At 29.2% G+C, this 57,671-nt stretch carries 60 protein-coding genes (2 of these 60 running past the window's edge); 49 read left to right on the top strand and 11 right to left on the bottom strand.

The window, feature by feature from the left end; translation table 11 throughout:
* The 8 genes from P8F83_RS06565 to P8F83_RS06600 all read left to right on the top strand — a co-directional run.
* Positions 1-336 carry the 3' portion of a DUF4256 domain-containing protein gene (locus P8F83_RS06565; protein ID WP_326513969.1) on the top strand. 231 nt of this gene lie to the left of the window's left edge, so the window shows 336 of its 567 coding nt (coding positions 232-567); its start codon lies beyond the left edge, outside the window; it ends in the stop codon at positions 334-336.
* 153 nt (positions 337-489) lie between these two features.
* The gene (locus P8F83_RS06570) at positions 490-1,971 is read left to right on the top strand and encodes a YjjI family glycine radical enzyme (protein WP_326513970.1); all 1,482 of its coding nucleotides are present in this window, start codon (positions 490-492) and stop codon (positions 1,969-1,971) included.
* Positions 1,968-2,804, top strand: coding sequence for a YjjW family glycine radical enzyme activase (locus P8F83_RS06575; protein WP_326514824.1), 837 nt, complete (start codon positions 1,968-1,970; stop codon positions 2,802-2,804). Before P8F83_RS06570 ends, P8F83_RS06575 begins: the two co-directional genes overlap by 4 nt.
* A 157-nt stretch (positions 2,805-2,961) precedes the next feature.
* Positions 2,962-3,588, top strand: coding sequence for a TetR/AcrR family transcriptional regulator (locus P8F83_RS06580; protein WP_326513971.1), 627 nt, complete (start codon positions 2,962-2,964; stop codon positions 3,586-3,588).
* Positions 3,589-5,919: an ABC transporter permease gene (locus tag P8F83_RS06585; RefSeq protein ID WP_326513972.1), complete on the top strand. Its 2,331-nt coding sequence runs from the start codon at positions 3,589-3,591 to the stop codon at positions 5,917-5,919.
* Positions 5,920-5,961: 42 nt separating this feature from the next.
* Positions 5,962-6,708 (top strand): ABC transporter ATP-binding protein, encoded by a 747-nt coding sequence (locus tag P8F83_RS06590; protein WP_326513973.1) that lies wholly within the window; start codon positions 5,962-5,964, stop codon positions 6,706-6,708.
* 134 nt (positions 6,709-6,842) lie between these two features.
* Complete coding sequence (locus P8F83_RS06595) at positions 6,843-7,766, top strand: helix-turn-helix transcriptional regulator (RefSeq protein ID WP_326513974.1); 924 nt, start codon at positions 6,843-6,845, stop codon at positions 7,764-7,766.
* Between the two features lie 135 nt (positions 7,767-7,901).
* The gene (locus P8F83_RS06600; RefSeq protein WP_326513975.1) at positions 7,902-8,465 is read left to right on the top strand and encodes a DJ-1/PfpI family protein; all 564 of its coding nucleotides are present in this window, start codon (positions 7,902-7,904) and stop codon (positions 8,463-8,465) included.
* A gap of 115 nt (positions 8,466-8,580) precedes the next feature.
* Here the strand turns inward: P8F83_RS06600 and P8F83_RS06605 are convergent, their stop codons facing one another.
* On the bottom strand, positions 8,581-9,006 hold the full coding sequence (locus P8F83_RS06605) for a flavin reductase (RefSeq protein WP_326513976.1): 426 nt from the start codon (positions 9,004-9,006) through the stop codon (positions 8,581-8,583).
* Between the two features lie 173 nt (positions 9,007-9,179).
* Here P8F83_RS06605 and P8F83_RS06610 point away from each other — a divergent pair, with 173 nt between their 5' ends.
* From P8F83_RS06610 to P8F83_RS06630, 5 genes are all read left to right on the top strand, one after another.
* Positions 9,180-9,521 (top strand): zinc ribbon domain-containing protein YjdM, encoded by a 342-nt coding sequence (locus P8F83_RS06610; protein ID WP_326513977.1) that lies wholly within the window; start codon positions 9,180-9,182, stop codon positions 9,519-9,521.
* A gap of 196 nt (positions 9,522-9,717) precedes the next feature.
* Positions 9,718-11,421: a hydroxylamine reductase gene (gene hcp / locus P8F83_RS06615; protein WP_326513978.1), complete on the top strand. Its 1,704-nt coding sequence runs from the start codon at positions 9,718-9,720 to the stop codon at positions 11,419-11,421.
* A 374-nt stretch (positions 11,422-11,795) separates the two neighbouring features.
* The gene (locus P8F83_RS06620) at positions 11,796-12,704 is read left to right on the top strand and encodes a GH25 family lysozyme (RefSeq protein WP_326513979.1); all 909 of its coding nucleotides are present in this window, start codon (positions 11,796-11,798) and stop codon (positions 12,702-12,704) included.
* Between the two features lie 485 nt (positions 12,705-13,189).
* Positions 13,190-15,124: a Cache 3/Cache 2 fusion domain-containing protein gene (locus tag P8F83_RS06625; RefSeq protein ID WP_326513980.1), complete on the top strand. Its 1,935-nt coding sequence runs from the start codon at positions 13,190-13,192 to the stop codon at positions 15,122-15,124.
* 97 nt (positions 15,125-15,221) lie between these two features.
* On the top strand, positions 15,222-15,449 hold the full coding sequence (locus P8F83_RS06630; RefSeq protein ID WP_021801952.1) for a hypothetical protein: 228 nt from the start codon (positions 15,222-15,224) through the stop codon (positions 15,447-15,449).
* Positions 15,450-15,518: 69 nt separating this feature from the next.
* Here P8F83_RS06630 and P8F83_RS06635 read toward each other — a convergent pair whose 3' ends face one another.
* Positions 15,519-15,833, bottom strand: coding sequence for a hypothetical protein (locus P8F83_RS06635; protein WP_021801953.1), 315 nt, complete (start codon positions 15,831-15,833; stop codon positions 15,519-15,521).
* A 136-nt stretch (positions 15,834-15,969) separates the two neighbouring features.
* On the opposite strand from P8F83_RS06635, the gene P8F83_RS06640 reads away from it, so the two are divergent.
* From P8F83_RS06640 to P8F83_RS06685, 10 genes are all read left to right on the top strand, one after another.
* Positions 15,970-17,802 (top strand): UbiD family decarboxylase, encoded by a 1,833-nt coding sequence (locus P8F83_RS06640; protein WP_326513981.1) that lies wholly within the window; start codon positions 15,970-15,972, stop codon positions 17,800-17,802.
* 114 nt (positions 17,803-17,916) lie between these two features.
* The gene (locus tag P8F83_RS06645) at positions 17,917-18,798 is read left to right on the top strand and encodes a cation diffusion facilitator family transporter (protein ID WP_326513982.1); all 882 of its coding nucleotides are present in this window, start codon (positions 17,917-17,919) and stop codon (positions 18,796-18,798) included.
* A gap of 141 nt (positions 18,799-18,939) precedes the next feature.
* The gene (locus P8F83_RS06650) at positions 18,940-19,455 is read left to right on the top strand and encodes an RNA polymerase sigma factor (RefSeq protein ID WP_326513983.1); all 516 of its coding nucleotides are present in this window, start codon (positions 18,940-18,942) and stop codon (positions 19,453-19,455) included.
* Entirely contained in the window at positions 19,442-20,416 is a 975-nt protein-coding gene (locus tag P8F83_RS06655; protein WP_326513984.1) for an anti sigma factor C-terminal domain-containing protein, read from the top strand. Before P8F83_RS06650 ends, P8F83_RS06655 begins: the two co-directional genes overlap by 14 nt.
* Before the next feature lie 14 nt (positions 20,417-20,430).
* Positions 20,431-21,216, top strand: a complete 786-nt coding sequence (locus tag P8F83_RS06660) for a hypothetical protein (protein WP_326513985.1) — start codon at positions 20,431-20,433, stop codon at positions 21,214-21,216.
* A gap of 125 nt (positions 21,217-21,341) precedes the next feature.
* Positions 21,342-21,698, top strand: a complete 357-nt coding sequence (locus tag P8F83_RS06665; RefSeq protein WP_326513986.1) for an MmcQ/YjbR family DNA-binding protein — start codon at positions 21,342-21,344, stop codon at positions 21,696-21,698.
* 19 nt (positions 21,699-21,717) lie between these two features.
* A complete protein-coding gene (locus P8F83_RS06670) occupies positions 21,718-22,644 on the top strand; it encodes a serine hydrolase domain-containing protein (RefSeq protein ID WP_326513987.1) in 927 nt (308 codons plus the stop codon).
* Positions 22,645-22,964: 320 nt separating this feature from the next.
* Positions 22,965-23,438 carry a GNAT family N-acetyltransferase gene (locus tag P8F83_RS06675; protein ID WP_326513988.1) on the top strand — a complete coding sequence of 158 codons (474 nt, stop codon included), beginning with the start codon at positions 22,965-22,967 and terminating at the stop codon, positions 23,436-23,438.
* 25 nt (positions 23,439-23,463) lie between these two features.
* The gene (locus P8F83_RS06680) at positions 23,464-24,189 is read left to right on the top strand and encodes an HAD-IA family hydrolase (protein ID WP_326513989.1); all 726 of its coding nucleotides are present in this window, start codon (positions 23,464-23,466) and stop codon (positions 24,187-24,189) included.
* Between the two features lie 100 nt (positions 24,190-24,289).
* On the top strand, positions 24,290-25,762 hold the full coding sequence (locus P8F83_RS06685; RefSeq protein WP_326513990.1) for a protein adenylyltransferase SelO: 1,473 nt from the start codon (positions 24,290-24,292) through the stop codon (positions 25,760-25,762).
* 79 nt (positions 25,763-25,841) lie between these two features.
* Here the strand turns inward: P8F83_RS06685 and P8F83_RS06690 are convergent, their stop codons facing one another.
* Positions 25,842-26,522 (bottom strand): DNA alkylation repair protein, encoded by a 681-nt coding sequence (locus P8F83_RS06690; RefSeq protein ID WP_326514825.1) that lies wholly within the window; start codon positions 26,520-26,522, stop codon positions 25,842-25,844.
* Positions 26,523-26,876: 354 nt separating this feature from the next.
* On the opposite strand from P8F83_RS06690, the gene P8F83_RS06695 reads away from it, so the two are divergent.
* The gene (locus P8F83_RS06695; protein ID WP_326513991.1) at positions 26,877-28,886 is read left to right on the top strand and encodes a putative bifunctional diguanylate cyclase/phosphodiesterase; all 2,010 of its coding nucleotides are present in this window, start codon (positions 26,877-26,879) and stop codon (positions 28,884-28,886) included.
* 41 nt (positions 28,887-28,927) lie between these two features.
* Here P8F83_RS06695 and P8F83_RS06700 read toward each other — a convergent pair whose 3' ends face one another.
* Positions 28,928-29,392, bottom strand: coding sequence for a GreA/GreB family elongation factor (locus tag P8F83_RS06700; protein ID WP_326513992.1), 465 nt, complete (start codon positions 29,390-29,392; stop codon positions 28,928-28,930).
* Positions 29,393-29,764: 372 nt separating this feature from the next.
* On the opposite strand from P8F83_RS06700, the gene P8F83_RS06705 reads away from it, so the two are divergent.
* From P8F83_RS06705 to P8F83_RS06720, 4 genes are all read left to right on the top strand, one after another.
* Complete coding sequence (locus tag P8F83_RS06705; protein ID WP_326513993.1) at positions 29,765-30,406, top strand: ABC transporter permease; 642 nt, start codon at positions 29,765-29,767, stop codon at positions 30,404-30,406.
* Positions 30,406-31,305, top strand: a complete 900-nt coding sequence (locus tag P8F83_RS06710; protein ID WP_326513994.1) for a glycine betaine ABC transporter substrate-binding protein — start codon at positions 30,406-30,408, stop codon at positions 31,303-31,305. Before P8F83_RS06705 ends, P8F83_RS06710 begins: the two co-directional genes overlap by 1 nt.
* Before the next feature lie 19 nt (positions 31,306-31,324).
* On the top strand, positions 31,325-32,062 hold the full coding sequence (locus tag P8F83_RS06715) for an ABC transporter ATP-binding protein (RefSeq protein WP_326513995.1): 738 nt from the start codon (positions 31,325-31,327) through the stop codon (positions 32,060-32,062).
* Between the two features lie 142 nt (positions 32,063-32,204).
* On the top strand, positions 32,205-32,588 hold the full coding sequence (locus P8F83_RS06720; RefSeq protein WP_326513996.1) for an iron chaperone: 384 nt from the start codon (positions 32,205-32,207) through the stop codon (positions 32,586-32,588).
* 54 nt (positions 32,589-32,642) lie between these two features.
* Here P8F83_RS06720 and P8F83_RS06725 read toward each other — a convergent pair whose 3' ends face one another.
* Entirely contained in the window at positions 32,643-32,771 is a 129-nt protein-coding gene (locus P8F83_RS06725; RefSeq protein ID WP_326513997.1) for a hypothetical protein, read from the bottom strand.
* Between the two features lie 193 nt (positions 32,772-32,964).
* Between P8F83_RS06725 and P8F83_RS06730 the strand changes: the two genes are divergently transcribed.
* From P8F83_RS06730 to P8F83_RS06740, 3 genes are all read left to right on the top strand, one after another.
* On the top strand, positions 32,965-34,248 hold the full coding sequence (locus P8F83_RS06730) for a C40 family peptidase (protein ID WP_326513998.1): 1,284 nt from the start codon (positions 32,965-32,967) through the stop codon (positions 34,246-34,248).
* 148 nt (positions 34,249-34,396) lie between these two features.
* A complete protein-coding gene (locus P8F83_RS06735; RefSeq protein WP_326513999.1) occupies positions 34,397-34,885 on the top strand; it encodes a cupin domain-containing protein in 489 nt (162 codons plus the stop codon).
* On the top strand, positions 34,885-35,046 hold the full coding sequence (locus tag P8F83_RS06740) for a hypothetical protein (RefSeq protein WP_326514000.1): 162 nt from the start codon (positions 34,885-34,887) through the stop codon (positions 35,044-35,046). The genes P8F83_RS06735 and P8F83_RS06740 overlap by 1 nt, the downstream gene beginning before the upstream one ends.
* A 36-nt stretch (positions 35,047-35,082) precedes the next feature.
* Here P8F83_RS06740 and P8F83_RS06745 read toward each other — a convergent pair whose 3' ends face one another.
* From P8F83_RS06745 to P8F83_RS06755, 3 genes are all read right to left on the bottom strand, one after another.
* Entirely contained in the window at positions 35,083-36,006 is a 924-nt protein-coding gene (locus tag P8F83_RS06745; protein ID WP_073016347.1) for an AEC family transporter, read from the bottom strand.
* Positions 36,007-36,063: 57 nt separating this feature from the next.
* Positions 36,064-37,533, bottom strand: a complete 1,470-nt coding sequence (gene ascB / locus P8F83_RS06750) for a 6-phospho-beta-glucosidase (RefSeq protein WP_286907470.1) — start codon at positions 37,531-37,533, stop codon at positions 36,064-36,066.
* Between the two features lie 206 nt (positions 37,534-37,739).
* The gene (locus tag P8F83_RS06755) at positions 37,740-38,594 is read right to left on the bottom strand and encodes a MurR/RpiR family transcriptional regulator (RefSeq protein ID WP_326514001.1); all 855 of its coding nucleotides are present in this window, start codon (positions 38,592-38,594) and stop codon (positions 37,740-37,742) included.
* 129 nt (positions 38,595-38,723) lie between these two features.
* On the opposite strand from P8F83_RS06755, the gene P8F83_RS06760 reads away from it, so the two are divergent.
* The 8 genes from P8F83_RS06760 (at position 38,724) to P8F83_RS06795 (ending at position 46,985) form a co-directional block, all read left to right on the top strand.
* Positions 38,724-39,215, top strand: coding sequence for a prolyl-tRNA synthetase associated domain-containing protein (locus P8F83_RS06760; protein ID WP_326514002.1), 492 nt, complete (start codon positions 38,724-38,726; stop codon positions 39,213-39,215).
* A gap of 57 nt (positions 39,216-39,272) precedes the next feature.
* A complete protein-coding gene (locus P8F83_RS06765; RefSeq protein ID WP_326514003.1) occupies positions 39,273-40,109 on the top strand; it encodes a pentapeptide repeat-containing protein in 837 nt (278 codons plus the stop codon).
* 22 nt (positions 40,110-40,131) lie between these two features.
* Positions 40,132-40,665, top strand: a complete 534-nt coding sequence (locus P8F83_RS06770; RefSeq protein WP_326514004.1) for a GNAT family N-acetyltransferase — start codon at positions 40,132-40,134, stop codon at positions 40,663-40,665.
* A gap of 578 nt (positions 40,666-41,243) precedes the next feature.
* Positions 41,244-41,843: an ADP-ribosyltransferase gene (locus tag P8F83_RS06775; protein ID WP_326514005.1), complete on the top strand. Its 600-nt coding sequence runs from the start codon at positions 41,244-41,246 to the stop codon at positions 41,841-41,843.
* Positions 41,844-41,876: 33 nt separating this feature from the next.
* The gene (locus tag P8F83_RS06780; RefSeq protein ID WP_326514006.1) at positions 41,877-42,815 is read left to right on the top strand and encodes an ADP-ribosylglycohydrolase family protein; all 939 of its coding nucleotides are present in this window, start codon (positions 41,877-41,879) and stop codon (positions 42,813-42,815) included.
* A gap of 470 nt (positions 42,816-43,285) precedes the next feature.
* Positions 43,286-45,367 (top strand): BglG family transcription antiterminator, encoded by a 2,082-nt coding sequence (locus P8F83_RS06785; protein WP_326514007.1) that lies wholly within the window; start codon positions 43,286-43,288, stop codon positions 45,365-45,367.
* Between the two features lie 13 nt (positions 45,368-45,380).
* On the top strand, positions 45,381-45,668 hold the full coding sequence (locus tag P8F83_RS06790; protein WP_073016328.1) for a PTS sugar transporter subunit IIB: 288 nt from the start codon (positions 45,381-45,383) through the stop codon (positions 45,666-45,668).
* 45 nt (positions 45,669-45,713) lie between these two features.
* Complete coding sequence (locus P8F83_RS06795) at positions 45,714-46,985, top strand: PTS ascorbate transporter subunit IIC (protein WP_073016326.1); 1,272 nt, start codon at positions 45,714-45,716, stop codon at positions 46,983-46,985.
* Between the two features lie 197 nt (positions 46,986-47,182).
* On the opposite strand, the gene P8F83_RS06800 is transcribed toward P8F83_RS06795, so the two are convergent.
* Positions 47,183-48,205, bottom strand: a complete 1,023-nt coding sequence (locus tag P8F83_RS06800; RefSeq protein ID WP_326511720.1) for an IS6 family transposase — start codon at positions 48,203-48,205, stop codon at positions 47,183-47,185.
* A gap of 121 nt (positions 48,206-48,326) precedes the next feature.
* Here P8F83_RS06800 and P8F83_RS06805 point away from each other — a divergent pair, with 121 nt between their 5' ends.
* The 3 genes from P8F83_RS06805 (at position 48,327) to P8F83_RS06815 (ending at position 50,536) form a co-directional block, all read left to right on the top strand.
* Positions 48,327-48,929 (top strand): SIS domain-containing protein, encoded by a 603-nt coding sequence (locus P8F83_RS06805; RefSeq protein ID WP_337250873.1) that lies wholly within the window; start codon positions 48,327-48,329, stop codon positions 48,927-48,929.
* Positions 48,901-49,830 carry a 4-hydroxy-tetrahydrodipicolinate synthase gene (gene dapA, locus P8F83_RS06810; protein WP_326514008.1) on the top strand — a complete coding sequence of 310 codons (930 nt, stop codon included), beginning with the start codon at positions 48,901-48,903 and terminating at the stop codon, positions 49,828-49,830. The genes P8F83_RS06805 and dapA overlap by 29 nt, the downstream gene beginning before the upstream one ends.
* 73 nt (positions 49,831-49,903) lie before the next feature.
* A complete protein-coding gene (locus tag P8F83_RS06815; RefSeq protein WP_326514009.1) occupies positions 49,904-50,536 on the top strand; it encodes a beta/alpha barrel domain-containing protein in 633 nt (210 codons plus the stop codon).
* Between the two features lie 50 nt (positions 50,537-50,586).
* Here P8F83_RS06815 and P8F83_RS06820 read toward each other — a convergent pair whose 3' ends face one another.
* Positions 50,587-51,867 (bottom strand): methyl-accepting chemotaxis protein, encoded by a 1,281-nt coding sequence (locus tag P8F83_RS06820; RefSeq protein WP_326514010.1) that lies wholly within the window; start codon positions 51,865-51,867, stop codon positions 50,587-50,589.
* Between the two features lie 211 nt (positions 51,868-52,078).
* Between P8F83_RS06820 and P8F83_RS06825 the strand changes: the two genes are divergently transcribed.
* From P8F83_RS06825 to P8F83_RS06835, 3 genes are read left to right on the top strand one after another with little or no spacing between them, the layout of a single operon-like run.
* Complete coding sequence (locus tag P8F83_RS06825; RefSeq protein ID WP_326514011.1) at positions 52,079-53,035, top strand: NAD(P)-dependent oxidoreductase; 957 nt, start codon at positions 52,079-52,081, stop codon at positions 53,033-53,035.
* A gap of 13 nt (positions 53,036-53,048) precedes the next feature.
* Positions 53,049-53,759, top strand: coding sequence for an SDR family oxidoreductase (locus P8F83_RS06830; RefSeq protein ID WP_326514012.1), 711 nt, complete (start codon positions 53,049-53,051; stop codon positions 53,757-53,759).
* Positions 53,760-53,778: 19 nt separating this feature from the next.
* Positions 53,779-54,156, top strand: coding sequence for a VOC family protein (locus P8F83_RS06835; RefSeq protein ID WP_326514013.1), 378 nt, complete (start codon positions 53,779-53,781; stop codon positions 54,154-54,156).
* A gap of 32 nt (positions 54,157-54,188) precedes the next feature.
* On the opposite strand, the gene P8F83_RS06840 is transcribed toward P8F83_RS06835, so the two are convergent.
* On the bottom strand, positions 54,189-54,875 hold the full coding sequence (locus P8F83_RS06840) for a YjjG family noncanonical pyrimidine nucleotidase (protein ID WP_326514014.1): 687 nt from the start codon (positions 54,873-54,875) through the stop codon (positions 54,189-54,191).
* Positions 54,876-55,137: 262 nt separating this feature from the next.
* On the opposite strand from P8F83_RS06840, the gene P8F83_RS06845 reads away from it, so the two are divergent.
* From P8F83_RS06845 to P8F83_RS06860, 4 genes are all read left to right on the top strand, one after another.
* The gene (locus P8F83_RS06845; RefSeq protein ID WP_326514015.1) at positions 55,138-55,827 is read left to right on the top strand and encodes a Crp/Fnr family transcriptional regulator; all 690 of its coding nucleotides are present in this window, start codon (positions 55,138-55,140) and stop codon (positions 55,825-55,827) included.
* A 175-nt stretch (positions 55,828-56,002) separates the two neighbouring features.
* A complete protein-coding gene (locus tag P8F83_RS06850) occupies positions 56,003-56,452 on the top strand; it encodes a PTS sugar transporter subunit IIA (protein WP_326514016.1) in 450 nt (149 codons plus the stop codon).
* A gap of 43 nt (positions 56,453-56,495) precedes the next feature.
* Positions 56,496-56,783, top strand: a complete 288-nt coding sequence (locus P8F83_RS06855; protein WP_326514017.1) for a PTS sugar transporter subunit IIB — start codon at positions 56,496-56,498, stop codon at positions 56,781-56,783.
* 33 nt (positions 56,784-56,816) lie between these two features.
* Positions 56,817-57,671 carry the 5' portion of a PTS ascorbate transporter subunit IIC gene (locus tag P8F83_RS06860; RefSeq protein ID WP_326514018.1) on the top strand. 414 nt of this gene lie beyond the right edge of the window, so only the first 855 of its 1,269 coding nucleotides appear in the window; its start codon is at positions 56,817-56,819; its stop codon lies beyond the right edge, outside the window.

Here is a 57,671-nt window from a genome sequence, read left to right on the forward strand (position 1 = left end):
TATGACTGTTCTAAGGAAACTCCTAAAGGAAGAAGAAGTGTTTGTTATGATAATGAAGCCTTGGAGTCAAGAAAACAACATAAACCACAAAATAGTGCCATTGGGATGGCAACTCATATGGGTATAGAAATATTATCAGAAGAAGAATATCGTTACCTTCAAACACTTGGAGAATTTGACACAAAGACTTCAAGTTGGTTAAAAACACCTGTTGAAATCAGAAAACTAGGTGGTGCCATATTTGGAGATTTTAGATATAACAATATTTTCGTATACCACAATGGAGCAGACTCCTATTATGGTGTAAGAGGATTCCGTGGTTCACTTAGAATTTAAGTTTCTTATTTCCAATTTATAATTAAATATCACTATTATTTGAGTAACTCTTTTTATTATAAATATGTGTTATAATATTAATAGTAATGTTAGGTTTTAATATTATTTAAAACCTAACAAAAGTTAATTATTTATTGTACAAAGGAGATTATTATGAATGATGTCGAAAGAATTGTTAAAGATAGTACTTTAACATATGAGCAAAAAGTTCTTGAACTTGCTAAATATGCTGAAAACAGTGTGAATGTTTTAAATATCTCTGAAGAAACTCAAAAGCTTAGAGATGCAGGAATAATTTGTGATTTATTTGAAGGTAATGTTCCTTATAGACCTAGATATATACTTCCTAATTACGAAAAGTTCATGAAAGAAGGTTCTAAGTTTTTAAACCTTACTCCTCCAACTAACATTTGGGAAGCTACAAGTAATTTATTAATCATGTATAAACATGTACCATCAATTACTTCTATGCCAGTATATATCGGTAGTATAGATCAACTATTAGAACCATTTATTACTGATGAAAAGGAAGCTAAACTTGCAATTAGATTGTTTTTAACTCAAATAGATAGAACAATTACAGATTCATTTTGTCATGGAAACTTAGGCCCAAAAGCTACTAAGGCTGGTAAACTAATTCTTGAAATTGAAAGAGAATTACAGGATGCAATTCCAAATTTAACTTTAAAATACAATTCTGAAACTTCTGATGAGTTTGCATTGGATGCTATAAAAACAGCTTTATTAACAGCAAAACCAAGCTTTGCAAATGATGATATGTTTAAATCTGAACTTGGTGAATATGGTATAGCTAGCTGCTATAATGGATTGCATATTGGTGGAGGAGCTCATACTTTAGTTAGAATGAGGTTATCTAATCTTGCAGAAACAGCAACAGACATCGAGGATTTCATAAATGATAAGTTACCAAATGCTATGAAGCATATGGCAGATTTTATAAATGAAAGAATAAGATATGTAGTTGAGGAAAGCACCTTCTTTGAAACTAATTTCCTAGCTAAAGAAGGTTTTATAAGTAAAGATAGATTTACATCAATGTTTGGAGTTGTTGGACTTGCTGAGTGCGTAAATATATTGCTAAAAGCAGAAAAGCTTGAAGATAAGTTTGGACATTCAAAGCTTGCTGATGACTTAGGTGTAAGAATAATGGATACAATTGATGAATTTATTAAAAACTATGAGAGTAAACATTGTGCTGTAACTGGACAAAGATTACTTCTTCATGCTCAAGTTGGTATTGGAGATGATATAAATACTAGTCCTGGTACAAGAGTTCCAATAGGAGAAGAACCTGAATTATGGAAACATTTAAAACAAATATCAAGATTCCACAAATATTTTCCATCAGGAACAGGCGATATTTTCCCATTTGAAAAAAATTCAATAAATAATCCTGAGTTTATATTAAATATTATTCAAGGTGCATTTAAAGAAGGTGTAAGATATTTTTCACTTTATTCCTCAGATTCTGATGTTATCAGAATTACTGGTTACTTAGTTAAGAGGAGTGAAATTGAAAAGTTAAATAGAGGAGAAGCAACTCTTCAAGATACTGTTGTTCTTGGACAAGGACAGGTAAGAAATGGAAGAGTTTATGATAGAAAGGTGAGATAATGAAGGGAATTGTAAATAAGATAATTCCATTTAGTTCAGTTGATGGACCTGGAAATAGAACCTCAATATTTCTCCAAGGTTGCAATTTTAACTGTATTTATTGTCACAATCCTGAAACCATCAATTTGTGTTCTAATTGTGGGTTATGTTTGTTATCATGCCCTACAAAAGCATTAACTAAAGATAATGGAAAAGTACTGTGGAATAAAGCTAACTGCTGTAATTGTGATAGTTGTATAAAGACTTGTAATAGTTGTAGTAGTGCAAAAGTACAGTCTATGTCAGCAGATGAAGTAATGGAGGAGATAATGAACTATAAACCCTTCATAAGCGGAATTACTGTTTCTGGTGGGGAATGTACTCTACAAGAAGAATTTTTAGTAGACTTGTTTAAAAGAGCTAAGAAAGAAAATCTGACTTGCTTCATTGATAGCAATGGTTCAAAAGATTTTAGAAAAATGAATGAATTAACTAAGTTATGTGATAAAGTGATGTTAGATGTTAAAGTTTGGGATAAAGATACCCATAATAAATATATTCAATTTGATAATACAAATGTTTTAAACAATTTGGAGTATTTAATTTCTATTGATAAACTTTATGAAGTTAGAACTGTAGTAGTTCCTGATATTTTTAATAATGAAGAAACTGTTGAGAGGGTATCTAAAATAATAGGAGAAAGTAACTTAAACATCAGATACAAACTTATTATATTTAGAGCACTTGGGGTTAGAGAAGAGATTAAATATGTGAAAAGTCCAACTCTTGATACTATAGAGCAGTTAAAGGCAATTGCTCATAAAAATGGAGTTAAGGACGTTGTTATTGTTTAGTAAATAAACAAAAAAGTTTTAAATGCCGCTACTTAATTAAAAGTAGTGGCATTTTTATTTTTATGTCAATAAATAAAATATATTGACAGTAACTAAATGATATACTATTCTATAACTAGACCGACGGTCGGTCCAGTTATAGAATGAGGTGAAATTTATGAGAATTACTAAGGAACATGATGAAAGAAGAAATGAAATACTTGATATTGCTGAAAAGCTGTTTCACATAAAGGGTTATGATAAATGTACCATAAATGACATTCTAAAAGAGGTTGGAATTGCAAAAGGAACTTTTTATCATTACTTCAAATCCAAAGAAGAAGTTCTTGATGCTATTGTTTCTAGATATAAATATGTTGTAATAACTAAAGTTAATGAAGTAGCTAATAATGATGTTATAACTTTAGAAGAGAAACTAATGGGAGCTTTTATGTCTATGCGAATAATAGATCAACTAGATAGTGAAATGATAAATGAAATGCATAAAATGGAAAATGCCTTATTACATCAGAAAATTTTAAATCAAATTGTTATAGAAGTAGCTCCAATCTTAGTAAAAATTATTAAAGAAGGTGTAGAAAAAAAAGTTTGGAATTGTAAATTTCCTTTAGAATATATGCAAATTTTCCTAGCCTCCTCCATTACATTAACTGATGAAGGTATTTTTGAATTTGGTGAAGAACATAAAAATAAAATAATAGAAGCTTTAATTTCGGTTCTTGAAAAAATGCTTGAGGTTTCTGAAAATTCGTTTATAAAGTTATTTAAAGAAAGGGGTTTTTAGATGAAATGGTCAATAATAAAAAATGATTTTATAAAAAATAAAGCTATTAACCTGGCATTACTTTTCTTCATAATATTTTCATCAATGCTTGCAGTTAGCTCAGTTATAATGGCAGTACAAACATTTACTTCAATTTCTGACTTATATAAGGTTGCCGCCCCTCCCCATTTTCTTCAAATGCATAAGGGTGAAATTGATAAAGAAAAAATAAATAAGTTTATGTCAGAAAATAAACAAGTTACTTATAGTCAAATAGTTAATATGCTTACTGTTTATGGTGAAAATATTAATATAGTAGGAAATAGTTATAACTATAATCTCTCTGACTGTCGACTTGATATAAGTCTTATAAAGCAGAATAGTAATAGAGATCTCCTTCTAGATACTAACCACAAAAAAGTAGTTCTTAAAGATGGGGAAGTAGGAGTTCCTATGCTTTTAAAGGAACAGTATCATATGGGAATCGGTGATCATCTTATTTTAAATATCAACAATACTAAAAAAGAGTTCGTAATTAAGGAATTTATATTAGATTCTATGATGAACTCATCTATGGCTTCTTCTACTAGAATACTAATAAGCGATAAAGATTTTGATGCTCTTTCTAAGGGATCCTTAAAGAATGAATATCTTATTGAGGCTTATTTTGATAACTCAAATGATGGAGAAAGCTTTAAAACACTTTATCAAGATGCAGAACTTCCACAAAATGGCCAATTAGTAACTTATTCAATAATATTTCTTATGAGTGCCTTAACTGATATAGTCACAGTGTTTATACTTTTTGTTGTAAGTATTCTTTTAATTTTAGTTGCTTTTATCTGCATAAGATTTACTATCATGACAGCGCTAGAGGAAGAAATAAATGAAATAGGAACTATGAAAGCTATAGGACTAAATTTTAGAGATATAAGAGGAATTTATTTCAATAAATATAAAGTTCTTTCTCTCTCAGGTGTAGTTTTAGGATATGTCATTGCTTTAATAAGTAGTAGCTTATTTACAGGACATATTAGTTCAACCTTTGGAAATATGAAACTTCACCCTTTATCAATTATTTTAGGACTTGTTGCTAACTTTATAGTTTTCATTCTAATTAATCACTATTGCAAAAAAAACTTAAAGAAAATAAAAAACATAACTGTAATTGATGCACTAGTAAACAGAAATGTATTTGATAAAAAGAAAAAATTAGCGAGAGATGGATTATATAAGTCAAAAAAACTTTCTGTTAATTGGTTAATGGGAATAAGAGAAGTTCTTTATGGTTTTAAAAGTTGGTTAATTGTTCTTTCAGTTGTATCTATATCAATAGTTATGATTATGGTTCCAGTGAACCTTTTAAAAACTTTTGAATCGCCAGAGTTTATAACATATATGGGAAGTTCACAAGAAGATATTCTTATTGAAATAGAAAATGGAGATAAACTTGAAGCAAAGTATTCTGATGTAAAAAAAGTTCTCACTACCGATCCTTCTATTAATAATTACTATGAATATAAAACCATAAGAGTCAAAGTTTTAAATGCAGATAATGTGTATACAAACATGGATATAGATAGTGGTGACAATGCAGGAAATGGTCTTAAGTATCTTACAGGAAAAGCTCCTTCTGGGGAAAATGAAGTAGCTATTTCCTACATTAACTCAAATGAAATAAAAAAGGTTGTTGGTGACACCATAACTATTTTATATGATGGAAAAGAGCACACTTTCAATATTTCAGGAGTTTATCAAGATGTTACAAGTGGTGGAAATACATCAAAGTCTAAATATAAATTCCCTACTCTTCCTTCAACTAAATACTCCTTTTCAGTTAATCTTAAAGATAAAACTGATGTTAAAAATAAATCTAGTAAGTGGGGAGAAGTTCTAGGTGAGGGCGTAAATGTTGACTCAATGGATGAATTTATTAATCAAACCCTTGGTGGAGTTTCAAAACAGCTTAAGACTATTGTTATAGTTATAATAATTATAGGAACTTCTTTAGTAATGCTTATAACAATACTGTTTTTAAAACTTCGTCTTGCAAAAGATTCTTCAGAAATATCAATTCTAAAAGCCATTGGATTTTCTGAAGGAGATATAAAAAAGCAATACATGATTAAAGTTGGTGGAGTTTCTATACTTGGGATTATATTAGGGATACTTTTAACTAATTTAATTGGTGAAAGTTTAGTGAATGCTGCTTTATCAATATCAGGTATAGGAATTAAAAATATTAATCTTATAACAAATAGTTTAATTGAGTATATAGTTTTTCCTATAGTATTAATAGTACTTATACTCCTAGTGATACTAGCAGTAATGAGAAAAAGAAAAAAATTCTAAATCACATCTATAGTAAAAGAATAGAGTAGTTGGAGGTATAAGTTGAGAACAATTTTGGATGTAGAAAATTTAAGTAAGAGTTTTGATAATATACAGATTTTAAATAAGATAAGTTTTAAAGTGGAAGAAGGAGAATTTATAGCAATTATGGGGCAGTCAGGCTCTGGTAAATCAACACTTCTTTATAACATAAGTGGTATGGATCGTCCAACATCAGGTAAAGTACTTCTTAATGATAGAGATATTTCAGAACTTTCTGAAGAAAAAATCAGTGAAGTAAGATTAAAAGAAATGGGATTTATTTTTCAGCACTCTCATCTTTTAAAAAATCTCTCCATTAGGGATAACATAATTCTTCCTGGATTTAAATCCGGACTTTTATCAAGAGATGAAGTCAATAGTCGCGGTGAACTATTAATGAAAAAAACAGGAATATTAAATATTGCTGCTCACGATATAAAAAAAGTATCTGGAGGTCAACTTCAGCGTGCAGCAATATGCAGGGCACTTATTAATAATCCTTGTATTTTATTTGGAGATGAACCTACTGGAGCTTTAAATAGCAGCACTTCTAAAGAAGTAATGAATATAATAAACAGCGTTAATGAAGAAGGTACTACAGTAATCCTAGTTACTCATGATTCTAAAGTTGCCTCAAGAGCAAGCAGAGTTATTTATCTCCTAGATGGAAACATTCATGATGAACTTATGCTTACTAAATATAAAGATAGTGAAGCGTCAGCTCGTGAAAAAAAATTATCTGCATGGTTAGAAAAACATGGTTTCTAGATAAAACATTCCTTTTCGTAAGAAATCCCCGAACCCGCATGAACACTATATATAGTTATATAGCTATCTATATAACTATATATATTCCTCAAACAATGGTAAATTTATATAATAGGAGTTAATTTATTTATATTATGAGATCAGATAGAATATTATCAATTATAATAATACTTTCTCAAAAAGGGTTAGTTACTGGAAAACAGTTAGCAGAGCATTTTGAAGTTTCCTTAAGAACTATATATAGAGATTTAGAGAAGATAGGCGAGGCTGGAGTTCCTATAGCATCTACTGGGGGCACTGGAGGCGGTTACTATCTTATGAAAAACTATAATTTAAATGATTTATTCTTTAATAAAAAAGAAATTGAACCACTTATTGCAGTTATGGATAATTTAAAAACACTATTTGGAAATAATAAAGAATTTAATGATATAACCCTTAAATTTGAAACTCTAAAAAATTCACAAGAGTACAGCTATGACAAACTTAGTATAGATATGTCTCATTTTAGTATGGAACAAGAATTGAAAGAATATTTATTTTTGATAAATAAAGGGATTGAAGATTCTAAACTATTAGAATTTCTGTACATCAATAGGAATATGGAATACGAAGAACGAATAGTTGAACCACTTCAAATAGAGTTTTCTGACGGCCACTGGTATGTTATTGCCTATTGTAGAATAAGAAAAGACTGCAGAAAGTTTAAGCTTGTTAGAATACGTAATTTAAGATTAGGTGAAAATTTCGTAAAAGGCTTAATATCTATTGAGAAAATTAAAAGTAAACTTAGTGAAGGTTATGAAAAAAATAGTATTAGTGTTACTTTAAAATTTTCATCAGATATTGGAGAGCAGTTAGGTGAATACTTTTCAAAAGACAAAATCGAAGTTGTAGAAAATAATTTTTATGTAGTAAAAGATAAATTTCCAAAAGACGATGGATTAAAAAAGTTTATTTTAGGATTTGGAGATAAATGTGAAGTTATAGCTCCAATAGAATTAAGAGAAGAAATGAAAATATATATAAAAAATATATATAAGAAATATAATGACTGACATACAGGTGTCAGTCATTATTATTTATAATAGCAGATAAGTGCTGGATATTTGAAGAAGAAAGTTTATCTTTTGTTGCTAATAAAATAATTGCCACACTAAAATCTTAAAATTAAAAGGAGTGAAGATTATAAAATGAATGTATGTATTTTTTATTATGATGGTTTTTGTGAATTTGAAGTTGTACACGTAGCTGCTGAGTTTTCCTCTCAAAACTTAGTTACAGTTGCTATGGAGAATAAAGTATATATCAGTGAAGAAAAACAAAGATTTCTACCTGATAAAATGATTAATGAACTTAATCCTAATGATATAGACTTATTTATAATACCTGGAGGTAATCCCTCATATCTTTATGATAATTCTCAACTTAAGGATTTTATTAAATCTTTAGATGAAAATAATAAGATTATTGCAGGTATTTGTGGTGGAACGGAATTAATGGCAGCCTATGGTTTATTAGACTATAAAAAATGTACTGGAGATAGTGATGGATTAAAAATTGATGCTGACTATATACAGTTTTTTAAAAATTCAACAATACTTAATGAAGATATCGTTGTAGATGGGAACATAATCACTTCAACAGGACAGGCATTTATAGAATTTGCTTTTAAACTAGCTGATATTATGAATATTTATAAAGATGAAGATGCAATCCAAAAATCATATAACTGGTATAAAAATATTAAAGTATAATTATTAATTAATGCTATTAAAACCCGATAAAATGTAGGTTTCAAACTCATTTAATCGGGTTTTCCTTTTCTTTCTTAATAAATTTCTTTATTGAGTTTTTTCATATACTTCAAACTTATAATGTGTATTTTTTAGTTTCATTACTTTCAACTAATTTTACAACTCCATAAACTAAATAATCTTCCTCAATACCTTCTAGATGTAATACATCCGTTACTTCTATAATCATCTCATTACTAGCCCCATCTATTAAAATAGCAGAATCCTTAATAGAATATTTTATATTAGTAAACTTATCATTATTATCAGAATGACTAAATCCTAATGCATCAACTATATTTTGTTGATCTTCATTTAATGAACTGACACCTATAATGTCACCTTTAGCAATATTTTTACCTGTTATACTTTGAGCACCAAGCATCAATAGAATTTTATCATAATCGGCTTGCATTGCCCAAGCACATATCATACCGTATTTCTTTTCATTTTTTATGAAGCAAACGGCATTAGCTCCATAGTTAAATGCGCTAAGTTTCATTTCAATATCTCCTCAAAATGTTTTATTTAAATTTATACTTTAATTATATCAAGTAATACTTAAAAATAAACACTATGTTCACTTCTTATCTTTGATTAAATTTGTAAAAGTACAACAATTATGATACTATAACTTATTGAAATATAAACTTTACTAATGGAGGAAATATATTTATGACAAGTTTACCAAATTGTCCAAAGTGTAATTCAGAATATACTTACGAGGATGGAGATGTTTTTATTTGTCCAGAATGTGCAAATGAATGGACTTTAGATTCCACAAATAATGAAAATGTAGATGCTATAATTGTAAAAGATTCAAATGGAAATATTTTAAATGATGGTGATTCTGTTACTATAATTAAGGATCTTAAAGTTAAAGGAAGTTCAACGCCATTAAAGCAAGGAACAAAAGTTAAAGGAATACGTTTGGTTGAAGGCGACCATAACATAGATTGTAAAATTAATGGCTTTGGAGCTATGAAATTAAAATCTGAATTTGTTAAAAAAATATAGATAAAAAATAAGAGTTAGGAATGTAAATCTTCCTAACTCTTATTTTATGTAAATTGATATTGATAAACTTATTTATAAAAAAATTCTGATTGTAACTTATGTTACAGCATTAAATATGAGTAATATAGTAAACTTTAATTCGTTGAAGTTAAAGGAATTTGGATGAACTAATAAATACACAGTAGGAGGACATAATATGTCAATGTTTTGTTATCAATGTCAAGAAACAGCAGGATGTACTGGCTGTACTAAGGTAGGGGTTTGTGGTAAAGACGAACACGTAGCAAAGGCTCAAGATTTATTAATATATGTAACTAAAGGGCTAGCTATAGTAAGCAATGAAGGAAGAAAAGTTGGAGTTGTAGATAGCGTTGTTGATAAATATATTACTGAAAACTTATTTACAACAATTACAAATGCTAATTTTGATAGAGATTCTATATTAGATAGAGTAAAAGAAACGCTAAGATTAAGAGAAATTTTAAAACTTAAAGTTGTAAACTCAGGCGGACAAGTTGGAGAGGTAAGAGTAACTGGTGGATTCTTCAAGAAAATATTTGGAATGCAAACTACTGAAGTTATAATGCCAGACGCTGCATCATGGACTGCAGATAATACAATAGCATTTGATGCAAAGGCTGTAACTGTTGGAGTTCTTTCAACTGAAAATGAGGATATAAGAAGTTTAAGAGAACTTATAACTTATGGATTAAAAGGATTATCGGCTTACATGAAGCATGCTATGAACTTAAAATATAATAACGAAGAAGTTCATGCATTTATGGCTAAAGCACTAGCTTCTACAATAGACGATAGCTTAACTGTAGATGATTTAGTTGGACTTGCATTAGAAGCAGGTAAGTTTGGAGTAGATGGTATGGCACTACTTGATCAAGCTAATACTGAAACTTATGGACACCCCGAAATAACAACTGTTGATATAGGTGTTAGAAAAAATCCTGGAATATTAATATCTGGACATGATTTAAGAGATTTAGAAATGCTACTTGAGCAAACAGAAGGAACAGGAGTAGATGTATATACTCATGGAGAAATGCTTGCTGGACAATACTATCCAAAATTCAAAAAATATAGTCACTTCGCAGGCAATTATGGTAATGCATGGTGGAAACAAAAAGAAGAGTTTGAGAAGTTTAATGGAGCAATTCTAATGACAACTAACTGTATAGTTATACCTAAAGCTTCTTATAAAGATAGATTATTTACAACGGGTGCTACAGGAATGCCAGGCTGTGAACATATAGAAGCTAAATCTGATGGAACCAAAGATTTTTCTAAAGTTATTGAAATGGCTAAAAAATGTAAAGCACCAACAGAAATAGAAAAGGGACAAATAGTTGGTGGATTTGCTCACAACCAAGTTTTAGCACTTGCAGACAAGGTTGCAGATGCTGTTAAAACTGGTGCAATAAAAAGATTCTTTGTTATGGCCGGTTGTGATGGAAGAGCTAAATCTAGAAACTACTATACAGAATTTGCAGAAAAATTACCTAAAGATACAGTTATATTAACTGCTGGTTGTGCAAAATATAAGTACAACAAATTAAACCTAGGTGATATTGGAGGAATTCCAAGAGTGTTAGACGCTGGACAATGTAATGATTCATATTCATTAGTTGTAATTGCTCTAAAACTTCAAGAAGTTTTTGGATTGAAGAGTGTAAATGAATTACCTATATCTTATAACATAGCTTGGTATGAACAAAAAGCTGTAATAGTATTATTATCATTGCTACACTTAGGTGTTAAAAATATTCATTTAGGACCAACACTTCCTGCATTCCTTTCACCAAATGTTGCAAAAGTATTAGTAGAAAACTTTGGTATCGGTGGAATAACTAATGTTGAAGATGACATGAAAATGTTCATGGAATCATAGTAATAAAACAATCTAAAAATATAGTATATATCTTTTAAATCGTTATTTAGTTTCGATGCACGTAATAATTACTTTAGTGAGCTAATTATTGATTAGATTATGTATATCATATATATTTAAATTGAAATTTCTCATTACAAACACCAAAATTCCTTCTTGAAGGCAGAAGATATATCTTCTGCCTTTTTTTTTAGCCTTTTCAGCAGAATAGACTAAAGTCATTTTATCAATTACAAAGTTTTTATAGAATTATATATGTTAAATATTTCCAGGGAAATTTGTGTTTTTAATTACTATCATTATGGAACAATTTAAAACTTAAAACATATAGTTTAATGTTGAATAATAAAAAATGATAAAATGAGGAGTGTATAATGATAAAAGGAATAGATATATCAAACTACCAAGTGAATGTAGATTTTAACGCACTAAAAAACTCAATACAAGTTGTAATAATAAAGGCTACAGAAGGAGTTTCATTTATAGATCCCAAGCTAGAATCACATTATCAAGGAGCAAAAAATGCTGGTTTCCCAGTAGGATTTTATCACTTTATGAGTGAAAAAACCTCACCTTCTGAACAAGCTGTAGAATTTTATAATGCTATAAAAAATAAAAGTTATGAAATAATTCCAGTTTTGGATATAGAAAATAATTCTCAGAATAGAAATGCATCACAAATAACTGATAGGTGTTTAGAATTTTTAGCTAAGTTCAAAGAGTTGTCAGGTTTGGATTGTATAATATATACTGGTGGGTATTTTGGACGAGATAATTTAGATAGCAGAATCAAAAGATATAAAGCATGGATAGCTCATTATGGAGTTAGTGCTCCAATGGCAACTGGCTTCTATAATGTAGTAGGTCATCAATATACCTCAAACGGAAGAGTATCAGGTATCAATGGGAATGTTGATTTAAACAATTTTACAGAAGGAATATTTATAAACAATCAGCAAACTCCAGTAGAACCACCAAGACAAGAATCAAATAGTGGGAATAATATTATTCGAGAACTACAAAAAGAATTTAATAGACAGCTTAATTCTGGATTAGTAGTAGATGGAATAGCTGGCCCTAAGACTTTATCTGCCGCTCCACTGATTAAACAAGGAGCTCAAGGTAATATAACAAAGTGGATTCAAGAAAAAGTTGGTACAACTCCAGATGGTATATTTGGGGTAAACACTAAACAAGCAGTTATAAATTTTCAGAAATCACAGGGACTATCAGCTGATGGAATAGTTGGACAGAATACCTGGAGAAAACTTTTAGGACTATAAAAAAGTCGATAAGGCGATTATGAGCTGTATAATTTCCTGAAAAATAAAAAAGCTCCTACATCTTAAGTGATGCAGGAGCAATATTTTTTAGATTTAACAAAAGCTTTCAAGGAGGTGAAAACTCTGGAAAATAATCTAATCCTTAATTAATACATCGTATGCTTAATTAGAATTACTTGTTACAAGTTTCGATATTATTTTTAAATTAAAAACATCCTATCTATTAACTAGCACAATAGACAGGATGTTGACGGGCAAGAGAATCATTAAAATTATCAAAGCTAACTTATAATGGTCTAATATAATATATGACAAATCTATTAATAATGAGACACTTTTCGATTGAATTTTATAATATTTACTAATTGTTAAAAAAAAGACAATGATTTCGTGCCATTTTCATGGTATAATTAACAAAATACCCTAATTTGTAGAATTAAATAAAGTAGACTATTTATATAATGATGGCAAGGGAAGGGTTTTATATGAAAATTATGTATAAGCTTATAATTAGTTATTTGGGATTAATTATTTTTGTAGTAAGTATATTAGGTTTTTTTACAGTCCAAAAATCTAAATCAGCAGTTTTAAAAGAGATTAATGAGAAAAGTAAACGATTAACACAATCTATTGATACCACTCTTAGTGTCAGAAATGACTTGCTTATCGAAAAATCTTATGGAGATTTGAACTTTGCAAGCTCAATATTAAATAACTTTAACAATTTCAATGTAGATTATAATAACTACGTAAAAGTTGGTGAATTTACCCTTCCAATTTTATATGCTGGTAATCAGAACCTAACATTAGATAATACACTAGTCAATAAGTTGAAGAAGTCTACTGGAGCTGTTGCAACAATATTTTTATTAAATGATGATAAACTAATAAGAGTATCTAGTACTATAGCAGCTGATGATAGTAGCGTTTTAGGTACATATATTTCAAGTGATACAGATGCTTATAAAAAAATACTTAATAATGAAGAATTCATAGGATGTATTTTAATCCAAGGCTCTGGATATGTTACTAGAATGAAGCCTTTACTTGACAGTCATAAAAATATTATAGGAGCAATCGGTATAGGGAATAAGGTTATTAATAATTATTTAAGTGAAACATTAAGTGAAATTAAGTTGGGAGAAACAGGATATGCTTACATATTAGATTCAAATGGTAACGTAATAATTCATCCATCTGATAAAGGAAAAAATGTTAGTAATTATGATTTTTTTCAAAAGATTTATTCCTCTAAAGAAGGAACAATAGAGTATACATACAATGATGTTAGGAAAGTTGCCTATTATACATATTTTGAGCCATGGGATTGGTACATAGTTACTACAGCTAATTACGATGAGTTAAACTATTCTTCTAAAGAAATTCTAAATACTACAATTATTATTGGATGTATAGTAATAATTTTTGCTGGGATAATAGCAGTTTTTGTAGCTAATACTTTAGTTAGACCTATTAGTAAATTAAAATCATGTATGGAAATTGCAGGTTCAGGTGATCTATCTATACGCTGCGATATAGATAGTAAAGATGAGATAGGAGTATTATCAAACAGCTTCAACTACATGATATCAGAGAATAAAAGATTATTAGAGGAAACATTAAAATATGATAAGTTAAAAACTGAGTTTATAGCAAATATGTCCCACGAATTAAGAACTCCATTAAATATTATTTTTTCTACAACACAGCTATTTTCTTTACTTATAAAAAAAGGAGAAAGTTTAAATACAGAAAAATTAAGTAGCTACACAAGTGGTGTTAAACAGAATTGTTATAGGCTATTGAGGCTCGTAAATAATTTAATTGACATGACTAAGATAGATTCTGGGTTTGTTAAAATTGATTTAGAGAATGGAAATATAGTAGAGGTAGTGGAGGAGATAACTCAATCAACAGCTGAATATGTACATACTATGGAAAGAACTATCATATTTGACACTGATGTAGAAGAAAAAATAATGGCCTTTGATGCTGAAAAATTAGAAAGAATCTTTTTAAATCTAATATCTAATGCAACTAAATTTACTAAACCAGGAGACACAATCGAGGTAAATTTATTTGATAAAGATGATTATGTAGTAATATCAGTAAAAGATACTGGAAAAGGAATCTCAGAAGAAAATTTAGCTCAACTTTTCCAAAGATTTAAACAAGTAGATCCTCTTTTAAATAGAAGTCACGAGGGCAGTGGTATAGGTTTATCTATAGTTAAGGCATTAGTTGAAATGCATGAAGGGACTATTGAAGTAAAAAGCATAAAAGATAAAGGCACCGAATTTATAATTACTCTTCCAGCTAAAATCATACAAAATGGTGTAGACGCAACTCCAAAAAGTAATTTTAAGAGTCAATATAATGTAGAAAAAATAAAAATTGAATTCTCAGATATTTATAGATAATTAAGTTTCTAAAGAACACTTCTTGGTATTAAAACATATAAAAATTATATAGACCTACCTAAAAAGTATGGTTCAAAACTGCCAAGGAGGCTATTTAATGAACGGCATGGAGCTAATTATGAAACTTCAGAAAAAGATGCAAGATCCTGCGTTTGCAGAAAAATTCAGCAGATTGGCTAATGAAATAAGCGGCATACCTGGTTTACAGCAAGAAGTAATGAGAATTTCTCAAATTAGTAACGAAAGAGATAGAGAAAAAGCCTTAGACAGATTACCTAGCAAAGTAAAAAAATCAGTTACAGAAATGATGAAGTTATTAGCCTAATCTTTAATTAAGGATATCCCAAAGTAATTAAAAACGCTTTGGGATATCCTATTTATATGCATATAAATGTTAAGAAATTTTCACTTCACCTTTTCCAACAATTACAATTCTATAGCTAGATTTAATAGGTATTAAATTGAAAGAGTCAGACTTTTTAGCTAATTGAAATGCTTGAACTGCAATTTGTTTTTCATTAAAAATTAATACATAAATATTTTCATCAGATATATTTTCCATTACATAGTTGTTTTCAGGTTTTGGATTTAAATCCGATAGCTTATACAGCCCTTCTTTAAATGTATCTTTTACAGCTAGAGCGCTTAATGAATTTATATTAATACATAAAATTAGTACAAAGAAAAAAATATATATAGATTTTTTCATCATATCACCTCTTTTGAATCTAGTGTTAGTATATGTAAAAAAAATATACTTAAAACTTAACTCCATTGCATGGATATTAGTTTCACTGTATTATTAATGTATATTTAATTTTAGTTAAAAGAAATAAGGAGAGTAAATGATGTATCGTAATTTAGAAGAATGTATTCTTGACTTAGAGAAAATGGGTCAGTTAGTAAGAGTACATGAAGAAGTTGACCCTTACCTTGAAATGGCAGCTATACACTTAAAGGTTAACTCAGCTAATGGACCAGCGTTGCTATTTGAAAATGTAAAAGGTTCAAAATATAAAGCTGTGTCAAATTTATTTGGCAATTTAGATAGAAGTAAATTAATCTTTAAAAATACATTGGAATCTACTAAAAGCGTAATTGCATTACGTAATAATCCTATGAGCATATTAAAAAATCCATTTAAACATATCAGTAGTGGAATTTCAGCTACTAAAGCTCTTCCTCTAAAGAGTTTAAGTTCTAAGATGTCTGAGTTTCAGGAGATTAAAATTTCTGATCTTCCACTTATTCATCATTGGCCTAAAGATGGAGGGGCATTTATAACCTTACCTCAAGTTTATTCCGAAGATCCAGAAAAACCTGGTATTATGAATAGTAATCTTGGTATGTACAGAATCCAACTTACTGGCAACGATTATATTTTAAATGAAGAGGTTGGTCTACATTATCAAATACATAGAGGAATAGGAGTTCATCAGCAAAAAGCAAAAAAAATGGGGATTCCTTTAAAGGTAAGTATTTTTGTGGGCGGTCCACCTGCACATACTTTAGCAGCAATTATGCCTCTACCTGAAGGACTAAGCGAAATGACTGTTGCTGGTATGCTATCAGGACATAATTTTCGTTATTGTTATAATGATGGTTACTGTATTAATCTTGATGCTGATTTTGTAATTACAGGAGAAATTTATCCTGATGAAACAAAACCTGAAGGGCCTTTTGGAGATCATATAGGCTATTATAGTCTTACTCATGAATTTCCAGTTATGAAAGTTCATAAAGTTTTTGCGAAACCTAATGGAATATGGCCTTTTACTGTTGTTGGACGTCCACCTCAAGAAGATACAGCCTTTGGTGAGCTTATACATGAAATTACTGGAGAAGCTATAAAACAAGAAATCCCTGGAATAAAAGAAGTTCATGCAATTGATGAAGCAGGAGTTCATCCACTTTTATTTGCTATAGGAAGCGAACGTTATACACCTTATGCAAAAGTCAAGCAGCCTGCTGAAATACTTACTTTAGCTAATAGGATTTTAGGAACTGGTCAATTAAGTTTAGCTAAATATCTATTTATTACTGCTGAAGAGGATACACCTTTGGACACGCATAAAAAAGTTGAGTTTTTAACATATATGCTAGAAAGATTAGATTTACACCGTGACATTCATTTTCAAACCAATACTACCATAGATACATTAGATTATTCTGGAACTGGTTTAAATACAGGAAGTAAGGTTGTAATCGCAGCTTATGGAGATAAAAAAAGAGAGTTATGCACTGATGTTCCCTATCAACTAAATGATTTAGGTGATTTTAAAAATCCGCGTTTAGTTATCCCTGGAATAATAGCAATAGAGGGTCCTAACTTTTCTGATTATCAGAAGGAGAAGGATGTATTAAATGAATTTGCTAATAGCATTAAATTAAAAGGTAATATGGATTCATGTCCGATTATTATTCTTTGTGATGATAGTACCTTTATAAGCGATTCTTTATCAAACTTTTTCTGGGCAACTTTTACTAGAAGTAACCCTTCACATGATATTTATGGAGTAAATAGCTTTTATGAAAATAAACATTGGGGATGCGATAATATGATTATAGATATTAGAAAAAAACCTCATCATGCACCTTCATTAATCCCAGATCCAATAGTTGAAAAAAATATTGAACGCTTGTTTAAAGAAGGCGGAAGTTTATACAATATAGTCTAATATATAAGGACTTTTATTATCAATTGACATTTAAACCCAGTTAAAAACTTGTAGAAAATGCTGAAATTAAACATATAATGAAGCATAAACAGTTATCAATTGGGAGTGAAATAGATGGAAGATTATAAATTAGGTACAAAAGTTTCAGTAATTACTATGATAATAAATATAATTTTATCAATCTTAAAGCTAATTGCAGGTATTATTGGAAGAAGTTCTGCAATGATTGCGGATTCAGTCCATTCGGCCTCAGATGTTTTTACAACTGTAATTGTTATAGTCGGACTTAAAATATCATCTAAAAAAGCTGATAGAGAGCACCCTTATGGTCATGAACGATTAGAATCAATCAGTGCAAAACTTATAAGCGAAGCACTTATTTTAGTAGGATTAGCTATAGGATATAAAAGTGCCTTAAATATTTATAGTGGTAATTTAGTAGTTCCAGGAAGAATCGCTTTGTTTGCTGCATTATTATCTGTAGTTGTTAAAGAGTGGATGTACTGGTACACCATAATAACAGCTAGGAAAATAAGAAGCATATCCATGGAAGGAGATGCTTGGCATCATAGATCTGATGCATTTTCATCTATCGGAACCTTTATAGGTATTTTAGGCGCCAGATTTGGATATACCTTTTTAGATCCTTTAGCTGGAATAATAGTTAGTCTATTGATTATTAAAGTTGGAATTGATCTATATAAACGAGCAGTCAAAGAACTTATAGATTCCTCAGCTGACGATGAAGTAATAGATAAAATAAAGAATAACGTCCTTTCTATTAGCAGAGTAAAAGAAATTAAAAATCTGAAAACTAGAATATTTGGGAATAAAATCTATGTAGATATAGAAGTGTATGTAAATGAAGAACTTTCTGTTAGAGAAGGCCATGATATAGCTGAATTGGTTGAAAACACAATAGAAAATGAAATTGACACGGTAAAACATTGCATGGTTCACATTGAACCCTTCTTTGAAGAAAGGAAACTTATTTAAATATTATAAAAGTAAATAGTACCCACAATCTACCAAGTTATATAAATTTGGTAGATTTTTTCTTGGAACTTGTATACATATTAATAATTTGAACGTCATAATAAAGAAGAGCTTTAAAAGGGAGCATGAAAGGGGGATATGATGAACTATGAATTAATAGATGAGATATTTAAAGATAAAATGAATCTTATACACAGATATTTAATTAAGCTTGGATGTAGCAAAGAAAATGCAGATGATATAGTTCAAGATACCTTCTATAAAGCATTAAGGTATATCGACGGAATACAGTCTGATAAGCTTTCAGCATGGCTCTTTAAGGTAGCTATTAATAAGTATTATGACTTATGCAGAAAAAATAAACGTCATATTCATGTAAGTATTGATGAAGAAATTTTAAAAGATGGTTTAGGTACTAATAATATTATAGAAGATTTTATTTTGGATATAGAGAGAAAAAAAGATATCCTTAATGTTTTAAATTCTTTAAGTGAAGTACATAAAAATCTATTGCTTCTTAAATATCATATGGATTTATCTTATAAAGAAATAGCAGAACTTTTAGACATAAAAGAAAATACAGTGAAAACATATCTATTTAGAGCTAGAGAAAATTTCAAGAAAGTTTGGAGGGAAGAAAGTTATGAAAAGCGATGATGAAAAACTAAGAGAATTGTTTGAAACGGAAGAGAAACCTAATTTTAAAAGCCTAATTAAAAGAGCTAAATTTTTATCCGCATTAAAAACTACTATAATAAGCTTTATGATCTTTATTATTTTAGGATTTGGTGCTTTAATCTTAAATGCTCATTTTCTAAATGATATAGCAAATAAGAAAGAGAAAGATTTATGGCATTATTATAATATTGCTAAACCAAATGCTTATTTAAGCAATACACAAACTGACGATAGATTAATGACTGGAGATATAGAATATGTTCGCTATAGATTTTTAGGGGGGAAATTAATTACTGATGGAAACTATAAAGAAGATTATAGCTATATTCCTTTTATTAATGGTGTATATGGAAGTACAGGTGATAACTTATATAGTAATATTGCTAATTCAGAACAAGAACTTGAAGATATGATTAATTACAATAAGGTTGGAAAACGTATAATGAAATTTTATCATCCATCAATACAATATGACAATTATATAAATGATTTAGAAGTCCTTGATAATATAGGTAGCGATAAGGTTATGGAGTTATCACTTTCTTTTGATAGTAAATATAGTTTAGATGAAGTTAAAAATATGTTACCTAAGGAAATTACTTTAAACTGGTACTGGGTTGATACATTAAATGATAAACCTTCAGAGACTAGACTAAAACCTATATTTGAAGAGTCAGAAGTTTATGGAATAAAAGCATTAGATGGTCAGGGTAGATCTTTAGATGATCCAGAAGAACGCTTTATTAATTCCTTGGAAGTTCTTAGCGATAACTTTATCAGCTTATTTAATAGATTAAGTAATGGTAAAGACAAGATTACTAAAGATGATTTAAAGATTGTTGGAGTAGTTGTAAGTGGAGATGCAGAAAGTTTAAAAAACTTAAAAGGTAAAAGTTATATTAAAGCAGCATCTTTAGGCGCTGTAGCTGATAAATACTGATTGGAGGGTTACTTATGAAAACTTATTTTAAACTTGAACTTAAGAAAAACCTATTTTCATTAAAAACTATTATTATAAGCTTAATACTATTAGCTTCATTAATAGAACCTCTAATAAATAAAATTTCATTCTCCTATCCTGGTTTAGACGGTATAGATTATTATATAATAATTTCACATTTATCTTATATAGTGTTTATAGCGCCTTCCATAATAGGTTTAATATATTCAACATCAATAATTATTGATAAAAAATCAGGATTTTTGGAGAAAGTTTTAGATATTATTGATATAAAAACCTATTATAAAACTAAGGTAATGGTAAACCTATTTTTAACATCTTCAATTTTTATTATCTGTCATGGAGTTATTATTGTTTACTTAATATTTAGATTTGGAGTTAATAATGTTCCCTCAAATGAAATTAATGTTGTAGCACTTAAAAATATTTATGAAATCTCTAAGATTCTTTACATCGTGCTATTGTTAGTTATTATAGCAATTTCTTCATCTGCATTTTCAATTTTTGTTATGGGACTTGCTACAGCAACAAATAGAAAAATAGTAGCTTATGTATTCCCTCCATTCTACATGATAACTACAGGAATATTATTTGAGCTTGCCTCAATAAATAATTTTATAGACTTTAACGTAATAAAATTATTTAATTTAATAGGTTTCGATAAAACAACTATATTTAATGTTCTTTTATATGATTTAATATTAATTATACTTGGCTTAATAATACTATATAAGTTTAGTTACAAGAAAAACTTAATGATACTAAACAAAACTTCATAATATTATATCTCACGATATAGCATAGTTATTTATAGAATACTATGCTATTTTTAATTCCAAAAGATTTTATAGTCATTGGTAAATATAGTATAATAAATTTATTGATATAAAGGAGATGATTATAATTGAGTTATGAGTGGGTTTATGAATATTTGTTAGCCAAAAAAGGTGTTGAAAAAGACTTTAAAGAGGAATGGAAATGGCATAGATATATGATAGCAGGAAAGTTGTTTGGGGCTATTCTTAATTACAAAGATGGGAGACCAATGATTACATTAAAATGTGAACCATCCTTTGGAGCTATGCTTAGAGAAAATTATGATGATATAATTGAAGGCTATTACATGAATAAAGTACATTGGAATTCTGTATTTTTAGATGGGAATGTTCCTGAAGATGTTATAAAGCAAATGATTGACATGTCTTATAAACTTATCTTTGATTCACTTACTAAAAAAGTACAAAAAAGTATATTAAGCTAAATTTTAATAGAGGTTTATTATGAATAATGATTTATTAAAGAATTTAATAGTAAATGTAAAAGTTAAAAATCTTGGAGTGAAAAATGTTGTAGTTAGGCAAGGTGGAGAAGTAATTGCAAAACATGATTTTGAAGAAGAAAAAGAGACTCTTTTGTGGTCAGTAAGCAAAACCTTTACTTCCACGGCAGTAGGTATTGCAATTGAAGAAGGTTATTTTCAATTAACTGATAATGTTATAGATTTTTTTCCCGGTATCACGCCTAAAAACCCTAATGAGAATCTAAAAAACATGAAAGTACATGATTTATTATGTATGGGAACTGGTCATGATAGATGTCCAGTTATAAATGCTGATTGGAGTGAAGGCAAGGTTTGGGATATTACTAAACTATTTTTTGATGAGCCAGTAATATTTAAACCTGGATCACATTTTACCTATAACAACGGTGCTACATACATACTTTCAAAAATAATAGGACTTACTACAGGAATTAGTTTAGACGATTATCTTGATAAAAAAATATTTCAATATTTAAATATACCAAAACCTAGATGGGATAGATGCCCTTTAGGAATCCCACAAGGATTTTCTGGATTGCATTTAACATCAGAACAGCTATCTAGATTTGGTCAACTAATTCTTAATAAAGGTATTTGGAATGATAATGAACTTATTCCTAGAAATTATATAGAAAAAGCTACGACTGTCCAGATTGAGACACGTGATTTTAATCCGCACTTTGCAACTAAAGATCATCATCAAGGATATGGTTATCAATTATGGATGAATTCATATAAAGGTTCATATAGAATGGATGGATCTTATGGACAATATGTTGTAATATTACCTGATAAAGATGCAGTGGTAACCTATATTTCAAATGAACCTACAAACATGACTGGTGTTCTTGAACTTACTTGGGATACTTTAATTGAAAAGCTATAATCTTTGCAAAGGCTAAATGGAATTTGATTAAGCTTAGGAACGCTTCTATAGGACTAAGGCTAGAAGGAATCTAATGAAGTTCTTCGAACTTCTACAGGGCAAAGGCTAGAAGGAATTTGATGAAGCTGAGGAACGCTTCTACAGGACTAAGGTGTATATTCTTAGCTTCTTAACTTCTTTTATTCTTAACTTCTTAGCTTCTTTTATTCCTAACTTCTTAACTTCCTATATTCTTAAATTCTTAAATTCTTGGTGCTATGGTTAAAGTTAAATCTATTAGACTTGAGAAGAAAACTAAATAAATATTATGGGGGTAAATAATGATTAATTTAAAAAAGATTACTTTTGATAATTTTGATGAATGTATTAAATTAGAAACTAAAGAGAATCAAAAAAACTTTGTTGCTAGTAATTTAATAAGTCTTGCACAAGCTTACGTTGCTTTAAGTAATGGAGATGGAATTCCTATGCCTTATGCTATTTATAGAGATGATGTTATGATTGGTTTTATAATGTTGTCTTATACTGAAGCTAACGAAATCCACAATGAAAATGCTTATTGGGTATGGAGATTTATGATCGATAAAGTTCATCAAGGTAAAGGTTATGGAAAAGCTTCAATGAATAAAGCTATTGAGTTAGTTAAAACCTTCCCTTATGGGCATGCATCTGAAATTTACCTTTCTTATGAACCTGAAAATATTAAGGCTAAAAAGCTTTATTCATCAATGGGTTTTATAGAAACTGGAGATATAGAGGATGGGGAATTAGTAGCAAAACTATTAATTGACTAGATAAAATAAATTAGATTGGGGAAATATGGGTAATATTAAAGGGTTATTGATAGATTCTGGTAGAGTCTTAAATTTTGCTGCAACTGGAGATTGGAGTTATTCTCCAAATTTCTTTAAAATAGTTAATAAAGATAAATTTAATAACATTTCCAAAGATAAAAGAGATGAAGCTTTTCGTAAAGCTTGGTCATATATAAATAATATATCGTTAATGCAAACAATTGAGGAAGAATGGAAGCATTTCCTAGAATTTTTTATAATTATAAAAAATGAATTACCAGAACTTAAAATTGACGATGAAATGTTAAAACCTTTAACAGATGATTTCGTTTTAAATTATGATAAATATATATTCTTTAAAGATGTATTTGAAGTTCTGCCAAGATTAAATCAAAATTACAAGTTATGCTTAGTATCAGATGCTTGGACATCTTTAAGGAATGTTTATAAAAAAGCTGGCTTTTATGATTATTTTGACGCAATTATTATTTCTTCTGAAATTGGTGTGACCAAACCAAATGAAAAAATGTATAAAGCTGCAATTAAATCATTAAATCTAGCCTCAGATGAAGTCCTTTTTGTAGATGATAACCCAAAAAACTGTGAGGGGGCTTTAAACCTTGGAATAAAATCAATAGTTTTAAATAGAAATACACTTTCTAGAGCTTATATAAAATGTATAAAGAAATCTAATTTGCATGTAGTTAAAGACATGTATAAATTAGAGAAATTACTTTTAAAAGAATTTTAAAATAGCACATATATAAATACTAAAGTTTCACTATGTATAATAAATGCACCTAAGAGGACACTAAAAACATGCCTAAATAACAAATAGAGGAGGAGATATTATGAAAAAAGCTGATACCTTAATAAAATTTGGTTTAAATTTTGATAATAGTTATACTCGGTTACCGAATTCTTTTTTTAAAGAAGTAAAACCAAGTTTAGTTCATAAGCCTAACTCTGTAGTCATAAATTCAAAATTAGCATCCTCTTTAGGTCTTAACTCTGAAGTACTGGAAACTAAAGAGTTTTTAGAAGTTTTAGGAGGAAATATTATTCTTGAAGGAGCTCACCCTATTGCACAAGCTTATGCTGGGCATCAGTTTGGACATTTTACAATGCTTGGAGATGGAAGAGCTATACTACTTGGTGAACATATAACCCCATTAGGTGACAGAGTAGATATTCAACTTAAAGGTTCTGGAAAAACGCCCTATTCTCGTGGAGGAGATGGAAGAGCAGCTCTTGGTCCAATGCTTCGTGAATATATAATAAGCGAAGCTATGCATGCACTTGGAATTCCTACAACTAGAAGCCTTGCTATTGTTACAACTGGTGAATCAATAATGAGAGAAAATAAACTTCCTGGTGCAATTCTTACAAGGATAGCTGCAAGTCATATAAGAGTAGGAACCTTTCAGTATGTTTCAAAATGGGGAAGAGAAGAAGATATTAAAATCTTAGCTGATTATACAATAAGTAGACACTATACCTACTTAAAAGACAGTCCTAACCCATATTTAGATTTGCTTAAAGAAGTCATTAATAGACAGGCAGACTTAATTTCAAAGTGGCAACTAGTAGGTTTTATACATGGTGTTATGAATACTGATAACATGGCTGTAAGTGGTGAAACAATTGACTATGGTCCATGTGCATTTATGGATACCTATAATCTGAAAACTGTATTTAGCTCAATTGATACTTATGGAAGATACGCCTATGGAAATCAACCTTATATTGCTGGTTGGAATCTTGCTAGATTTGCAGAAACCTTAATCCCTCTACTAGATAATGATCAGGAGAAGGCTTTTAACTTAGCACAAGAAGAAATTTCAAATTATTCTAAGTTGTATCATAAAAATTGGCTAAATGGACTGAGGTCTAAACTTGGAATTTTTAATGAGGAAGCTTTAGACGAAGATTTAATTAATCAACTTTTAAGTATGATGGAAGAGCATGATATGGATTATACCAATACTTTTGTTGATCTAACTTTTAATAGGTTAGAAGATGGTTCTTTATTTAATACAGATAAGTTTTTAAAATGGCATAAGCTATGGAAAGAAAGATTACAAAGACAAAATGAAGGATTAGATTTATCAACTGAATTAATGAAAAATACTAATCCTGCCATAATACCACGAAACCATAGAGTGGAAGAAGCTTTAGAATCAGCAAATAATGGAGATTATAGTGTTATGGATAAACTCATAGATGTTCTTTCAAATCCATTTGATCATTCAAAGGAACAACTTGAATATTCAACTCCACCAAAACCTTCAAATGAGCCTTATAGAACCTTTTGTGGTACATAATTATAAGCTTCTAAAGAATACAGTATATTACTTTTTAGTGATATTGCTGTATTCTTTTATTGAAATATTAGATTAAGTTTTATTTTCTTTTCATATTTTTAATAACTACTTTATCATCTTTATCCACTTGTAAAGAATCGAGAATTTTTTGAAGAGATTTATTAAAAGTAAACTCATCTAAATTATTGTTTTTTAAATATGCCATAGTTTTTTCAGGAAACTTCGTATAACATATGGAAATAGCCCAAGCTACAGCCATTTTTACATAATAACCGCTATGTTTTATATTATCTAATAAAATTAAAATCTCATCTATATATATTTCATTAATAAAATAGTCAATAATCATTACTACACCAAAACGAACCTCATATTCCTCATTAGAAACTAGAAACTTTTGTATGAACCTCCAAACCTCACTCATATTATCTTTAGTGAATTTCAAACTAATGCAAAAGCTATCACATATAGACCAGTTATCAATTTTAGGTATAAACTCAGAAATATAATGAAGAGTTTCTTTTACATCAACATTTATGTATCCAATAACCATTCCCAGAAGCATAACTTCTTCAAAATATTCGTTATCACAGTTTTTTATAAAAGATTTCCAATCATTTTTTGATATTTCTTTTGCTAGTTTTCGTAAGATTGGTAGTCGTACTCCTAAAATATTATTTATATTAGGAATAAGTGAGGAAGAAAATTTTTGATATTCTTTATCTCCCATTGAAATGAGGATTTCTTTATAAAAGTTCATATTTTTGTTTGCCCTAGAATTCTCATCAAAATCATATTCCTCAATATTAAGATTATGAAAATAAATGCTTTTCATTATTCATGTTCCTCCTTTTAAGTTAATACTTGTTATTTTATATAATACAGAATTTTATAATTAAATTCTTCCGAAATATTAACTTTTAATTTTTAAGTCATTTTATAGTGGCTAAATTGATATTTTAAATAATTTCTAGTTAAAATAAAGATTTTTTATTAAAAATAGGGAAATATTTTTACAATTTTTATTATTATAGTATAATATTAATTAAAGTTGTTTAAAAGTAAGAAAACATCCAAGTCTTGGATTTCTTAAGTTTCTTTTTGAGGTGAAGACATGAAAAACGCAAATATTCCTAAAACTATTCCCGATATAATTGATGTGATAAATAAGTCTAATGATGTAGAGACTATTATTACTATGGAAAACTATATGGCTTGTTATTACGCAGGTCCAATACTTTTTGCTAGCACAATTATAAACTATTACATTAATTATATACTTATGAGTTATGATTTAAATAAGGTTGTTATGGAAAGTATTTTTCTTTTATTTCTTTCTTTTTGCTTTATAATAACGCCTTACTTAAAATTCAAAACCAAATTTATTACTCATTGGGTATCGATACTATTTTCTATTGTTCTTGTTTATGTAACATTAAGGTTTTATTCAGTTGTGGGTTCTTTTATATTAATAATTGCTTTTCTAGAAATCATTATAGCTTCGGCTAGAATCACTAAGGTTATGCTAAACTATATAACTATAACTACTTTTTTAGTAGGAGGATATATTTTCTTTTTATCATCAAAAAATGCTCACAATTTAACACCAATATACTATGTTCTTTTGGTTATATTATTTATTTTAATGTTTTTAATAGTACCTGCCATGTATATGGTTAGTAAATCCCATTATCAAAGGATTAGTAGTCTATATCTAACAGAAGTCCATCAAAGAGAAGAGTTAGAGAAAATGTATAAAGAAACAAGAAACCAATATAATTTACTTACTCAAAAAAATAACCAATTAAAGATAAATGAAGAAAGGCTATATAGATTAGCACACTTTGATGAATTAACTTATCTTCCTAATAGAAAGAGTATTTTAGACAAATTAAACTATCTTATAAAAGTTTCTAAAGGAATGAATTTATCTTTTTACATAATATTTATAGATATTGACTCATTTAAAAAAATAAATGACTCTATGGGACATCATATAGGAGATTTATTTATAAGTTATGCTGCTAAACGGCTTAAAGCATCTATACATAAAAGTGATTTTATAGGAAGAATTGGGGGAGACGAGTTCGCATTAATAATTCAAAGAAGATTAAGTGATAAAGAAGTATTTAAATACATAGATAAAATAAGAAAGCATTTTTTACAGCCATTTATAATTGATGGCAATGAGATAACTTCAAGTGCTAGTTTTGGAATAGCTTCATTTCCTCATGATGGAGTTGGACAAGTTGAATTAATGAAAAATGCAGATACAGCAATGTACAAAGCAAAAGAACTTGGTAAAAATAATGTGCAATTTTTTGAAAACTCTATGAAAGAAGAATTACTAGAAAAATTAAACCTTGAAAATGAATTAAAATCTGCACTTTATAATAATGAGTTTTTTTTAGTATTTCAACCTATATATAACCTAAGAACTGGTAAGATAAGAGGTTTTGAAACTCTACTACGTTGGAACTCCAAAGTATTAGGTATGGTAGCTCCTGATAAATTTATCCCTGTTGCAGAGGAGCTAGGTATTATTATCCCATTAGGGGAGTGGATTATAAGGACAGCCTGTAAAACATTCAAAAAGCTTCAAGACAAATACAAATTAGAGGAGACTGTACTTGCCATAAATTTATCTGTTAAACAGCTTGAATCACCTAATATAGTTGAAACTATTAAATACATATTAAAAGAAACAAATTTTGACCCAAACTTATTAGAAATAGAAATCACAGAAACTACATTTATGAATTCAATTCATAAAACAAAGTCAACTTTAGAAAAATTACAAGATATGCACATTAGCATTTCCTTAGATGACTTCGGAACTGGTTATTCATCATTAAGCTATTTGAGACAGCTACCAATAGATATATTAAAAATTGATAGAACTTTTATAAATGATATTTTGAAGAGTGACAGAAATGTTGAAATTATCGGAAGTATAATAGATTTATCTCATAATTTAGATATAGCTGTTATTGCTGAAGGAATAGAGGAGGAAATTCAACTTCGCCACTTGAGGAAACTAAAATGTGATTATGTCCAAGGTTACCTAATGAGCAAACCTTTAAATTTAGAAGATTTGGAACAGTTTATATGCCAAGAAATATAAAGAAAAACCTAGAAGGGATATCCTTTTAGGTTTTTTATACTTTATAATATCTCTATTATTTCAACCTTGTATGTTTCACTTGGAGCATTAACTTCAACTATATCTCCTGCTCTTTTACCAGATAAAGACTTTCCTAAATCTGACTCTATACTTATTTTCATATTTTCTGGATCTATATCCATAGTAGTTACTAAAGTTACTATATCCTCAAAATCATCTTCTATAAATTTAATTTTCGCCTTACTATTTATACCCAGAACTGACTTATCTATTTGAGAGTCATCTATTAAGGTTGCAGTTGAAATCATGGTCATTAGATATTGTATTCTATTATCATTTTCTCTATAGTTTCTACAAGCCTCTTTGTATTCAGCATTTTCTGATCTATCCCCATGAGCTGCTGCTACTAATTTTTCTTTTGCTATCTCAGCTCTTTTTACAGTCATTCTATAATCTAATTCTTCTTGTAATTTTTTGATATTTTCTTCAGTTAACTTATTATTCATATAAAAACTTATCTCCCATTTAATATACTTTATTAATATTATAAAGTCATAGAGAAGAAAATAGAAGTTTCTTTTTAAAATTCTTATTAACTTAATTAACTTATATTAATTAAATTAATATTTAAAGTATAAATAAAACATGAAATAACTTCTAATTACTTTTATAAGTTCTTCATCTTACTTAACTTACATAAAATTAAACAGATTGGTAAATAATCAAAGCTAAAAGAACTTATGTTTGTATTTTTCTCTTAAGTTGACATACAGTAGTCATATTAGATTATTTATACTTAATATTATTAAAGGTAATACAAAAAGAGAGGAGAACATTTTAATAGCAAATTAATTTAATTTTAAAATATGGGAGGATAAATGATTAGAAATATATTTGAACTTTATTCTGAAAGAAAAGATTTTTTTATTAAGCTTACTGTAGAACATCTAAAGATATCTGCAATTTCTATAATAGTAGCCCTAATAATAGGATTAGTATTAGGAATTGTTATTAGTGAATATAAAAAAACTTCGCCACTTATTTTAGGTATAACAAATTTTGTATATACAATTCCAGCTATATCCTTACTTGGTTTTCTTATTCCTTTATCTGGTATCGGAAATACTACTGCAATAATAGCCCTTACTATTTATGCATTACTTCCTATGATCAGAAATACTTATACAGGTATAGATAATATTGATCCTTCTATTATTGAAGCATCAAAAGGAATGGGTAGCACCCCTTTTCAAATCTTATATAAAATAAAGCTTCCACTTGCTTTACCTGTTATCTTGGCTGGGCTTAGAAACATGGTTGTTATGACAATTGCATTAGCTGGTATTGCTTCATTTATAGGTGCTGGAGGTCTTGGAGTAGCTATATATAGAGGGATAACAACTAATAACTCAGCTATGACTGTAGCCGGAAGTTTATTGATTGCTTTTCTTGCCTTAATTATGGATTTTATTATTGGAGTTATTGAAAAATATATGAAGAAGAAATGGAGATTAGTATAATGAAAAATTTAAAATTGATAAAAATATTTACAACATCACTTTTAGCCTTAACATTAATTACAGGTTGTTCGAAAAAAACTGACACAATTAAGATTGCAACAAAACCTATGACTGAGCAGTTTATATTAGGTGAAATGTTATCTTTACTTATAAAAGAAAATACAAACTTAAATGTTGAAATAACAAAAGGAATAGGTGGAGGAACTAGTAATATTCACCCTGCGATTTTAAAAGGTGATTTTGATTTATATCCAGAATATACTGGAACTGGCTGGAGCTTTGTATTAAAAGAAAGTGAAATCCCAGATAATGATACGCTCTACAAAAACCTTCAAGAGAAATATTCTAAAAATTACAATCTTAAATGGGTAGGATTATATGGATTCAATAATACCTATGGACTAGCTATAAGAAAAGATATCGCAGAGAAAAATAATATAAAAACTTATTCTGATTTAGCAAAGTATTCTAGCGATCTTAACTTTGGTGCTGAATATGATTTCTATGAAAGAGAAGATGGATATAATTTGCTTTGCTCAACCTATGGTCTTAACTTTAAAAAGGCATCTGACCTTGATATCGGCCTAAAATATCAAGCTATAAATTCAAAAGAAATTGATGTTATGAATGTATTTACTACAGATGGACAACTTACATCCTCAGATGTTACTGTACTTCAAGATGATAAAAACTTTTTCCAAAGCTATTATTGTGGCACGGTAGTAAGTGAAGATACTTTGTCAAAACATCCTGAATTAGAAAATATCTTAATGAAAATGCAAGATATTATAACAGATAGCGAAATGGCAAAATTAAATTATGAAGTTGAAAGTAATGGACGAGATGAAGCAGAAGTAGCTAAAGAATTTTTACAAAATAAAGGTTTATTAAAAGAATAATTCTAGAGAGGAAAATAATATGAGTAGAGAAGTCATAATAAGTTTTAAAGATGTTTCCAAAAGTTATGATAAAAATTTAATTCTCCATAACTTTAATCTACAGGTTAAAAAAGGTGATTTTTTAACCATAATTGGCACTTCTGGTAGTGGAAAAACCACAGCTTTAAAGCTAATTAATGGTTTGCTTAAAGCTGATACAGGTGATGTGTGTATTGAAGGCAAAAATATAACTTCTGTTGATATAATTAGTCTTAGAAGAAATATAGGTTATGTAATACAGGGTGTTGGATTATTCCCTCACATGAGCGTTAGAAAAAATATAGCTTACGTCTCAAATCTTTCTAGAAAAAAAGATAAATCAAAGATTGATACTACTGTAAATAAATTAATTGAAATTGTGGGAATGGACAAGGAAATGTTAGACAGATACCCAAGTGAACTTTCTGGTGGACAGAAGCAAAGGATAGGGATAGCAAGGGCCCTTGCAGCTTCTCCTAAAATTCTTCTTATGGATGAACCTTTTGGAGCTGTAGACGAGATAACAAGAAAATCTCTTCAAGAAGAAATATTAAGAATTCATAAGGAGCTTGGTGTAACTATAATTTTTATTACCCATGATATTAAGGAAGCACTAAAATTAGGAAGTAAAGTCTTAATTATGGATAAAGGTGAAATAATTCAGTTGGGAACACCTGACGAAATTAAAAGCAATCCTAAAAATAGCTTCGTTAAGGAGTTAATAAGTTCAGAACTTTAAATCCATATAGAATAAATTGTACTGCAAATTAAGTCTACACTTATTGCAGTACTTATTTTTTCTTAAATAGTAAATATTATATAACAACCTTTAGGAATGTTATATAATATTAAATAAGAATAAAATAGAAGGAGTTTTAATTATGAAGGAAAAAGTTATATTCAAAAACATTGATGAGTATATTTTAACCTTTCCAAGCAACGTTCAGGAAATACTTCAAAGCCTAAGAAAGGTTATCAGAGAGTCAGCTCCAGAAGCTAAAGAAAAGATAAGTTATCAAATGCCAACATTTGATTTATACGGTAATCTAGTTCACTTCGCAGCATATAAGAAGCATATAGGCTTTTATCCAGCCCCTAGTGGAATCGATGCTTTTAAATCAGAATTGTCAAAATACAAAGGAGCTAAAGGATCAGTGCAATTTCCTATAGATGAACCATTACCTTATGAATTGATAAAAAATATAGTTAAATTCAGAGTTCAAGAGAATATTAAAAAGATGAAAGAGAAAAATTCTAAAGCTTAAATAATTATTGTATATAAAAACATTTATTAAAAAGCTCCATAACCAGAGCTTTTTTTATCCATTAAATAATAACTTTACAAAAAAATCTAAAAACATAATAACAACAATAAATCCGCTGATAATTCCACCAAATATTATTACACAAAATGCTGTAAATAAACTATAAAGAGTACTATTTTTCATAAAATCACCTCGTTAAAATTATTAACCTCATTTCATTAAGCTATACAGATTAGTAAAATTAAAGAAAATTTAATTGTGTGGTTTAAATTACATTTGTTATAATAGGTAATAGATGATAGTATATAATTAACATAAGTATTAGTGGGGGAGGGATAGGTATAACTCTTATTATATAGAGATACCGTACATATTTATGAAGAAAAAATTGATGATAGGTTTACTTGTAGCTTCAATGTTATTCGGAACAGGTGTACAAGCACTAGCTGACCCTTTAACAACAGCTCAACAACAAGATTTAGATAATAGAAAAAATCAGATATCAGCAGCAGAACAAAAATATGCTGAATTACAAAATAAAGCAGATGAATTAAATATAGAAATACAAAAATTAGTTCTAGCCGTTCAAGAAAATGAAAGTAATATTTCTTCTGTTAATAAAGATATTGAAGCACTTAATGTTCAAATAGAAGATAATAAAAAAGAATTTGAGAAAAAGGAAGAACTATTTAAAACTAGAATTAAGTTTTTATACGAAAATGGTGGACAAGCAAATTACATAACTGTTTTATTTAGTGCAAATAGTATAGGCGATTTTATTTCAAAAGCCCAAGCAATTGGTAAGATACTAAGTTTGGATAAACAAATACTAGAGGAGCTTGATGAAAAAAAGAAGGAATATGATGTTAGTGTTGCTCGATTAGACACTAAAAAGACTGAACTGGAGAATTTAAATTCAGTTAATAAATCTAAATTAAGTGATTTAAATCAAAAAAAAGATGAACAACTAGTTTACATTCAAAAAGCTAAAGAAGAGTATTCAAAACTTTCTAGTGATTTAATAACTACAGAAAGAAATTTATATAAACCTTTTGAGAATATAATAAATAACACAAGTAGTTCAATTAACGATTTAAATAATTCAATTTCAGCTTTGAACTCTTTAAAGTCAACTGTAACTAATTCAGATGTTAAAAATGAAATAAACAACTTACTCACAAAGGCAAATACTTCAATTAATAAGAAAAAAGCTGAAATTGAGGCAAACAAGCAAACTAATACACAAACGTCACCTACTAATAATCAAGCTCAAAAACCATCAAACAACACTAATACAAATCCTTCAAGCAATGCACCAGTATCTGCATCTGCTTCAAAGATTTTAGAAATAGCTTACAGCAAATTAGGTGCAGACTATGTTTGGGGTGCTACTGGGCCTGATGTATTTGATTGTTCCGGATTTACACAATATGTTTATAGACAGGCAGGTATATACATATCAAGAACTACATATACCCAGATAAACGATGGAGTAGCAGTAAGTTATTCTAATTTACAACCTGGGGACTTAGTACTTACTAGTGCAGGACATATAGGTATATATGTTGGAAATGGACAAATGATACATGCACCTCAGACCGGGGATGTAGTAAAAGTATCAAAAATTTGGTCATTTTATGCTGCAAGAAGAATATTATAAATCTTTATTATAAAAAAAAGTATGTAGATTTGCTTTACATAAAGAAGTCTACATACTTTTTTCGCATTAAATTCAATATAATGTATAAAAATATATAATATGTTATACTAATATATAAATATAATATTTTTATTAAATGAGGGAAACTATGGCACATATCTTTAATGGTGGAAATATAAATTACAAAATTAGACAATCTCCTATACCAGAATTTTCTTGGCATACTAGTGAAAAACTAGCGGAACTTGTTGGCTCAAAACATTTAAAATTTGATGTTAGATCATTAGATCCAGATAAGTATTCTTATCCCTACCATTTTCATAGAAATGCTGAAGAAATATTTGTGATTTTAGAAGGAAGCGGAACCTTAAGGACTCCAGAAGGGTTTAAGGAGATAAAAGCTGGAGATATCATTTTTTTTGAAATGGGACCAACTGGTGCTCATCAACTCTATAACAATACAAATGAACCTTTGAAATTTTTAGATATACGAACAGATGTAGGCTTTGATGTATGCGAATATCCTGATTCAGGTAAGATAAATATCTGTGATAAAGAAGTATATGAATTAGGAGAACAGGCAAATTACTACAAAGGTGAAGATAAAGTTAGAGAAAAGTGGAAAGGAGGTACATAATGAATAAAAGCAAAGATTCAAATTTTGATATTATGTGTGTATTATTATTGCTTTGCTCTGGACTATTTTTTGAAGACGCATTTCCAATATTAATTATTGGTATAGGCTTAAGCATCTACGGTTTATTTAGGGTATTTAAAAAAGAGAAGCTTAAGTTATAAAGAAGAGGATATCACAACTTTGCGATATCCTCTTCTTTATAAAAATAATGCAACAATTACTGGAATTGTGAAAACAGAAAGCAAAGTAGTGATAAACACTGACTTAGCTGCAAGTTTTAAGTCGCCATCATATTGAGTAGCAAACAAAACTGCACTATTAGCAACAGGCATGGCCAAGTTAATTAAAGCAACCCCTAAAATCAAAGGGTTAGTTATAAAATAACTTAGAATAGGATATGCTGCTAATGGTATCAATATTTGCTTTATTATAGTATAAGGATATATCCTAAACTCAGTAAATACTTCTTTAATATCAATATTAGCTAAAGTGGAGCCAATAAGCATCATAGCAATTGGAGTAGTTATGCTTCCAACCATATCAAAACTGGATACAAAAATTGTAGGTATAGGTATTCTTAAAAAATAGATAATAATTGCGATTATGGATGATATTATTCCTGGTGTTAAAAGGTTCTTAACATTTGGTTTAACTTCTTTTTCAGTACCATAATTAATCAAAAATACACCTAAGGTAAATACTAAAAAATTAAATATCATATTAAATATTGAAGTGTAAAAAACAGCCTGATTACCAAATATAGATTTCATAACTGGAAATCCCATAAATCCTATGTTAGAAAATATAGTCATAAACATATAAAGTCCCTTTTGATGGTTTGGAATTCTCATTATCTTGACTAAAATATAACTTAAAAATGGTAATATAGCAAAAATAGTTACCGCAACTAAAAAAACAACTAAAACTTCACTACTATCATTGCTAGGCTCCAAAGATCCTACAGAAGCTATTATTAAAGCTGGTGTTGTCACATTAAGTAAGAGCTTATTTAGTTTTTGGTTTAGCTCAGCATCAAAAAGCTTTATTTTATTTAGAAAATATCCCAAACCAAGAATTAAAAATAACTGAATCATTTGATTAATAACAACATTTATATCCATCTTGTCCCCCTTAGAAAAGAGTAATAACTTTGTTATTACTCTTTGTAATCATTAGTATTAAAATAAACACTTTCCATTAGATTCAATAACTTTTTTATACCAATAAAAAGATTTTTTAGGAATTCTCTTGTAGGTACCATTTCCATAGTCATCACAATCTACATAAATAAATCCATAACGTTTGGACATTTGTTTTGTAGATTCAGAAATTATATCAATACATCCCCATGATGTATATCCTAAACAATCCACACCATCATATTCTATAGCATCTAACATAGCTTTGAAATGAGCTTCAAAATAATCTATACGGTATTGGTCATCTATAGTTCCATCTTCTTTAACAACATCTTTAGCTCCTAATCCATTTTCAACAATAAATAGAGGCTTACGATAACGGTCGTATAAATCTACCATTGAAATTCTAAGACCAATTGGATCAATCTGCCATCCCCAATCACTTGAAGGTAGATATGGATTTTTAATTGCATTAATTGTATTTCCAGCAGTAACATCTAATCCATCTGTTGAGGCAGCTGAACAAGAGGACATGTAGTAAGAGAATGATACAAAATCAACTGGATATTTTTTCATTATCTCATCATCGTTAGCTTCTTTCTTTATTTCTATACCATTATTTTTAAATCTTGAAAGTAAGTATGCAGGATACTCTCCAAAGACTTGTGTATCACTGTAACAATAAGTTGATCTCATATCTTGTTGCGCTTTTAATACATCTTCTGGCTTACATGTATACGGATAATATGTTAATTTTGTAAGCATACAACCAACCTTTGAATCTGGTATTATTTCATGACAAATCTTTGTAGCTAATGCGCTAGCTACAAATTGATGATGCATAGCCTGAAAAATAACTTGCTCCCAATTCATTTCTGGGAATCTATCTTCAATTAAACCACCTGTAGTGTAAGGGTGTCTTATCATTGAATCAACTTCATTAAAGGTCAACCAATATTTTACCTTATTTTTATATCTTTCACAAATTGTTTTTACATATTTCTCAAAGAAACCTATAACTTCTCTAGAATACCATCCGTCATAATTTAAAGTTAAATTAATAGGTGGTTCATAATGTGACATAGTTACTAATGGCTCAATTCCATGTTTTAAACATTCATCAAAAACATCATCATAGAATTTTAAACCTTCCTCATTAGGTTCTTTATCGTCACCATTAGGGAATATTCTAGACCATGCTATAGACATACGATAAACTTTAAATCCCATTTCTCCAAACATCTTTATATCTTCTTTATAATGGTGATAGAAATCAGATCCATGGCGTTTTGGATATAATGATTCATCTTCAGACTTTAATGCATCTTCAATATCCTTAGTAGTAACTGTATTATGAGCTTTATAATCTGTTACATCTACATCAAGATGGTGTCTAGCACAGTCAGAGACACTTAAGCCTTTTCCGCCTTCTTTATAACCACCTTCAACTTGATTTGCAGCAGTAGCTCCTCCCCATAAAAATCCTTCTGGAAATTTTCTTGTTGTCATATTTTCTTCCTCCTATTGCTTAATCTTATGTCTAACCATTATAAATCACTAATTATACAAAAAGGATATAACAATGATTGAAACTTATAAGCAATATTATAGATTAAAATTGATTATTTGTTATACCAATTATGAAATATGGTTCCAATATTCAAAAGTTTTAATGATAACGTTTGTTTCCTGAAAAAAAGCTCCAATAATTTAACTTAACTATCATTCATCCACTCATACCTAGCTCCTTTTAATTTATTGGCAGTTTTTAATACAACATCATAACGATGAACCAATAAAGAAGCAACCAAAATATCAAGTATATACTGAGTAGACATTGTAAAAATAACATTTGAAAATTCTAAAGTGTTTTCAGTAGTCATTATATGTATATTATAATCGGTTAATTCAGCTAGCCTTTGATCTATATTTCCACTAATAGAGAGAGTAGGCATATTACATTTTTTTAAACGTTTGGCTGCATCAATTACATTAGAATTTTTTCCAGTATGAGATATTAAAATTGAAAAACTAGGAATATTCTCAAGCTGAAGAAAGCTAGCATGACTCCAGTGTATGCTTGAATATGAATTTGACGTTATACCTATCTCTCCTAACTTATAGCAAAACATTTTTGCAACTTCGTTATTTATTCCATCACCATATATATCAATAACTTTAGCTTTTTTCATTAAGCTAATTACGTTTATTAAAACATTTCTATCAATCATACTCCTTGTATGGTCAATTGCCTTAGAATATATAAGTGGCATAGTATGTATAATATCATCTATTGTACTGTTTGCATCATAAGGAATCGTTTTTAAAGATTCTTTTAATTTCATCATTTCAGGATACTCAGATGCGTATATAAATTTTAAATCACCAAATCCTTTAGTTCCAAGCTTTTTACAGACTCTAATAATTGTTGATGCACTTGTATAGCTGGCTTTTGCAAGTTCAGAAACATTCATCTCTAATAAGTCTTTAGGAAATTTAATAATATGCTCAATCACAGCCTGTTCTTGTGCTGTTAAATTCTTTAAGTTCTGCATCTTATCTATTATCATAATATACCTCCCTTTTAATTCTATATTATCATCTTTTCTAAAAAAGATTTATAAATTTTCTAAGTTTGCAAAAAGTATTTATAAATGATATGTTAATAATAACAAATTTACCATTAAAGAGGGATAAACATGGAAAAGATAATAAGAGAAGTAACAAGCTTACTAGAAGAGCTTAATATTAAATACAGATTATATAACCATAAGGCAGTATTTACCATAGATGAATTAGATACACTTGATATAAAGTTTGAAGGTATGTACTGTAAAAACTTATTTCTAAAAAATAGTAAAGGTGATATACATTATCTTCTTATTCTAGAAGATTCAAAGAAAGCTAATCTTAAGGAATTAGCAAGGTATCTAAATAGTACCAGGTTATCCTTTGCTAGTGATGAGCGTTTAAACAAGTATTTAGGATTAAAACCAGGATCAGTAACTCCTTTTGGAGTTATAAACGATTCTAAAAATGAAGTTATTGTTTTATTAGATAGAGATTTAGTTGGATTAGATAAAATAAACTTTCATCCAAATACGAATACTGCAACAATAACCATTTCTTACTCTGATCTTTTAAAATTTTTGGAATACGAAGGAAATAGAGTAGACCTTGTAGAAATTTAAATGTAGTTGTATGGAGTCCCTAATATTTTTATAAAGCAAGAAAGAGGATATGAAATTATGTATACTAAAGAAGTTAATATAAAAGAAAGTCTTAAATCCGATTGTAAAAATTGTTTTGGATTATGTTGTGTATCATTATTTTTTTCTAAATCAGAGGGGTTTCCTATAGATAAAATTGCAGGCAAACCCTGTATAAATCTAAAAGATGATTTTAAATGTAGGGTTCATAAAGACTTAAATAAAAAAGGTCTTAAAGGCTGCCTTGCTTACGATTGTTTTGGAGCAGGACAAAAAGTCTCTCAAGTTACATATATGGGTGAAAGCTGGAAAGACAATCCAAATATTTCAAAAGAAATGTATGAAGTTTTTGTTATTGTTAGGCAACTTCATGAAATACTTTGGTATCTTACTGAAGCATTTAGGTTACAATCCGATTTAGAAGTTAAGAAAAATTTAGAGTCTTTAATTCGAAAAACTGAAGAGTTTACTAAATCAAATAGTCAAGCTATCTTAAAAATAGATATTATTTCTCATAGGTTTGAAGTTAACAAACTACTTTTAGAAACTAGTAAATCCATTAGAAATAAGGTAAAGAAAAAAAACTCAAATCATTTAAAAGCTAAAAACAATTTCAGCCTTATGGGAAAAGACCTTAGAAAAACTGAATTAATTGGAGAGGATTTAAGTGGATCTTTTTTAATTGCTGCAAATTTAAGTTGTGTAGATTTAAGTTTTACTGATCTTATAGGTGCAGACTTAAGAGATGCTAATATTAGGGGAGCTGATTTGTCAAAAAGTATTTATTTAACTCAAGCTCAGATTAATTCCGCCAAAGGCGATTATAATACAAGATTACCCAAAACTCTTATTAGGCCTTCTCATTGGACAAAGTAATTTATATTTAGGAGTGATATTCATGAAAGAGGTTAAATTAAAAAACGGTGAAGTTTTATTTATTAGGAAACCTACAATTGAAGATGCTGAAAATATGATCAAATATCTAAACACTATAGGAGGAGAAAGTGATAACTTGCTTTTTTCAAAAGATGATTTCCATCTATCCATTGAACAAGAAAAGGAATATATAAAAAATCTTACGAATAACACTAGCTCAATTATGTTGTTAGGGTTAATTAATAACGAAATCATTAGTGTTTCAGGATTAATTACTAGCTCAAGAAAAAGAATAGCACATAATAGTGAGTTTTCGATATCGGTAAAAAAGACCTATTGGGGATTAGGAGTAGGGAACGCTATTATGGATGCAACTATAAACTTTGCAAAAAGTACTAAAATGATAAAAAATATCAGTTTAGGAGTTAAATCTGACAATGTTAATGCAATCAAATTATATGAAAAGCATGGATTCGTAAAGACTGGAGTTCATAAAAACTTTTTTAATATTGATGGGATTTATTATGATGAGATTTTAATGGATTTAAACTTATAGATTTAAATAAATATAAAAGAAGGTACTCTATAAAAAATTGTAGTACCTTCTTTTTATATGTGAAATATATCAAAATAGGAGGTTGATATATTTAAAAAAATTAAAGGAAGGAAGAGGTAAATATTGGTGATATTCAATGGTTCATTGTATCCTTCCTTTATATGAACAACATTCATTGGGGGAATGTTATTGAAATTATTGACTTAAATCTTTAATATTATTCAATTAAGTTGATTATTTTTTTATAAATTTACGTTATACAATTTGGTTAAATATGCTATAATTTTAATATAAAATAAAAGGATTAATTTATTATCATAAATAGAGTAAATATCATATATTTATATAAGAAAACATTTACTTTAAGCAATTAGATATAAGCTTTCAAATCATTGTTCTTTGAAAAGTGGATAATACGGTGTAAAACAATAGCAAAGATGCATTTATATGAAAATATATTAATTAAAGGAATTTAAAGCACCGTAATATTCATAACTGAGTTGTACGGTGTTTTTATCATACAACTCGAATTTAGGATGAGCTAAATGATTAATAACAATAAGAGTAGGTAGATTAATATGAGTATGCAAGTAATAGATTTTTTAAAGTTTAATATATTGGAAGAACCTATATGGTTTAAAAGTGCTAAAGAAGCTGACTCTTGGGGTAAAGCTTCTTATAAGTCGTGGTTAGATACTCTAACTACTAAAGAAAGAGTTGCACTAACCAAGTATACTGGCGAAGTATTTTATAGTAATATTAATGATACTTTAAGAGGATTTGGTTCTTTTAATGGTGCAAACGAAGCATACTGCCACTTATTAACTAGTGCTTTAGAAAAAGCTGTTACTCCAGAGGATATATTAGTCTATAGAGGAACATCGAAAATGATGCTTGGAGAGCTTAGAAATTTACCTGTTAATCAATTAGAAGGAAAAATTATTGAAGATAAGGCTTTTATGAGTACAAGTTTAGTTGAAGGCGAAATATATGATAGTAACCTAATATTACACATGAATGTTCCTAAAGGTGCCCATGGTGCATATATTGGAAACTTGAGTTTTTTACAAAATGAATGTGAATTTCTATTAAATAGAGGTTATAGAATGTTAATCAAAAAGGTATTAAAAAATAGCTTATGTTATTTAAAACTAGAAGTTGATGTATTGATAGAATAATTTCAAAATTATATATAGTAAGGAAGTGTTTCAATGATAAGATTAGTACAAGGATCCGTATTAGGTTTTTGCGTTGGAGATGCACTAGGCGTACCCGTAGAATTTGTTGATAGAGGAACACTTAAATATAAACCGGTTGTTGATATGCGTTCTTTTGGTGTTCATGGACAGCAGAAAGGAACATGGTCAGATGATAGTTCATTATTATTATGCACAATGGAAAGTTTGCTCCAAGGATATGATATAGTAAATTTAGCTAATACATTTTTAGCATGGCTTGAAAATGGGCATTGGACAGCTAGGGGAAGAGTGTTCGATGTCGGTTTTACTACAATAGAGTCTTTAAAAAGAATAAAAAGGGGCATAGCTCCATTAGAATCTGGTAATAGAACTGTTTTTGATAATGGAAACGGCTCTTTAATGAGAATACTTCCTTTTATATTTTATTTGAATAATGAAACAAACTCCTTTAGAAAATTTAGAATAGTTGGTGAAGTCTCAGGTATAACTCATGGTCATATTGTAAGCAAAGTAGCCTGTTCAATATATGTCGAAATGGGGATAAACATATTAAAAGGTTACAGTTTAAGGGATAGTTATGAGTTAATGAAGGAAGTTATACTTAAACATTACATAAACAAACCCACAAAAGAACTAGATAAGTTTTCAAGAATATTAAAGCAGGATATCAGAATATTTAAAGAAGAAGATATTAAATCTACAGGTTATGTGTTAGATACTTTAGAAGCTGTTTTTTGGTGTTTATTAACTAGTAAATCATATAAAGAAGCTGTTTTAAAAGGAATAAATTTAGGTGAAGATACAGATACAATCGGGGCCTTAATAGGTGGACTAGCAGGATTGTATTATGGCATTGATAGTATACCTGAAGATTGGATAACTACTTTAGCTAGAAAAGATGACATTGTCGAATTATGTATTTTATTTGCAAATGAATTTAAATTGATATAAAATAAAACCTAGAAGAATCTTAGTTCTTCTAGGTTTTTATATCGTTATAAGATTAAGAAGTAAATAGAGGAGAATTAAAAATACGACAATTGCAATTAGTTAAAACTAGATAATAAAATCTTTAGTATATTATATGTAAAACATAGAACTTTTGCTACTAAATTTGATTATTTATAAAAAGATGAAACTAAAAAATTTCATCTTTTTTTATTTTATGTAAAATATAGTTAATTAAAAACACAAATAGCTCTTCGTCAAAATATTTAACAGAACCTAGTATTTATCAAAGTTTTGCAATCTTTTTTTAAATAGAATTCAATTTTTGTTTAGTCTTAATACAAAAGTTGAACCTAAATGAAATTGAAAACGATAAATGTTTCAAATAGAATAAATATTGAGGAGGGGATGAAAAATAAACTCCAAGGAAGAGATTATAATAAATCTTAATAAGGAAGTGGGGATTATTATAAATGGATAAAGAAATTGTATCAATTCTTCAGATTTTATTAAATAGTACATTAGTTACTACAAAAGGATTGCAAGAAGAAACTAATTCTTCAAAAAGACAAGTTACCTACAGGCTAGATAAAATTAACGATTTGTTTAAAACAAAGAGAATACCTTTATTATCCTTAGGCGCTAATAAAGATATTATAGTACCAAAAGAAACAAAGGATGTTATTAAAGAAATTCTCGAAAAAAACTATTCAAAAAATACTTACTACTTTAGTAAAAATGAACGACTTCTATATATATATTTAATGCTTTTTATTAACATGGAAGATGTATCAATTAATCATTTTATAGATTCATTAAAGGTGAGCAGATCTACTGTAAACCTTGATTTTAAGGACTTGATACCTGATCTTGAGAAAAAAGGCATTGAAATTAAAAACAATCGTACAAACGGCTATTATTTAGTTGGGTCTGAAATGGAAATTAGAAGAGTACTTATAAAAAATATTATAGAGACCCTATCAAATGAAGAGAGTTCAAGAGTTTTTGATATTTTTATTGAAGAGTATAAACTAGATAGTTTTGAAAAAGCAAAAAAAATTATATCAAAGCTTGTTAAAAAACATCAAATTACTTTCGTTGAAAATAGATTAGTAGAATTTATCTATATATTCATTTTCTTAAAGGCGAGAATGCTTTCAAAGAAGGTAATTATTTCAGAAAATATAGATATACCTAATATTGCAGTTATGAACTCAATGAAGGAATATAAATTTGCGGAAGAGTTACTTGAATTATATGATAGCAAAGATAAAATTAAATCTCATGATGTAATGTACATTAGTGCTTGGATTTTAGGTATATCAGTTGGAAATGATGAAGATGATACAAAAGACAAATCTGTTATCTCAGAAATTGTACATAAGATGATGACAAAGTTTGAGTATTTAAGTGGTGTTTATTATATAAGTAAAGAAAAAATATTTAAACAACTATACTCTCATTTTAGACCAGCTTATTACAGACTCTTGTTCAAATTACCTGTTTACAATCCACTTTGTGAAAAGGTAAAAGAAGAATACCGATTAGTATACAGAATTGTAAGTAATGCTATGAAAGAATTCTGCGGTCTATTTGGAGAAGAAATTCAAGAAGAGGAATTAGCATATTTAACAATGCATTTTGCAGCTATTTTCTCTAACAAAAAAGAATTTGATATTCTTAGAAAAAGGACGGCTCTAATAGTTTGTTCAAACGGTGTTGGTAGCTCAGCTATCTTACATGCAGAGCTTACAAGCTTATTTCCAGAACTACACTTTTTACCACCGTTAGAATCTTCTAAACTAGAAAACTTCGTTGGATCTGTAGATATAGTGTTTACTACTAATTATAAAGCAGAAGGTTTAGAAATAGATGCACCAGTAATTAAAGTTAGTCCTGTAATGACCCAAAAGGAGAAATATAAGATTACACGTGAAGTGTATATTCAATTGGGTGATATTTTTTTAAGACAACCAAAAATAGATGAAGTTATGGATATAATTAAAAAATACGCGAAAGTAACTTCTGAAAGTATGCTTTCAAGTGAATTATTATCCTATTTTACACAAATAGAGAATTTTACGTCTAAAGGAGAGGAAGGACTTATGCTAAGTGATATTACAAATGAAACACTAGTAAAACTAAATGTTCCAGCTAAAGATTGGGAGGATGCTATAAGACAGTCAGCTTCTGTTTTAGTTGAAAATAACAAAGTAACTGAAGCTTATGTAGATGCAATGGTTAACACTGCAAAAGAATCTGGTCCCTATATCGTAATTACAAAACATGTGGCACTTCCACATGCAAGACCAGAAGCAGGATCAAAAGAAATTTCAATAGGAATTGCAACTTTAGAAACTCCTGTTGAATTTGGAAATGATGATAATGATCCTGTAAAATATGTCTTTTGTTTAAGTGCTATAGATAATAATAGCCACTTACGCGCTATGTCTGAGTTAGTTGAATTATTCGAAATGGATGAGTTTTTTAGAACTCTAGATAACGCTAAGGATCCAAAAGAAGTTATTGATTTTATAAAATCACACGAATCATAAGGAGGAATTAGTTATGTATAAATTATTAATCGCTTGTAGAGCAGGGGTTGGATCAAGTTTAATGCTAAAAATCAAAACTCAACAAGTTATAAAGGAAAACAACTTTCCAATAGAAGTTGAGCACGGTTCATTAGATTCATTAAATGGATTTACTGGAGATGCAGTAGAAACATTGATTGATGTAGCTGAAGAATTACAAGGTAAAAATTTAAAATTTGATATTATTGGTATTCGTAATATAGTTGACCGTAATGAAATTAAAACAGCATTAGAAAAATTTCTTGCTTCAAAAGAAAAATAAAATTTAATTAAATAACAAAATTAAATAAGATAAGGGGTAATATATATGAAATTTATTATAAGTTTATTAAGTACACCTGCTGTATTACTTGGTGTAGTTGCATGTATAGGTCTAATTCTTCAAAAGAAATCAGTTACTGAAATATTTACTGGTGCTTCAAAAACACTTATTGGTTTCTTAGTATTTGGTATTGGTGCTTCAGCAATGACTGGATCATTACAAAACTTTAACAAACTATTCCAATATGGTTTTGGTATAACAGGTGTTATAGCTTCTCCAGAAGCTGCTACAGCACTTGCTCAAAGTACATATGGTTTCGAAGTTTCATTAACATTGATTCTAGGATTCATATTAAACTTAGTGTTTGCACGTATTACAAGATTTAAGAACATATTCTTTACAACAGGTCATAGTTTGTTCTTCTCTTGCGTACTTGTACTAATTATGCAAGCTCACGGATTTAGTAGTACAGTTACTATCTTAGTTGCTGCAACTATATTAGGCTTTATGTCTGCTGCATTACCTCAATTCTGTCAACCATTTATGCGTGATATGACAGGTGGAGATGAGCAAGCAATCGGTCACTTTAACATGATTGGTTACGGTTTATCAGGTTATCTTGGTCGTATATTCTCAAAACATAAAGAAGAAACTACAGAATCTATAGAATTCCCTAAATGGTTATCAATATTCAGAGATTTCTTAATGGGTCTATCAATAGTTATGCTTTTATTATTCTATGTTGCTACAATAAAAGCTGGTCAAACATTTACTCAAGAACTTGCAGGTTCACAACATTGGTTAGTATTCCCTCTAGTTCAAGCGTTTACATTTGTTGCTGGTATGTCAATATTAATGACAGGTGTTCGTATGTTCTTAGCTGAAATTACAGCTGCATTCGTTGTTATTTCAGAAAAATATATTCCAGGTTCAAGACCAGCATTAGACGTACCAACAGTATTCCCATATGCACCAAATGCAGTTATTCTTGGATTTATATCAGCATACACTGCAGGTTTATTAGCAATAGTTGTTATGGTATCATTCCCTAGCGTATTCCCAGTTGTTATTATCCCAGCTGCTCATATCTGTTTCTTCTCAGGTGGTACAGCTGCAGTATTTGGTAACTCATCTGGTGGATGGAGAGGTGCTCTTTTAGGATCGTTTGTTGCTGGATTATTACTTGCTTTCTTACCAACAATTCTTTATCCAGTATACGGAACACTTGGTATTGAAGGTGCAACATTCCCTAACATAGACTACAACGTAGTTGGAACTACATTGCATAAGATTTTACAATTAATAAAACCTATCTAAGCTAGATTAAATATATATAAGAGCCATAGATATGGCTCTTATAACGATTCTGTTAGGTTGTTATGAAAAAATAGCTTAACATTTCGTAGAATTACTCGTTCTTTGAAAATTATATAAGTTTGAATAAATTTTTGTATGGCAAATAAGCCTACAAAAAGTTAGATTTTTGCAGGTTAATCAAAGATATTAAGTTGAGATTAAGCAGCGACAAACCAAGATTTACGATCAATGCTATTGCTAGCGAAGCCTGCAACTTCAGCAGGTGTGAGATTATTTAATGAACCATGAGGCCTAATGAAATTATAGTGAAAGACAAATAAGTATATTAAGTTATTTGCTTTCTCAAAAGAGTTAAACCCTTTTTTAGCTTTATACCAAGCTTTAAATGTTTTGTTAAAAGACTCAATTAAATTGTTTGATATGTCGCTAGACATAGGAGCAACAGGCACATGCTTGTTTTCGCCCAATAGCTTCGCTACAGCTTGGTTATATGAAGGTAGTCTATCAGTTATAAAGTTTGATGGCATTCCAAATTGTTTAGCTTGGTTTACTAGTGTAAATGCTGAATCCTCACTACGTGATTTGGTTAGATGAAAAGCTAAAATAAATCTCGTTTCAGAGTCAATAGCTAACCATAAATAATAGCGTTCACCATTTATAAAGACCACTGTTTCGTCAGCATGCCAATCGTCAGATTGGAGATCTAGCTGCTCTTTAAACTTATCAGCTTTTTGTTTGAAAAAAGGTGCAAACTTTTGAGTCCAACTAGCTATTGTGACATGAGAAACCTTTATATTTGAAGTTACGAAAAGGAACTGTGAAATAGTTCTTGTTGATGAGTTGTTTAAAAAATATAAAGTTAATGCAGTCAGAATAGTATGGAGTGGAAAACGCATACCTTTCATAGAAAGGGAACCGGTTAGGTTTTCACTGGAGGCATCATCTATATTTAGGTTATGGTGATGAACAATGATATGATTGCACTTCTTATTACCACATTTATAGCGATTATAGTGTTTATAGATGTGATGCAAGAAAGTTGCTTTACCACACTTTGGACATCTTGGATATTTAGATGTTACCCGCTTTCTGACGGAGTCAGGTGCGAATTGTCGCTTACACTTTTTACATTGATATTTTTGATTAGCCTGCTTATCTAAACCAAACTTATATAGTTGGTCAGAGTTACAACGAGGACATTTTACTTTTGTTTTGTTCATTGCGCTTCTCCTTTCAAGGGGGACATTTAGTTCTAGTCAAACTTATTGTATTTCCTAGGATTGAGAAGAGCAATGTTCATATAACTTAACAGAACGCTTATAACTTTAAGGAGGACAAATTATGATAGAAAAAACACTACCAACATTCTTAGATATTCTATCTAGTGAAGTATCAACATTTATTTCTTCTATAGATGAACAAGCTATAAACAACGCACGTGATCTAATTCTTGAATCTGAAAAAAATCATGGACGTGTACATGTTACTGGTATAGGTAAACCTGGTCATGTATCAGGATATATATCTTCACTACTTTCATCAACAGGAACTCCAGCTTACACACTACATGGTACAGAAGCAGTTCATGGTTCAAGCGGACAAGTAGTACCTGGTGATGTTGTTATTGCAATATCCAATAGTGGTGAAACTCAAGAGTTAAAAGCAACAGTAGAAACATTAAAAGCTAATGGTGCAAAAATAATCGGTGTAAGCGGTAATGCTGATTCATGGTTAAAAAATGCATCTGATGCTTTCTTATACGCAGGAGTTAAAAATGAAGGAGATGATCTTAATAAAGCTCCACGTGCTTCAATTCTTGCAGAAACTATCGCATTACAATCATTAAGTGTTGCATTACAATATGCTAAAGGACTTGATTCACAAAAATATTTAAAATGGCATCCAGGCGGAAGTCTTGGACAATCTATTAGAGAAGGGAAGTAATTATATGGATTATAAAGGTATTATATGTGCAATGATTACACCTCTTGATGAAAATCAAGATATAAATCCAAAAGCAACTCGCGAATTAATTGATTATCTAATTAATAAAGGCGTTTATGGATTATTTATTTTAGGTACAAATGGTGAATGTCATGTACTTACAGATGATGAAAAAGTTGAGTTTGCTAAAATTGTTATAGAACACACTAATAATCGTGTTCCTGTATTTGTTGGTACAGGCGGTAATTCAACACGTGAAGTTATTAACTTATCGAAAAGAATGGAAGCAATAGGCGCAAGTGCACTATCAATTATTACTCCATACTTTGTCCCACCAACTCAGAAAGAATTAATTGAACACTACAAGGCTGTTGCAGCTGAAGTTAGTTTACCAATAATGATGTATAACATGCCTGGTAAAACAGGAATTAATATAGAACCTGAATCAGTAAAGGAATTAGCTAAGGTTAAAAATATTGTTGGAATCAAAGACAGCGGTGGAAAATTAGATAACATGAAAGCTTATCTTGAGGTAACTAAAGGAGAGGACTTTGGCGTATTCTCAGGGTCTGATTCGCTTATCCTTGATATCCTAAAAGTAGGCGGACATGGTGCAGTTGCTGCAACTGCAAACTTCCTTGCTGGTATTGATGTTGCAATCTATAACAACTTTATAAAAGGTGATATAGAAGCCGCTCAAAAAGCTCAAGATAGCATTGAAGAACTTCGCCGTATTTTAAAATTTGGAACAATACCATCAGTCATAAAGCAAACGGTTGTCTTTAACGGCATAAATGTTGGTCCAGCACGTCTCCCTGTAAGCAAACTAACAGGAGAAAGACTTGATGAAATCAAACGTGTAGTAGAAACTTATAAAGAAAAATTTAATAAAGATTTATAATACAAATCTTTATAAGTTTAGTTAAATTCAATACAGACATAAACGTATTTTAATGAATATCGAGGTGGATTATATGAAAAAGATGAATATAACAAAAAGAATGGCAGAAGTTGGAGCACTTGCAATTGTAAGAGCAGAAACACTTGATCGTGCATGTGAAATCGCAGAAGGCTGTATTAAAGGTGGCATACCAGTTATGGAAATGAGCTATACCTTGAATAATGCCGGAGAAATCATTGAAGGACTTAGCAAAAAATATGGGGAAGCACTTTGCGTAGGAGCAGGAACTGTTTTAGATAGCGAAACAGCTCGTCATGCTATATTACATGGAGCTCAATTCATTATTGCACCAAATTACGATGAAGGTGTAGCTAAAATCTGTAACAGATACCAAATCCCATATGCTCCTGGTTGTACATCTTTAACTGAAGCAGTTGATGCGTTAAGCTTAGGGGCAGCATTTATCAAAGCATTCCCAATATCAGACTTCTATGGTCCAAAACTAGTAAAAGTATTCAAGACACCACTTCCTTATATGCCGATTCTTGCAAGTGGAGGAATTACTCTTGATAACTTACATGTATGGTTAGAAAACGGTGTTGATGTTTGTGGTTTCGGAGGACTATTAACTCAAGGCAGTATTGAAGATATAGCTGAAAATGCTAGAAAAATTAGTGAAATCATTAAAAAGACAAGAGAAGCTTAATATTAATATAAAAGAGGTTGGAAACACTAACTATGTTTCCAACCTTTCTTTTATAATTTGAATATATTTGTTAAATTACTCATGTTTTCAGACAAATCAACTAATTCACTAGAAGTTTTATCAATTTTACCAAATAGTTTTTCTTGTGAATCAAGATTTGATTTAATTTCATTTGATACACTTAATCCATTTTCTATTGTCATATTTATGTCTTCAATAGTAGCTGTCATTTCCTCTAAAGAAGCAGCTTGATTTGTAACTCCATCTGTAATATTTTTAAGCATCTTAAATGTATTTTGCATATTATCTATTATTTTATCTATACTTAATTTGACTTCATTAGATTGAGAAACTCCAAGAATAATCTTTTTATCAGTCATTTCTACAGCAGAAACTACATTTTTTGTTATGCTGCTCATATCTTTTACAAGACTTCCTATATCCTGAAGTGAATTATTAGTATCTTCAGCAAGTTTTCTTATTTCTTCAGCTACTACAGAAAATCCTCTACCTGCCTCACCAGCTCTAGCAGCTTCTATAGCTGCATTTAATGCTAAAAGATTTGTTTGTTCTGAAATTTGAGAAATTATATTAACTATTTCTGAAATCTTATTACTTTGATTTTCTAGTTCAGTAACTTCTTTACTTACATTTTGTCCATTCACTGCAACCTCATTTATAACTTCAACTATTGAGTTAACTGAAGATTTACCAACTTCAGCAGAGTCTTGTACTCCTTTTGCATATGTCTCAATTCTTGCAGCCAGTTCTGCAGTTTGCTGTGAATTATCTGTAATACCAGACAACACCATTGATGCTTGTTTTATACTTTCAGAATTTTGATAAGAATGGTCAATAAGTTTTTTTATGGATTCATTTATATCATTTACCTGGCTATTTGCACGTTCAATTATTGAATTTAAGCTTTCAGAAGAAATAGCCACTTTTCCTGAAGAATTCTGCATAATTGATATCAAATTTTTTAAATTATCTTTTGCTTTAAGTAGAGAAGTGATAAGTTGTCCAGTTTCTCCATGATTAGTTGCTTCTATATCTACAGTCAAATCATTATTCGAAATAGAATCAGCAAGAAGTATACCCTTTTTTAAAGGTTTTATAAGCAATAATTCGGAAACAACTGCTGCTATTACTTGAAAAATTATTATAAAAATTATTGATCTTCCAATAGTTTCAATTGTTATTATTTCAAGAACATCTCCATGAAGAGCATAAGATAGTGAACCTAATATCCCTAAATTTGATAACAACATTGCTACAAAAACCAATACCATTATACGATTACGTATCGAAATATTTTTAATCTTATTCATATTATGTACCACCTTTATGAATTTATTTCTCCCTAAATTAATTGCACTTTTATATTTCTATTAATCACCTCATTCTATAAAAACTAAGACTATTTTTATAGATTAATTATATCAAATTTAATAGATTTAACAACATTAATAAGAATAATTCCATTTCTTAGGTTACCATATGTTATAATATATCTTGATAACGTGTGCAGGAGGGTAAACAATGAACAATATAGTTTTTCTTAATTCAAGCAGAATAGATTTTGACGAAAAACTTAATTTTAAAGCAATAGATAGTTTGGGAAAAGTAACAAAATATTCTCATAGTAATCATGAGGAAATTCTAAAAAGAGTAGAAAATCAAAATATAGTAATTTCTAAGGAGTTACCTATAGGAAGAGATTTAATTGAAAAATTCCCTTCAAGTGTAAAGTTAATTTGCGAAGCTGGTACTGGTTATAATAACATTGATATAGCTTCAGCAAAAGAAAAAGGTATAGTTGTCTGTAATGTGCCTGGGTATAGTACAGAGGCTGTTGCTCAATTAGTTATTACCTTTATATTAAGTTTAAGTTCTTCTTTATCTTATCAACAAAGAATGATTGAAGATAAAGACTATAGAAATTTTACTAACCATCTAATGGTTCCACATTTTGAAATTCAAGGTAAAACTCTTGGAATAATAGGTGCAGGAGCTATTGGACAACAAGTGATTAAAGTTGCTAAGGCCTTAGGTATGAATATACTTGTATATAATAGAAGCTACAAAGATTTAGGTGATCCTAATATTAAGTTTGTAAGCTTAGATGAAGTCCTTAAAGAAAGTGATTTTGTTAGCCTACATTGCCCACTTACTTCTGAGACAAAACATCTTATAGATAAATCAAAGTTAGATTTAATGAAGCCAACCTCTTTTATTATAAACACCGCTAGAGGTTCACTTATAAAAGAAGATGATTTAATTGAAGCATTGAATGAAGAAAAAATTGCAGGAGCTGCTCTTGATGTTCAAGACCCAGAGCCACCAAGTTTAGAAAACCCCTTGTTTTTTATGAGAAATGTTATTTTAACCCCTCATATAGGTTGGAGATGCATTGAATCAAGACAAAGACTTTTAGATTTATTAGCTGAAAACATCAAAGCTTTCATTGATGAAAAAGCTATTAATACAATTTTATAATGAGGTGGATAAAATGAATTATTTAGAAGGAAAAATAGTTATTGTTACTGGTGGAACTTCAGGACTTGGAAAAAGTTTAGTGCTACAATTAATAAATCTTGGAGCTAAGGTTGCTTTCTGTGGAAGATCAGAAGAGAAGGTAAAAACAATTATAAAAGAAATTGGTGAAAACACTAATATTTTTTATGATACATTTGAAATAACAGATGAAACTAAAATATTTAGTTTTGTAAAAGATGTTCATAATAAATTAGGTGCTGTTGATATACTCATTAATTGTGCAGGAGCTAACACTTCAAGAGCATCAGTAAAAGATATACACCTTGAAGACTTTGGCTATATGATGAATTTAAACACTATAGCTCCATTAAATTTTATTAAAGCCTGCTATCCATATATGTCAGATAAAAAGCAAGGATTAATCGTTAATATTCTTTCAACTTGTTGTCTTTTTTCAAATGAAGGGTTAGGATCATATACTGCATCTAAAGGTGCTCTTGATAGTTTAACTAAAGTACTTAGAAAAGAGGCTAGAAAAGATAACATAAGAGTATGTTCTGTTTATCCTGGTGGAATTAATACTTCCTTTAGACCTCAAGCTAGAGAAGAGTATTTAAGTGCAGATATAGCTGCTGAAACTATAATAAATTCTATTAACATCGACGAAAGAGTCGCCTTAGATGAAATAGTATTAAGGCCTTTTATAGAAACAAATTATCGCTAAAATATTAGGAGGAGTATATATGAATTTATGTTGGATAACCCTTACTGTTAATAATATTGAAGAGTCTTTAAAGTTTTACTGTGATATCTTAAATTTAAATGTAGCTGAGAGATTTAAAGCTGGTGAAGATACTGAGATTGTTATGCTTGGAAATAAAGATGAGGTTAAAATAGAGCTTATATGTTACAAAGGAGTAGAAATATTAGAAAGAAAGGGCTTATCTATAGGATTTACTGTGGAATCATTAGAAAAAACTATAGACTATCTAAAAGAAAATAATATTGAATTAGAGAGTCCTATAATTTCACCTAATCCAATGACAAGATTCTTTTTTGTTAAAGATCCTAATGGAATACAAATTCAATTTGTTGAAGAAAAAGAAAGTATAAACTTATAATACAAAATAAAAAAGTGGTATTTTCCACTTTTTTATTTTAGAATCTCATTTAATTGATATAAACTATTTATCTCATAAGTAGGTTTAATACTTGTACTATTTTTAATTCTACCTGGATTGTACCAGCAAGTATCAACCCCATAATTAATACCACCTGAAATATCAGAAGTTAAACTGTCTCCAACCATCAAAACCTTAGATTTATCAGTGAATTTCAAACTATCTAAAGTTATTTCAAATATCTTAGGATTTGGTTTTGATACATTAACTTCTTCAGATACTATAATAGCTTCAAACAAATGTGCCACTTTAGATTGTTTTATTCTACCATTTTGCACATCTCTAAGTCCATTTGTTATAATTGCCATTCTATGTTTTCCATAAAGACTATTTAAAATTTCTTCACTTTCATCATATAAAAAAGACCCAAGTGATAAGTGTTTCATATAAGCTTTTGCAAATTCTAACTCATCAAACTTTACTTCAAGTTTATCAGATAGTCTTTTAAATCTCTCAACTTTTAGTTTTTCTTGTGTAATTAATCCCTCTTCGAATTCTTTCCAAATCGCTGTATTTATATTTTTATAAACCTCAAGATGATAGTTTTCCTCATAATCAAACTTAAATTCTATCATTGAGTTTTTAAAGGCTTCTTTTTCTGATTTCTTAAAATCAAATAAAGTTTCATCAGCGTCAAATAAAATGACATCGTATTTCATGATTTATCCCCCTATATTCTTAAATCCTATAATATATAAAATACCATATTAATAAAGCTTTAACTAGGACAAATGTCCTATTGTGATATTAAGACATTACGCACTTCTGCCCTGTAGAAGCTCTTCTTTTCAAGAGCTTCATTAAACTCCTTAATCTCAACATAATACATTATAATTATGCTATTATGATATTGTGACATTACGACATTACGACATTACGACATTATGATTTTATAACCTGTTGATAATTTAGGGAGGACTTATGAAAAATATTTTAGATAAAAAACTTTTAAAATATTATATAGATAAATATAAAGTTTATGAGATTTTCCATGAAGATATAATAGATGAGGTTATTTTTTGTGTTTATGAAATTGAGGAAACAATTCTTGAGCCAGAAAGTAAACTCCAGTATTATTATCTTCTTGTTGATGGAAAAATCAAAGTAAACTACTTATTTGAAAATGGAAAAAGTAGCTTGCTAAAGTTTTATGATGCATTTATAACTATAGGAGATTTAGAACTTTTAAAAGATCTTCCTGTTCGTTGTCAGGTTGAAGCAGTAGAGGAGAGTTACTTCATTTTAGTTCCTGTTTCTTTGATTAAAGAAAAGTATACTCATTTGAATTTCTTCCGTCATTTAGCTGAATCCTTAAGCGATAAACTTGATGCAACTATAAATAATAGTTCTTATAACTCTACTTATCCACTTATAAATAGACTTTCTAGTTATTTATTAGAATATCTAAAACCAGATAAAGATCATATAGTTTTAAGGAATTCTTTTAAGGATATAGCTGAATTTTTGGGAACAACCTACAGACATTTAAACAGAACTTTAAATGAGCTTGAGGAAAAACAAATCATAAAGTGTAATCAAAATAAGATTTATGTTTTAAATGAAAAAGCGTTAAGAGATCTTAGTAAAAAAGAATATATGAGTTCTTTATGATAAGAGTTGAATTTTTTCAACTCTTTTTTACTGTCAATAAGTTTATTTTTTCCGAAAGTATTAGAAATAGATTGGGTAGTAAACCTATTCAAAAGATAACCTTTACAGTTTATAATTAACATATAAAGGAAGCAAGTTGCAGGTTAAATATAGAAATGAAAGGTGGTTAGTTTGTATGCTTAGTGAGCTAATTGACAGTGAGGTTATAAACCTTGATGTTGAATGCATAAATTGGATGGATGCAATTAAAAAAGGAACTGAGCTTCTCCTAAGTAAAGATTACATAGAAAAGAGTTATGAAGAAGCTATAATAGATAACTTTATAAAACTTGGCCCTTATATGGTAATAGCACCTGGTATTGTATTATCTCATGCTAGACATGAACAAGGGGTAAAAAGACTTTCATTAAGTATTATAACTCTTAAAAATCCAGTTAATTTTGGAAGTGAAATGAATGACCCAGTTAAACTTATAATTACATTAGCAGCTATTGATGATAAAAGTCATATGAAAGCTTTAGAAGAACTTATGGGGTTATTTATGAACACAGAAGATTTAAATTCACTTATGATTGAAAAGGATAAAGAAAAAATACTTATGTTATTAAATAAATATTCTAATTAAGCAATGTAATTAATCTAATTATAAAGATTCAAGGAGGATTTATATGAAAATTCTAGTTTGTTGTGGAAGTGGTCTTGGAAGTAGTTTTATGATGGAAATCAACATTAAAAAAGTTTTAAAAGAATTAAATGTGACTAATGTAGAGGTTGATCATTCTGATCTCGGTTCAGCAAAGGGTACAAAAGCTGACGTTTATGTAGGTACAAGAGATATAGCAAATCAATTAACATCATTAGGAGGTGAGGTAATTTCTTTAAACAGTATGATAGATTTAAACGAACTAAAGAATAAGCTAGTTGAAACATTAACAAAGATGGCAATCATAAAATAAGATTTATTTAATAATTATTTAGGGGGAATTCATATGTCAATACTAAAGGTTATACTTGATATACTAAGTGTACCTGCAATTTTAGTTGGTCTTGTAGCAATGGTTGGACTTATAATTCAAAAGAAACCATCCTCTCAAATCATTCAAGGTACAATTAAAACAATTATGGGTTTTTTAGTTTTAGGTGGAGGAGCTTCAATAGTAGTTGGCTCTTTAGGCAGCTTTGGTGCAATGTTCCAAGAAGGATTTGGACTTCAAGGTATAGTTCCTAACAATGAAGCTATAGTAGCACTTGCATTAAAGACCTATGGAACTCAAACCGCACTTATTATGGCTTTTGGAATGCTTGCAAATATTCTAATAGCTCGTTTAACACCATTAAAATATATATTCTTAACAGGCCATCACACCTTATACATGGCATGTATGATAGCTGCAATTTTAGTTGCAGGTGGAATGAGTGGCGTTTCTCTTGTAGTTGTAGGATCAATTATATTAGGTTTTGTAATGGCTTTATTCCCAGCAATAGCTCAGCCAACTATGAGAAAAATTACAGGGCAAGATGATGTAGCTTTTGCTCATTTTGGAACTATAGGTTATGTTCTTTCAGCTGGTATTGGTAAGCTAGTAGGTAAAAATTCAAAATCAACAGAAGAAATGAGTTTTCCTCAAAGCTTAAATTTCTTAAGAGACACTTCTGTTGCAATAAGTTTAACCATGGGACTATTATACATTATTGTTGCTATTGCAGCAGGTCCAGCCTACGTTGAAGCAGAACTTAGTGCTGGGCAAAATTTCATAGTATTTTCTTTAATACAAGCTATAACCTTTGCAGGTGGTGTATATGTAATACTTGCAGGTGTAAGATTAATACTTGGAGAAATAGTA

This window comes from Clostridium intestinale, assembly GCF_035905475.1.
GTDB classification, from domain to species: Bacteria; Bacillota; Clostridia; order Clostridiales; family Clostridiaceae; genus Clostridium_T; species Clostridium_T intestinale.

Bases quoted from the DNA above. Each gene is read 5' to 3' on its own strand.
- P8F83_RS06570 (WP_326513970.1), top strand. From the start codon at position 490: ATGAATGATGTCGAAAGAATTGTTAAAGATAGTACTTTAACATATGAG.
- P8F83_RS06580 (WP_326513971.1), top strand. From the start codon at position 2,962: ATGAGAATTACTAAGGAACATGATGAAAGAAGAAATGAAATACTTGAT.
- P8F83_RS06585 (WP_326513972.1), top strand. From the start codon at position 3,589: ATGAAATGGTCAATAATAAAAAATGATTTTATAAAAAATAAAGCTATT.
- P8F83_RS06595 (WP_326513974.1), top strand. From the start codon at position 6,843: ATGAGATCAGATAGAATATTATCAATTATAATAATACTTTCTCAAAAA.
- P8F83_RS06600 (WP_326513975.1), top strand. From the start codon at position 7,902: ATGAATGTATGTATTTTTTATTATGATGGTTTTTGTGAATTTGAAGTT.
- P8F83_RS06605 (WP_326513976.1), bottom strand. From the start codon at position 9,006: ATGAAACTTAGCGCATTTAACTATGGAGCTAATGCCGTTTGCTTCATA.
- P8F83_RS06610 (WP_326513977.1), top strand. From the start codon at position 9,180: ATGACAAGTTTACCAAATTGTCCAAAGTGTAATTCAGAATATACTTAC.
- hcp (WP_326513978.1), top strand. From the start codon at position 9,718: ATGTCAATGTTTTGTTATCAATGTCAAGAAACAGCAGGATGTACTGGC.
- P8F83_RS06620 (WP_326513979.1), top strand. From the start codon at position 11,796: ATGATAAAAGGAATAGATATATCAAACTACCAAGTGAATGTAGATTTT.
- P8F83_RS06625 (WP_326513980.1), top strand. From the start codon at position 13,190: ATGAAAATTATGTATAAGCTTATAATTAGTTATTTGGGATTAATTATT.
- P8F83_RS06630 (WP_021801952.1), top strand. From the start codon at position 15,222: ATGAACGGCATGGAGCTAATTATGAAACTTCAGAAAAAGATGCAAGAT.
- P8F83_RS06635 (WP_021801953.1), bottom strand. From the start codon at position 15,833: ATGAAAAAATCTATATATATTTTTTTCTTTGTACTAATTTTATGTATT.
- P8F83_RS06640 (WP_326513981.1), top strand. From the start codon at position 15,970: ATGATGTATCGTAATTTAGAAGAATGTATTCTTGACTTAGAGAAAATG.
- P8F83_RS06645 (WP_326513982.1), top strand. From the start codon at position 17,917: ATGGAAGATTATAAATTAGGTACAAAAGTTTCAGTAATTACTATGATA.
- P8F83_RS06650 (WP_326513983.1), top strand. From the start codon at position 18,940: ATGAACTATGAATTAATAGATGAGATATTTAAAGATAAAATGAATCTT.
- P8F83_RS06655 (WP_326513984.1), top strand. From the start codon at position 19,442: ATGAAAAGCGATGATGAAAAACTAAGAGAATTGTTTGAAACGGAAGAG.
- P8F83_RS06660 (WP_326513985.1), top strand. From the start codon at position 20,431: ATGAAAACTTATTTTAAACTTGAACTTAAGAAAAACCTATTTTCATTA.
- P8F83_RS06670 (WP_326513987.1), top strand. From the start codon at position 21,718: ATGAATAATGATTTATTAAAGAATTTAATAGTAAATGTAAAAGTTAAA.
- P8F83_RS06675 (WP_326513988.1), top strand. From the start codon at position 22,965: ATGATTAATTTAAAAAAGATTACTTTTGATAATTTTGATGAATGTATT.
- P8F83_RS06680 (WP_326513989.1), top strand. From the start codon at position 23,464: ATGGGTAATATTAAAGGGTTATTGATAGATTCTGGTAGAGTCTTAAAT.
- P8F83_RS06685 (WP_326513990.1), top strand. From the start codon at position 24,290: ATGAAAAAAGCTGATACCTTAATAAAATTTGGTTTAAATTTTGATAAT.
- P8F83_RS06690 (WP_326514825.1), bottom strand. From the start codon at position 26,522: ATGAACTTTTATAAAGAAATCCTCATTTCAATGGGAGATAAAGAATAT.
- P8F83_RS06695 (WP_326513991.1), top strand. From the start codon at position 26,877: ATGAAAAACGCAAATATTCCTAAAACTATTCCCGATATAATTGATGTG.
- P8F83_RS06700 (WP_326513992.1), bottom strand. From the start codon at position 29,392: ATGAATAATAAGTTAACTGAAGAAAATATCAAAAAATTACAAGAAGAA.
- P8F83_RS06705 (WP_326513993.1), top strand. From the start codon at position 29,765: ATGATTAGAAATATATTTGAACTTTATTCTGAAAGAAAAGATTTTTTT.
- P8F83_RS06710 (WP_326513994.1), top strand. From the start codon at position 30,406: ATGAAAAATTTAAAATTGATAAAAATATTTACAACATCACTTTTAGCC.
- P8F83_RS06715 (WP_326513995.1), top strand. From the start codon at position 31,325: ATGAGTAGAGAAGTCATAATAAGTTTTAAAGATGTTTCCAAAAGTTAT.
- P8F83_RS06720 (WP_326513996.1), top strand. From the start codon at position 32,205: ATGAAGGAAAAAGTTATATTCAAAAACATTGATGAGTATATTTTAACC.
- P8F83_RS06725 (WP_326513997.1), bottom strand. From the start codon at position 32,771: ATGAAAAATAGTACTCTTTATAGTTTATTTACAGCATTTTGTGTAATA.
- P8F83_RS06730 (WP_326513998.1), top strand. From the start codon at position 32,965: ATGAAGAAAAAATTGATGATAGGTTTACTTGTAGCTTCAATGTTATTC.
- P8F83_RS06735 (WP_326513999.1), top strand. From the start codon at position 34,397: ATGGCACATATCTTTAATGGTGGAAATATAAATTACAAAATTAGACAA.
- P8F83_RS06740 (WP_326514000.1), top strand. From the start codon at position 34,885: ATGAATAAAAGCAAAGATTCAAATTTTGATATTATGTGTGTATTATTA.
- P8F83_RS06745 (WP_073016347.1), bottom strand. From the start codon at position 36,006: ATGGATATAAATGTTGTTATTAATCAAATGATTCAGTTATTTTTAATT.
- ascB (WP_286907470.1), bottom strand. From the start codon at position 37,533: ATGACAACAAGAAAATTTCCAGAAGGATTTTTATGGGGAGGAGCTACT.
- P8F83_RS06755 (WP_326514001.1), bottom strand. From the start codon at position 38,594: ATGATAATAGATAAGATGCAGAACTTAAAGAATTTAACAGCACAAGAA.
- P8F83_RS06760 (WP_326514002.1), top strand. From the start codon at position 38,724: ATGGAAAAGATAATAAGAGAAGTAACAAGCTTACTAGAAGAGCTTAAT.
- P8F83_RS06765 (WP_326514003.1), top strand. From the start codon at position 39,273: ATGTATACTAAAGAAGTTAATATAAAAGAAAGTCTTAAATCCGATTGT.
- P8F83_RS06770 (WP_326514004.1), top strand. From the start codon at position 40,132: ATGAAAGAGGTTAAATTAAAAAACGGTGAAGTTTTATTTATTAGGAAA.
- P8F83_RS06775 (WP_326514005.1), top strand. From the start codon at position 41,244: ATGAGTATGCAAGTAATAGATTTTTTAAAGTTTAATATATTGGAAGAA.
- P8F83_RS06780 (WP_326514006.1), top strand. From the start codon at position 41,877: ATGATAAGATTAGTACAAGGATCCGTATTAGGTTTTTGCGTTGGAGAT.
- P8F83_RS06785 (WP_326514007.1), top strand. From the start codon at position 43,286: ATGGATAAAGAAATTGTATCAATTCTTCAGATTTTATTAAATAGTACA.
- P8F83_RS06790 (WP_073016328.1), top strand. From the start codon at position 45,381: ATGTATAAATTATTAATCGCTTGTAGAGCAGGGGTTGGATCAAGTTTA.
- P8F83_RS06795 (WP_073016326.1), top strand. From the start codon at position 45,714: ATGAAATTTATTATAAGTTTATTAAGTACACCTGCTGTATTACTTGGT.
- P8F83_RS06800 (WP_326511720.1), bottom strand. From the start codon at position 48,205: ATGAACAAAACAAAAGTAAAATGTCCTCGTTGTAACTCTGACCAACTA.
- P8F83_RS06805 (WP_337250873.1), top strand. From the start codon at position 48,327: ATGATAGAAAAAACACTACCAACATTCTTAGATATTCTATCTAGTGAA.
- P8F83_RS06815 (WP_326514009.1), top strand. From the start codon at position 49,904: ATGAAAAAGATGAATATAACAAAAAGAATGGCAGAAGTTGGAGCACTT.
- P8F83_RS06820 (WP_326514010.1), bottom strand. From the start codon at position 51,867: ATGAATAAGATTAAAAATATTTCGATACGTAATCGTATAATGGTATTG.
- P8F83_RS06825 (WP_326514011.1), top strand. From the start codon at position 52,079: ATGAACAATATAGTTTTTCTTAATTCAAGCAGAATAGATTTTGACGAA.
- P8F83_RS06830 (WP_326514012.1), top strand. From the start codon at position 53,049: ATGAATTATTTAGAAGGAAAAATAGTTATTGTTACTGGTGGAACTTCA.
- P8F83_RS06835 (WP_326514013.1), top strand. From the start codon at position 53,779: ATGAATTTATGTTGGATAACCCTTACTGTTAATAATATTGAAGAGTCT.
- P8F83_RS06840 (WP_326514014.1), bottom strand. From the start codon at position 54,875: ATGAAATACGATGTCATTTTATTTGACGCTGATGAAACTTTATTTGAT.
- P8F83_RS06845 (WP_326514015.1), top strand. From the start codon at position 55,138: ATGAAAAATATTTTAGATAAAAAACTTTTAAAATATTATATAGATAAA.
- P8F83_RS06850 (WP_326514016.1), top strand. From the start codon at position 56,003: ATGCTTAGTGAGCTAATTGACAGTGAGGTTATAAACCTTGATGTTGAA.
- P8F83_RS06855 (WP_326514017.1), top strand. From the start codon at position 56,496: ATGAAAATTCTAGTTTGTTGTGGAAGTGGTCTTGGAAGTAGTTTTATG.